Genomic DNA, 57,671 nt, shown 5'->3' with positions numbered 1-57,671 from the left:
ATTACGAAGCCGCCAGCATCGACGGTGCCAGCTTCTTTCAAAAGTTTACCTGTATCACTCTGCCGCTTTTAAAACCGGTTCTTGTGAATATAACGGTTTTAAATGTCACGTATGGTCTGCGAGTTTTTGACATGATCTATTCCCTGACAAACGGAGGACCGGGCAATGCCACCGGAGTGATCAATACGGCAGTATATAAAGAATTTTCCAAAGGCAATCTGGCCATGGGTACCACGCTGTCAAGTATCTTATTCTTAGTGGTTTTATCTCTCCTTTATTTCATTATCTGGTCCATGGAAAACAAGGAGGTGGAGGTATGAAAAAGAGAAGTATTGTTTCCTTGGCCGGAAATCTGGTTTCCTTTTTAATCAGTCTGATTGTCCTGCTTCCGCTGGCAGTCTTATTAATCAACTCCTTTAAGACTTCTGCGGAAGCTAACCGTATGACTCTTTCTCTGCCGAAAAAATGGGTCTTTGAAAATTACATTACAGTGGTGGAAAAGGGAAAGCTGTTTTCTTCATTTCTAAATGGAATTCTTTATGCTTCCTGCAGCGTTGTAATTATTGTCATTCTCGTATCAGCTGCCGCATTTGTAATATCCAGAAATCAAAAGGGAATCAACCGTTTTTTGTATTATTTTATTATTTCAGGAATAGCAGTACCAATTAACAACGTAGCGCTGATGAAGATTTTACAGGTTTTCCATCTGGTGAATACAAGGATCGGGATTATTCTCTTATATGCAGCGATTAATATTCCTTTAAGTCTTTTTCTTTCCTTTGGATTTATTGCGACAATACCCAGAGAGATTGATGAAGCTGCTGTGATCGACGGGTGCAGCCCACGGCAGCTTTTTATAAGGGTGATTGTACCACTGATCAAACCGATTATGTCTACGGTATTCGTATTAGAATTTATGACAGTGTGGAACGATTTTACCATGCCACTGTATTATCTGAATAATTCCCGGAAATGGCCTATGACTCTGGCAGTTTACAGCTTCTTCGGAGCATTTGAGAATTCCTGGAATCTGGTGGCAGCAGACATTATATTAACGCTGGCACCGGTACTGGTGGTATTTGTCATAGGTCAGAAGTATATTGTGGGCGGAGTTTCCGCTGGTTCGGTCAAGGGATAAACAACAGGAGGTTTCCATGGAAAGGCATGAAATTGAGGAACTGTTAAACAAACTGACACTGGAAGAAAAAATCGGGATGATACACGGAACTGGGATTTTTCATACCGACGGAGTGGAGCGTCTGGATATTCCGCCTTTGTGGATGTCCGATGGACCTATGGGAGTGAGAAGGGAGCTTGGAGATGATAACTGGGAGCCAAAGAAAACCACCGGTGATTTTGTTTCCTACTTACCCTCCAATACCGCTCTCGCATGTACATGGAATCCCAGACACGCAAAACAGATGGGGCGCGTCCTGGGTGCGGAGGCAAGGGGGAGAGGAAAAGACGTAATTCTCGCCCCTGGAATCAATATAATCCGCACCCCGCTTTGCGGACGCAATTTTGAATACATGAGTGAAGATCCCTGTCTTACCGCTCAAATGGCAGTTCCGCTGATCATAGGAATTCAGGAGAACGATACTGCAGCCTGTGTGAAGCACTTTGCGGTTAATAATCAGGAGACGAACCGTCTTTCGGTAAACGTTAAGGTCAGCGAGCGGGCACTGCGGGAAATTTATCTACCCGGCTTTGAAGCGGCTGTAACAGACGGAAAAGCCCAGACCATAATGGGGGCCTATAATCAATTACGGGGAGAATTCTGCTGCCAAAACAGTTACCTTTTATGGGATATACTCCGCATGGAATGGAAGTTTGACGGAGTAGTGATATCGGACTGGGGCGCCGTGCATAATACGCTTAAGGCAGCTTTGGGAGGCCTTGATATCGAAATGTCTGTTACTAATGATTTCGATCATTATTATATGGCAGAACCGCTGTGCAGCAAGGTACAGGAAAAGGAAGTGGATGAGGCGGTTATTGATGAGAAGATCAGGAACATCTTAAACTTAATGGACCGTCTGTCCATGCTTGGAGATAAAAGAAAAAACAGGAAGCCAGGCGTATACAATGCATTAAAACACAGGGAAGACATACGCTCCTGCAGCGAGGAAGCTGTGGTTCTTCTGAAAAATGAAGAAAACAGACTGCCCATTATTCTGGAAGGAAAAAAACGCCTGGCGGTAATTGGAGAACAAGCAGACGTACTTCATGCACCCGGAGGCGGAAGCGCAGGAATCAAAGCATTGTATGAGATTTCTCCTCTCATGGGGCTTAAGATGGAAGCAGGGGGAAATATTAAGGTAGAATTTGAACCAGGAGCGGGGGCTGATGGAGTGAAACGGGCGGCGGCTCTGGCTGAAGAATGTGAAGATGTGATTGTAATCTGCGGTTTGAACCATGAATATGATGTGGAAGGGCAGGACCGAACGGATATAAAGCTGCCTGAGGGGCAGGAGGAATTAATTTCGGCAGTTCTGAATGCAAATGATAACGCTGTTGTTGCAGTACTGGCTGGATCGCCGGTGGATTTAGAGAGCTTTGCAGACCGTGCGAAAGCCATTGTATATACCAGCTATAATGGAATGGAGGGGGGACGGGCGCTTGCCAGAGTTCTTCTGGGAAACGTAAATCCTTCCGGAAAGCTGCCGTTTACTTTTCCAATCTGTCTTGAAGATTGTCCGGCCCATAAGCTGGGAGAGTTTCCGGGAGGGGAAACAGTGGTTTATAAAGAAGACGTCTTTGTGGGATACCGTTATTTCCAATCAGAGGGTGTTAAGGTACGATATCCGTTCGGTCATGGATTATCATATACGAAGTATCAATATGAGAATCTGAGAGTTGAGAAAGCCGGGCTGGATTTTTGCATAAAGGTAGATGTACGTAACAGCGGGACACGGGCGGGTCTTGAAACGGTTCAGGTTTATGTCAGGGCTGCCGGGAAAACTGTAAAGCGGCCTCTCATGGAGCTGCGGGCATTTGATAAAACAGAATTGGAGCCTGGGGAAAGTAAGACTTTGTCTTTTTGTTTAACCCAAAGGTCTTTTTCCTATTATAATGAAGAATTAAAGAGTTTCATTGTACCTGATGATGAATATGAGGTTTGTGTGGGAAGTTCTGTTTCAGATATACGGTTAAGACAGTGTATAGAGGTTTCGGAATATGAGAACTGATCCATTCAGGTAAGGAGAGCAGAGATGAAATTTACCAGCGGTTTTTGGAATATAAGAGAGGAAATAATACCTCTCTATGCTGTGGAGTATGCAGACAGCCGGATTGAGGACGGAGAGCTGACGGTTTATGCTCCTGGCAGACATATAAAAGGCAGAGGAGACATTTTAAACTTAGGGATGCTGACAATTCTTATTACCAGTCCCATGGAAGATGTGCTGAAGGTCTCTGTATTCCATTTTGAAGGGCTTGCGGATGCCGGACCCTTTCCTTCAATTGCAAAATGCAGTCCCAGGGTAACCATTGTTGAAACAGAGGATCACATCGTCTATCAGACAGGCAATACCAGGGCAGTCATTGACAAACGGCCTGATTCCTGGGGAATCCGTTTCTATGATGGAGACAGGGAGCTTACAAGCACCGGTTTTAAAAATATGGCGTATATGAAAAACCGGGACAATGGGAAATGCTATATGGTCGAACAGCTTGCTCTTGATGTAGGGGAGTATGTGTATGGTTTGGGTGAGCGCTTTACCCCGTTTGTAAAAAATGGTCAGGTTGTGGAGATGTGGAATGAGGACGGTGGGACTGCCAGTGAGATTGCCTATAAGAATATTCCGTTCTATATGACGAATAAGGGATATGGGGTTTTGGTTGCTGATCCGGGAGACGTATCCTATGAGGTTGGCAGCGAAAAGGTGGAACGTGTTCAGTTTTCTTTAGAGGGAGAAAAGCTGGATTATTACATTATCAATGGCCATACACCGAAAGGTACCATAAAAAAATATACGGAGTTAACTGGAAAGCCGTCTCTCCCGCCTGCCTGGTCCTTTGGTCTCTGGCTGACGACCTCGTTTACAACGGAGTATGATGAAGATACCACATCAAGTTTTATTGATGGAATGGCAAGACGGGATATTCCTCTGCAGGTTTTTCATTTTGACTGCTTCTGGATGGAGGCGTATGAGTGGTGCAATTTTACCTGGGATGCCAAAACATTTCCGGATCCTGTGGGGATGTTGAGACGCTATCATGAAAAAGGTCTGAAGATCTGTGTGTGGATTAATCCTTATATAGCACAAAAATCGTCTCTGTTTCAGGAAGGAATGGAAAAGGGGTATTTAATCAGAAAGAAAAATGGGGCTGTCTGGCAGACTGATATGTGGCAGGCCGGCATGGGAGTAGTTGATTTCACCAATCCAGAAGCAGTGGTCTGGTATCAGGAAAAGCTGAAACTGCTTCTGGATATGGGCGTAGACTGCTTTAAGACGGATTTTGGAGAGAGGATCCCTGTAAAAGATATCGCATACCATGATGGCTCCGATCCGGTGAGAATGCACAATTATTATACTTATTTATATAACAAGGCCGTTTTTGAACTGCTTGAAAGGGAACGGGGAAAAGGGGAGGCTGTCTTATTTGCCCGCTCCGCCACAGCAGGCAGCCAGAAGTTTCCGGTACACTGGGGAGGCGACTGCTCTGCTTCCTATCCGTCTATGGCTGAGACGCTTCGGAGCGGTCTGTCTCTGGCCTGTTCCGGGTTTGGATTCTGGAGCCATGATATTGGTGGGTTTGAGAGTACGGCAACCGCTGATGTGTACAAACGCTGGTGCCAATTTGGACTTTTAAGCTCTCACAGCCGGCTTCACGGATCTTCTTCTTACCGGGTTCCATGGCTGTTTGATGAGGAGGCCTGTGAGGTTCTTCAGAAATTTGTAAAGCTGAAATGCAGTCTCATGCCTTATTTATTCAGGCAGGCAGTAAAAGCCCATGAAAACGGGATTCCTGTCATGCGGCCTATGTTTATGGAATTCCCGGGAGACCGGGCATGTGAGGTTCTTGACAGACAGTATATGTTAGGAGACAGTCTTCTGGTGGCACCGGTATTGAATGAATCCGGTGAGGTGGAGTATTATGTACCGGATGGAAAATGGGTAAATTTGCTGAGTGAAGAATTAATAGAAGGAGGAAGCTGGAGAAAGGAGACTTTTGATTATTACGGGCTTCCGCTGCTGGTAAGACAAAACAGTGTTATGGCGGTTGGCAGCTGCAATAGCCGGACGGATTATGATTATTGTGATGGGGTAGAGTTCTGGCTGTCTGTATTTGAGGATGGGGGAGTGGGTGAAACTTCGGTTACCGACTTGAAAGGAAAAATTGTAATGAACGTAAAAGCAGTGCGGGAAGCGGATGTGATCAGGCTTTATATAGAAGGGGGGAATGGAGACTATCGTTATAAGGTACTGGGAGAGCAGGGGGTTAAGGCTGTCTTGATTCAATCGTAAAGTAATAGCTAATTTAAAGGGTATTGCCTGATCACTTGAGTGAAGTGATTTTGCAATACCCTATTCTAAAACCAATTAATGCAAACACTATATACCAAATAATGTCTTAAAGTTTATTCAGATATTCCTTTTTCAATCTATTAAACTCCGATTCCAGCTGATAATCATTTCTCTTCTTTATGTAAGCCCCAATCCCATTCTGAAAAGAAGGCTTCGCGAATTTATAAATCCGGGACATTAGCCGTATTCCCCAGAACAAAGTAAAGGTTATACTAATTAAAACTTTCGTTTCAGAATCCCAGATTAAAACTAAAGAAGCAAGACACATAAGAATAAGCATAAAATCCAATATTTGGTATGTTAGATTTTTCTTTATAGCCAGTCTTCGTTTTGCCAGTTCCATAATTGTGTCATCATCAATGGTTTGAATGCCCTTTATTTCTTGAGAGTGTTGGTTTGCTGAACAATCATTAGATTTTGGTTCAGTATTTTCTGCAGTCATTAAGTTTTCCTCCACATTTTGCAGTTTCATGCGGATAGTATCTTCAGAGATCCATTCTGCCCGTTGTTTTTTAACCAGCTGTAGAGCACGTTTCGGATAGGTTGGTTCCAAAGGAATATCACTGCAATCCACTACATTGATTTGCTTTGATATAAGATCACCTCTTTTACCGTTTTTTGTTATGGGTATCCTCCCCTTGCAGTTCGTTTTTTATTATGGGTGTCATCCCCGCTGCAAATAAAATTATATCATATTCTTTCATCCGGCTCAACCTTAACTCTGGATTTATCGGTACAACTCAGTCTTGATAATTCATAATAAATTAGATAAAATCATATAAAACAGGCACGCCATTACATCTGGCACTCAGGGGGAGGAACAAGTATAATGAAAAAAGAAATTTTAATTCTGTTAACGCACCAATGGTGTGATTGGGAAGGCAGCTATGCAATTGCAGTAGCTAATTCATTTTCTGACTATACCGTAAAAACCATAGCGATGGATGATCTGCCCAAAACATCCATGGGCGGAATCAGAGCCAGTATTGATTACCGCATAGAAGATTATCATGGCTTTGACAATCTGGCCATGGTAATTATGCCGGGAGGTCTTTCCTGGGAAGAGAACGATTATCCAGAAATTAAAGAATTTGTTAAACAGCTTATCAGCATGAATATTCCAGTTGCGGCAATATGCGGTGCAACTTATTTCTTGTGCAAACATGGTTTCCTTGATCAAGTGAAGCATACGGGAGATTCCTTAGACTATTTTAAGAGCGCAAAAGAATATAAAGGCGAGAAACTTTATATACCCGCACAGATCGTAGTCGATGGAGGCATCATAACTGCCAATGAAACTGCAGCCGTTGAATTTGCATATGAGATATTTAAAATTCTCAAAATTGACAGTGACGAGGAAATGAGTCAGTGGTATAACAATTTTAAGAATGGAGCAGTCCGATAGAGTTTTCCAAAAGGAGAAAGTATGGATTTTAGAAAAACGTTTGATACAATTCCAGAAGAGTTTGATAAATGGAGACCAAGGTATTGTGAGGAGCTATATAACCATATCATCACCTGTACAGATCTGGGACCTGGAAAGGCAGCACTGGAGATCGGTCCCGGGACCGGGCAGGCAACCAAGCCTTTTCTGAAGACAGGATGCGACTATCTTGCCATCGAGCTGGGGGAGCATTTTGCGTCGTTTATGGAGAACAAGTTTAAAGCTTATCATAATTTTCATATTGTTAACGGTGACTTTGAGTCCCATAACTTTGAGACGCAGAAATTCGATCTTGTGTATTCAGCCGCAACCATACAGTGGATACCGGAAAACATTGGATTTCCTAAGGTATATGATCTTTTAAAACCCGGCGGAACCTTAGCCATGTTTATGACATACTCAGATGAAAAAAGCGGAAATGAAGCGCTGTATGAGCAGATACAGGAAGTATATAAAAAGCATTTTTATGTGGAAACAAAGTATACTTGCAGATTAGACTACGAACATGTTCTCAACTATGGATTTACTGATTTAAATTATCACGAGTGGAAAAAAGAAAGAGTTTTAAGTGCAGATGAATACGTTGATTATCTGGCTGGAACCCAGGTGGAGCACATAACGCTAAAGGAGCCCTATAGAACCAGGTTTTACGATGGAATCAGGGAAGCTGTTATGAGGGCTGGTAACCAGATGAAAATAATGGATACCATTGCATTATACATAACAAAAAAGCCAGACTGAAAGACCAGCTTATTATAATAAGTAAAGATCCGGATTTCCTTTTTGGAAGTCCGTTTTTTATGTTTTAATAATATTGGGATTCCAGTTCATAATAATCATGAGTATTCTTAACGGAATATGTCATTGCATTTATTGTAATAAAATATTATAATACATAGCTATTCCGCTTTATATATGTAAGAATCCACTACAATGGAGGCAGGCATGGTTCAACATGTAAAAAACATAGTCAGAATCGCTATCCTGCTGGTTGGAATCGTATTGAGGAAGAAGGTGCTTGAATTAAATGAATTTATTGAAGAAAAACTCAGCCAGACCGGAATCATATAGAAAGAAGCGAATACCACCTGTCTGGGCAGCCGCAGCCGCAGCCGCCGTTATATTAATTGCAGCTGCAGGGTGGCATTATATCCCTGTATATTATGCCAGATTTTATCTTGGACGTTCAGCCCTGCAGACGCAGGGAATCTTAAAAGAACTCTGGGGAAGTGAAAAGGGCAGTGGAGATGCTTACGAGGACTCCTTTAAACTTGTTGCAGACGAAGTACTCGTCAATGGAAAGCCGGTACTGGTGCTGCCCGGAGGTCTTGGAATTTCGCTCACCAAACAGAGAGATTTAAAGAATACATTTGCACAGGGGAAGTTTGATGTCTATTTCCTTGGTGCAGTACGGGAAGGTGCCCAATATTGGGCTGATGCCAATCAGGTGGTGATTCGCGTGCCCCAGATTTCAGCAGCATCGGTGAAAACAACACAGTCTGATGTAAAAGATCAGCTGGGGGTATCCCCTCTTCCACAGCAAACAGAAAATTCTGGAAATAAATTTGGGCTGCTCACGGATCATATCAGGGCTATGATTAAAAAAAGCAGGGTGGAGTTTACCGGAAGAGATAAAAACGGTGTTACCATACGGGCGATTGTTCCAGCTGATCAGTTTGATTCAGTATTAAACGAGACAGGAGCGCTCTTTGAAGAAGGGCCTGGAGAGGAGCTGAAAAGCTGGGCAAAATTTCTGGAAGAACGAAAAACAGTAGGGGATACTCAGGAAATTCTGATTTCTATACGCAAAGACCTTTCCATATCACAAGTCATCATACCGGACCTTGCTTATGCAGGTTTTCAACGGGTGGAGAATCAGGGAGTATTTTTATCCGGTCATGTAAACGGACCGGATAGAGAAATCAATTTTGATACAACTGTGTATTTTGGAAACGGCAGCAAAGAAAAACGGACCCTTCAGATAAAGGAATTAAACATCGGATATAATAAGAAGGACTTAAATCTGAAGCTGAAACTCAGCGGCGGATATGAAGGTGGAAGAATTTCTGCAGGAGCTCTGGATCATGAAAAGCTCTCTACACAAGGGGAAACAACCGTAAGTCTATCAGAATTAAAGGGAAAATTCCTGGAAATGATAAATTTTCTTGGGATAGAAGCGAAATAAATTATAAAATTCTATTGACAAAAGCAACTGTAACTTTTATAATAACAGTAATAAAACAAACGCTTTTTACGGAGCATAATCCGAGAAATATTGATAAGACTAATGGAAGAAGGCAATTTTCCTGAAATAAGCGATAGAATAAAGGAGGAGCTATATATGTCAATTGTAACATTAACAAAGCAGAATTTTGATGAAGAGGTTTTAAAGACAGACGACGTGGTATTGGTGGATTTCTGGGCAACCTGGTGTGGGCCTTGCAAGATGTTTGCACCGGTTCTTGATGAGATTGCTTCTGAGAACCATTCCGGTTTAAAAGTAGGAAAGGTTGATGTGGATAATGAGCCGGACCTTGCCGGACAGTTTAAGGTTATGAGCATTCCTACAGTTGGAATTTTCAAAGGCGGAAAGCTGGCTGCAACTTCTGTGGGAGTGAAATCCAAGAAGGACATTCTGCAGATGGTAGAACAGGTTAAATAACGGACTCATAAGACCACAGGTCAATCCTGAAAAAGGAGGCGCCTGTGGTTTTTTTTGCGAAGAAATAAGAAGTAAGTGGGTATTGACATTCCCCTATACGGGAAGGATTATACTGGTTGTACAGGCAGAATACGAACGATAAAATGAGTAGACAAACAGGGAACACATAGACAATGACCAGTATTATGGGGGCTTACATGGAAGAAAAGAAACTATACTCAATAGGGGAAGTGAGTAAGATCTGCAACATTTCAACAAAGGCCTTGCGTTTCTACGACAAGATCGGGATCATATCGCCAGATATGATCTGCAAGGAGAACAGTTACCGCTACTATAACAAAGAAACACTTATGACGGTTCCTGTGGTTAAGTATTACAAGCAGATGGGATTTAAGCTGGAAGAGATGGAGGGGCTTGTTGAAGGCAATACCTATTATTATCTGGAACAGAATTTCCGCAACAAGATTGATCAGCTCTGTCTTCAGGAGCAGCAGATACATAACAGCTACGTGGCTGTTAAGGACTGGTATGAGCTGATTCAGGAAGCGAAAATGGTGCTCCAGAACAACGTACATGAGGTATCTGTGAAATTCCTTCAGGAGTCAACCTTCTGCAGCCTGACACAGCGCTTCGAATACAATTATATGGAGTCCATCATAAATATTGAATGGACCAATCACTTAGAGAACGCTGAGAATGAGATTACTGGTCCGGTAATTTTAAAGTTTGACTCCTTTGAAGATAAGATGACCGGCAGATGCAAGACGGCAACCATTATGCAAAAGGCCATTCATCCATGCAAGGAATGCTTAAACCGCCAGACGTATGGAGGTGTAATGGTTGCTTCTGTTTATCATATCGGACGACATGAGACCATTAATGAGGAGTATGACCGGATTATAAACTGGGCAGCCAAACGGGGATATCAGTGCGGTAAGGAATGCTTTGAACGGTATGTGGTGGATTACTGGACAACCAGGAACCCGGAAGAATTTGTGACGGAAGTCATTGTTCCCATATCCAGGGATTAAGGATTATGGAAAGCAAGGCTCTTTTGAAACAGGAATGAGTAAACTTACTGTTTCAGGAGAGCCTTTTTTTTGTGCGGAGCATCAGAGAAAAAAATTAAAAAACCAGTTGACATTCCCCATAGGGGGAAGTCCTATACTAAATGCATAGAAAAATGCAGGCAGCAAAAAGAAAATTAGTAACATTAACAGGCGACATGCATTTTCTAAACGTTTTCAGCTGAACGTGAAAGAAAGAAAATGAAACAGGGAAACTTAAATTTTGTGCACTATTCAGATGGGGAAGGAAACTTAAATGACGGAAGCGCGAAAAAAATTTAAAAGAATTGGCACCACAACCGGTTTAATATCCGGCATTACGTATGGGTTATATACAACCTTTGTACTGATTGCAGGATATTACAAACCACTTGCCGGAGCAGTTGGCTTGTTTGCTGCTCCATATGTAACCTCAGGCTTAAATGATTTTTTTGCTGGTCTATGGCTTACTGCCTATAACATAAAGACCGGAAGAATCCGGGAGATCGGCAGAAGCTTAAAGCTGTTCCCTGGAAAAATCATTGTTCTTGGATCTTTGATCGGAGGTCCAATCGCCAGCGGTGCTTACTTAATGGGTCTTGCCATGGCGGGAGCATATGCGATCCCTATATCAGCCATGTATATCTTGTTTGGAGCAATTTTTGCAAGGATCTTCCTGAAACAGAAAATTGTTCTTAGAGTCGGGGCTGGTATGGTGATCTGCGTAATCGGAGCGATTGTAATTAACTGGGTAAGACCAGAAGGAAGCACGAATTTTACATTGGGAATCATATGTGCTTTTGTAGCGGCCATCGGCTGGGCTTTGGAAGGCGTTTTAGCAGCCTATGGAAGTGCCATGCTGGACAGCGATATTGTAATCAATATCCGTCAGCTTCTGTCAGGAGTGGTGGATCTGTTTGTTATTTTGCCTCTGGCAGGCGGAATGGGGTTACTAAAGGGCACGATGTTGTCTATGCCTCCGGTAGCATGGCTGATTGTTTCCGGACTCTGCGCAGCCATCTCCTACCTTTGCTGGTATAAATCAAACAGCACAGTGGGCTGTGCCATGGGAATGTCTTTAAACATTACCTATGCGTTCTGGGGCGTGCTGTTTTGTATCCTGTTTATCAAACAGCCAGTGACCCCTACCATTATTATTGGTTCTATTATCATTATGATCGGAGCTGTTTTAGTATCCGTTGACCCATTTGAATTGCTGAATAAAAAGGAGGATGTAATAAATGAAATATGATGCATTAGGAATGATCGAAACAAAAGGATTAATCGGTTCAATCGAAGCTGCAGACGCTATGGTAAAGGCAGCAAATGTAACACTTGTTGGAAAAGAATTTGTAGGCGGCGGTCTTGTTACCGTTATGGTAAGAGGCGATGTAGGAGCAGTAAAAGCAGCTACTGATGCAGGCGCAGCAGCAGCACAGAGAGTTGGCGAACTGGTTTCTGTACACGTGATTCCACGTCCTCATGCAGAGGTTGAGACAATTCTTCCAAAGGATAAAAAGGAGATTAAGTAATGGGTAACCAAGGAATGACAACAGCATCTGCGGATGTGAAAATGGCAGCTATTAACAAAAAATTCAGGACAACTGGAATGACAACGGGTGCATTATCCGGACTTACCTACGGAATTTATACAGTTCTTGTACTGGTAGCCGGTTACTATGAACCTCTTGCCAGCGCGGCAGGTCTTTTAGCAGGGCCCTATGTATTATCCGGCTTAAATGATCTTTTCGCAGGAATCTGGCTGACTGCTTACAATGCAAAAAGCGGCCGTCTCCGTGAGATGGGCAGAAGTCTTAACACATTCCCTGGAAAAATGATTGTAATCGGGTCCATTCTTGGAGGACCAATTGCAAACGGTGCTTATCTGGTTGGTCTTGCCATGGCAGGAGCTTACGCAATCCCGATCTCCGCATTATGCAGCTTGTTTGGTGCAATTTTTGCATGGATCTTCTTAAAACAGAAAATTACAAAAAGAGTTATGGTCGGCATGCTTGTATGTGTGGCTGGTGCCATCATTATCAACTGGACCAAGCCGGAAGGCAGCGACAACTTCACTCTGGGAATTATCTTCTCCTTCGTAGCAGCAATCTGCTGGGCACTGGAAGGTGTGTTCTCTACCTACGGCGGAGCCATGATCGATACGGATGTGGCTGTAAACTTACGTCAGCTCATCTCCGGTGTTGTGGATTTATTCGTAATTCTTCCGATTGTTGGAGGCTTAGGACTTTTAGGCGGTACTTTAACAGCAGGAATTCCGGTTATATGGCTGGCAGTTGCAGGCTTAAGTGCAGCGGTATCCTTCCTTTGCTGGTATAAGAGCAACTCCACGGTTGGCTGTGCGATTGGTATGTCCTTAAATGTAACTTATGCGTTCTGGGGCGTTTTCTTCTGTATCCTGTTTCTGGGACAGGCAGTTACCCCTACGATTGTAATCGGTTCTATCGTAATCGTATTAGGTGCGATTGTCGTTACCATGAATCCACTTGATTTATTCAGGAAAGGGGAATAAAGACATGTTATTACCTGCAAGAACAGCGGTTTTAAATTATTTATACGGAGTAGAAAGTGCTGATATCGCACAGATTATGGGGGCTTTAAAGACCCAGTACGGAACAGAGCGTCAGTTTACAAAAGATCGTTATATGGACCACGTAATGTCCTTAGAGGCGAACGGACTGGTTAACTTACAAAGCTATGACCTGGATGAGAAGGGTGAACTGCGTATGCGTTATTGCATTAACGAGGACGGCAAATCAGCCGTAGATAAATACGTAGATAAGAAATACCGTAATCACAAATAAATTTCAGGAGGTTTACGAAGGTGAGATATTACGGAGATGAAGCGTTAGGGCTGGTAGAAACGATTGGATTAACTCCGGCTCTGGAAGCAGCAGATAAGATGCTCAAAGCAGCAGATGTAGAATTGATTTCCTATGAAAACGTAGGCTCTACCCTGGTAACCATTATGGTGAAGGGTGATGTGGCAGCTGTACGTTCCGCGGTAGATGCTGGCGCCGAAGCAGCCGCAGCTATCGGTAAACTGACTGCACATAATGTAATGCCAAGACCGATCAAAGAAGTCGGCGACATTGTATCAGTACATGATATTGACGCGTAAAGAGAGGAAAACAGTTTATGGAGAGATATGAAGCCATCGGCTCAATTGAAACATTTGGTTTGGTATTCGCATTAGAAGCGGCTGATGCTATGTGCAAGGCTGCAGATGTGGAACTGGTTGGTTATGAAAACGTAGCTTCCGGATATATTTCCGTTCTGGTACGCGGAGATGTAGGAGCCTGCAAGACTGCGGTAGATGCAGGAGTGAAAGCAGTAAGCGATATGGGTGCGGAGATTTACAGCTGTGTTGTTATCCCAAGACCTCATCCGGATCTTGAAAAAATCATCAGGAGATATGCAATCGCTGCGCCGGAGCAGGAATAAAACGTATCCCGGTTGAAGGGAGAACAAAGTAATGAATTTTGTAGATAAAGACCTTCTCTCCATACAGGAGGCAAGGATTTTAATGGAAAGCGCAAGAGACGCCGGTAAGACCATGCTGACCTTCCCCCAGGAAAAGCTTGATATGATCGTCGAAGGTCTTGCCAAAGCAGCAAAGGAGCTGGCAGAAGAACTGGCTATTATGTCCGCAGAGGAGACTGGCTACGGACGTGCAAAGGATAAGCTTGTGAAGAACACCTTTGTCTGCGAATATCTGCCAAAGTACATAAAAGACTTGAAATGCGTGGGCATTCTGAACGAAGATCCGGAACATGGAACCATGGACGTAGGTGTTCCGGTGGGAGTCATTGCTGCCCTTACTCCTTCTGTAAGCCCGGTCTCCACTGCTATTTACAACGTACTGATCGCAGTAAAGTCCGGCAACCCCATCATCATCGCTCCTCATGAGCGTGGGGTGAAGGTAACTGGCAGGCTTCTTGACTGTATGAAAGAAGCAGGTCTTCGCTATGGTCTTCCAGAAGGAGCTATCGGGTATTTAAAGACGGTAACAAAAGCAGGAGTTTTGGAACTGATTCATCACCCGGCAGCAGCCATGGTGGTGAATACCGGAGTGCCTGAATTAAACCGTGAGGCAGCACAAAGCGGAAAACCCTATATTTACGGAGGCACGGGAAATGGTCCTGTATTTATAGAGCGGACAGCTGATATTAAACAGGCGGTTGAAGATATTATAGTAAGCCGCACCTTTGATTATGGAATCGTGTCTGCAGCAGAACAGTATGTGGTAGTGGACAGCTTAATCGCTGCAGAAGTAAAAGCGGAAATGTTGAAAAACGGTGCGTATTTCATGAATGGGGAAGAGGAGAAGCGGTTAATTGAGCTACTCAACTTAGAACATGGAAATGCAGATACGGAAATTATGGGAAGACCGGCGTCAGAACTTGCCAGACGCGCAGGCTTTCCCGTACCGGAGAACACAAGCGTTCTGGTTTCCCAGCAGAAATATATTTCTGACAGAAACCCCTTTGCAAAGGAGCTTCTCTGTCCCGTACTTGCTTATTACATTGAAAACGACTGGATGCATGCCTGTGAGAAATGCATGAATCTCCTGGTAAATGAAAGCCATGGCCACACTCTGGTCATCCATTCCAGAGACGAAGAAGTAATCCGCCAGTTCGCTTTGAAAAAACCGGTTGGAAGAGTGCTTGTCAATACTCCTGCCACATTAGGCAGCATGGGTATGACAACCAACTTATTCCCTGCCATGACACTGGGGAGTATCACAGCCGGAGCCGGTATTACATCGGATAATGTTTCTCCTATGAATTTCATTTATATCCGGAAAGTCGGATATGGAGTGAGAAAAGCCGATGAATATCTGGAAAATGCAAAAAAAGAGTTGTGTCCCTGTACGCAGGTTTCGGCATCTGCCGGTCAGTATGGGGATGCGAAAGAGCTTTTAAAGCAGATCTTAGAAACATTATCAAAGGAACTGTAAGAAAAATAATTGAAAGAGAGGGTAAAAAGATTGGATATTCGTGAATTTTCTAATAAATTTGTAGAAGCAACGAAGAACATGACACCAGAAGAAAGGGTTTCTCTGATGAAGATGTTCGAAACTGTTTCTGACGAAATCAATAAAAATGAGCCTGCAAAAGCAGGAGCTGCAGTATGCGCCGAGGAGACTACAAATATTCCTGACGGTATTACAACAAGACTTCAGCACTTAAAAGAGAATTACTTAACTCATAAGCCAACCATCACAACATACCGTGCCCGCGCAATCACAAAGATTGCTGCAGAAAATCCAGGTATGCCAAAAATCATGCTTCGTGCTAAATGCTTCCGTTACTGCTGTGAGACAGCTCCTCTTGTAATTCAGGACAACGAGCTGATCGTAGGTGCTCCAAACGGCGCGCCACGTGCAGGTGCTTTCTCTCCTGATATCGCATGGAGATGGATGATGGACGAAATCGATACCATCGGAAGCCGTCCACAGGATCCATTCTATATCTCTGATGAAGATAAGAAGATTATGAGAGAAGAGCTTTTCCCATACTGGGAGGGCAAATCCGTTGATGAGTACTGCGAAGATCAGTACCGTGAAGCTGGAGTTTGGGAATTATCCGGCGAATCCTTCGTTTCTGACTGTTCCTATCATGCAGTAAACGGCGGCGGTGACTCCAACCCTGGTTACGACGTAATCTTAATGAACAAGGGTATGCTTGATATCCAGCAGGAAGCAAAGGATCATTTAAAAGAATTAAAATACGAGAATCCAGATGACATTGAGAAGATCTACTTCTACAAGTCAATTATTGATACAACAGAAGGCGTTATGATCTACGCTAAGAGACTTTCCGATTATGCAAAAGAGCTTGCTGCCAAAGAAACCAATCCAAAGCGTAAAGATGAGCTTTTAAAGATTGCAGAAGTAAATGCATATGTTCCTGCTCACAAGCCAAGAACTTACTGGGAAGCAATTCAGTCTGTATGGACCATCGAGTCTCTGCTTGTGGTAGAAGAGAACCAGACTGGTATGTCCATCGGACGTGTAGACCAGTATATGTATCCTTACTACAAGGCTGATATCGAATCAGGCCGTATGAATGATTTCCAGGCATTTGAGCTTTCTGGCTGTATGCTGATCAAGATGTCTGAAATGATGTGGATCACCAGTGAAGGCGGTTCCAAATTCTTCGCAGGTTACCAGCCATTCGTTAATATGTGTGTAGGTGGTGTGACAAGAAGCGGACATGATGCAACCAATGAATTAACATACCTTCTGATGGATGCGGTCCGTCATGTGAAGATTTATCAGCCATCTCTTGCATGCCGCATTCATAATAAGTCTCCGAAGCAGTACTTAAAGAAAATCGTAGATGTTGTTCGTTCCGGTATGGGATTCCCTGCCTGCCACTTTGACGATGCACACATCAAAATGATGCTTGCAAAGGGCGTTTCCATTGAAGATGCACGTGACTACTGTCTGATGGGCTGCGTAGAGCCTCAGAAATCAGGACGTCTGTATCAGTGGACCTCTACCGCTTATACCCAGTGGCCAATCTGTATTGAGCTTGTATTAAATAAAGGTGTACCGTTATGGTATGGCAAGCAGGTTTGTCCTGATATGGGCGATATCAACAGCTTTAAGACTTATGAAGAGTTTGAAGCAGCTGTTAAGGAAGAAATTAAGTACATTACTAAATGGTCTTCTGTTGCAACTGTTATCTCTCAGCGCGTTCACAGAGAGCTTGCTCCAAAGCCGCTGATGTCCATCATGTATGAAGGCTGTATGGAAAAGGCAAAAGACGTATCTGCAGGCGGAGCAATGTATAACTTCGGACCTGGTGTTGTATGGTCAGGTCTTGCAACTTATGCAGATTCCATGGCAGCAATTAAAAAGCTGGTATTTGATGAGAAAAAGTATACACTGTCACAGTTAAATGAAGCATTAAAGGCTGACTTTGCAGGCTATGACCAGATCCGCACCGATTGCCTCAATGCTCCAAAATACGGAAATGACGATGATTACGCAGATTTAATCGCTGCAGATTTAGTTGACTTTACTGAGCATGAGCACAGAAAATATAAGACCTTATACTCCGTATTAAGCCACGGTACCTTATCCATTTCCAATAACACACCATTCGGCCAGTTAACCGGCGCATCTGCAAACGGACGTCATGCATGGCTGCCATTATCCGATGGTATCAGCCCAACCCAGGGCGCTGATTTCAAGGGGCCGACAGCAATTATCAAGTCTGTTTCCAAGATGGCCAACGACAGCATGAACATCGGTATGGTACACAACTTTAAGATCATGGCCGGACTTCTTGATACACCGGAAGGAGAAGAAAGCTTAATCACTCTTCTTCGTACCGCCTGCATGTTCGGAAACGGCGAGATGCAGTTTAACTACTTAGATAACAATACTCTGATTGAGGCTCAGAAGCATCCGGAGCTTTACCGCGACTTAATCGTCCGCGTAGCCGGATACAGCGCATTCTTCGTAGAGCTGTGCAAGGATGTACAGGACGAGATCATCAGCAGAACCATGTTGACACATTTCTAAAAGAAAACGGAGAACAATCACAATGGACCATGGAAATACAGGAGATATTGAACGTAAGGCGCTGATCTTTAACGTACAGAAGTACAACATGTATGACGGACCGGGAATCAGAACCCTGGTATTCTTTAAAGGCTGCCCGCTCCGGTGTAAATGGTGTGCCAATCCGGAAGGACTGGTACGGAAATTCCAGGTGATGTTTAAGCAGAATTCCTGTGTAAACTGCGGGGTATGCGAAAGCGTCTGCCCCGTAGGAATCCATGTGATGTCCAAAGAGACCGGAAAACATGAAATCAGACGGGAAAAGGATTGTATCGGCTGCATGAAATGTAAGAATGTCTGCCCCAATTCAGCGCTTTCCATTGCCGGAGAGGTAAAGACAATTTCCGAGCTGTTAAAGATCGTAGAGGAAGATGCCGCATTTTATGATATATCAGGCGGCGGTGTGACGTTAGGCGGCGGAGAAGTGACGGCACAGCCTGAGGCTGCATTAAATCTTTTGATGGCATGTAAGAAGGAAGGCATTAACACAGCCATTGAAACCTGCGGTTACACAAAGACCGAAACGATATTACAGATCGCAGAATATGTGGACTTATTCCTGTTTGACATAAAGCATATGGATCCGGTCCGCCACAATGAACTTGCCGGCGTGAACAATGAACAGATCTTAATCAATATAAAAGAACTGCTTCACCGCCGGTATAACGTAAAGGTCCGCATGCCCATGTTAAAAGGAATTAATGACAGCCGGGAAGAAATCGATGCAGTGATTAAATTCTTAATGCCGTTCCGTGATTACAAAAATTTTAAGGGAATTGACTTACTTCCTTATCACAAGCTGGGAGTAAACAAATACAATCAGCTGGATATGGAATACCCTATTGAGGGAGATCCAAGCTTAAGTGCGGAGGATTTAGACCGTATCGAAAGCTGGATGAATGAGTATCAGTTCCCGGTTACTGTGGTGAAGCACTAGAAAGGGGAGAGCGCCGTGTCAGAGATACAGCGAGTCATAGAAGAATCCGTTCCGGGCAAGCAGGTTACCATCGCTCATGTAATTGCTTCGCCCATACCGGAGGTATATGAGTGTCTGGGCATTGATGAGCTTGGGGCCATCGGAATTTTAACCCTGTCTCCTTTTGAAACCTCCATCATTGCTGCTGATATTGCGGCGAAGGCAGCCAGTGTGCAGGTGGGATTTTTGGACCGCTTCACCGGCTCCGTTATTATCGCAGGAGACGTGGACAGTGTGGAGACAGCCCTTCGGGCAGTGTGTGATACCTTACGGCGCGGACTTGGATTTTCCGTGCCGGATATAACCAAAACATGAGAAAAAAGAGAATCATGATCATCGGACCGGGAGGCAGCGGAAAAACTGCCCTTGCAGCCGCAATCAATGGTTTAGACGGTCCTGTCAAACGGACACAGAACATGGTATATGGGGAGAAAACCTTAGATGTACCGGGAGTTTATTTAGAAAGTCCCTGGATGCACAAGCATATCATTGCGGCAGCTCAGGACGCCTCCCATGTACTGATGCTGGTAGACCAGTCCTCATGCCGGGAGAGTTATCCCCCGGGATTTGCAAAAGTATTCCGGGTGCCGGTAATCGGAGTTATTACAGGAAGCGGAAATAAGCCGGAGAATGACGGCTGGTGTATACGTCAGTTAAAAAAAGCAGGGATTATAACTCCCTGTATTCATATCAACTTACCGGACCGGACTGGAATTGATGAGTTGATGGAAGTTATAACGAGATGCCCAAAGAACATGGGCAAATATTAGGAAATACCCTTCGGGTATCCCTTTATGTCCAAAAAGCGTGGACAAATCTAAAGAAAGGAGGGAAATGTAACGTGGAGCAATTTGTAATGAACACAAAGGTATATATGGGAACATCTTGTCTGGAGAAAATCAAGGAACTTCCTGTAGAAAAAGCTTATATCATCTGTGATCCCTTTATGGCTCAGTCCGGTAAGGTGAATTTAATTACAGACCTGCTTATAGAAAAAGGAAGCAGCTTTGAAGTTTTCTCAGAAGTAGTGCCTGATCCTACGATCACAGTGGTATCAAAGGCAATCGGCGGAATGAATGATTTTGGACCGGATACGGTGATCGCCTTAGGCGGAGGCTCTGCCATTGATACTGCAAAGGCAGCCAGCCACATTTACACACAGATGGGAAATGATAAGCTGAATTTAATAGCAGTTCCAACCACCAGCGGAACCGGAAGCGAAGTAACTAATTTCTCCGTTATTTCTGATCCGGAAGCTCAGGCGAAATATCCTCTGCGCTCCGACAGCATGGTACCGGATGCTGCATTCCTTGATCCCCGCTTTACCGAGTCAGTACCGCCTCATATTACGGCAGATACCGGTATGGATGTCTTAACCCATGCGTTAGAAGCCTATGTTTCAACCAATGCAGGTGATTTTACCGATGCATGTGCGGAAAAGGCAGTCAGACTGGTATGGAGCCATCTGGCACGTACCGTGGAAGAAGGAAGTGACATGGAGGCAAGAACTCACATGCACAATGCTTCCTGCCTGGCAGGAGTTGCTTTTAACGGCGCATCCTTAGGACTATGCCATAGTATGGCACATGCACTGGGAGCCCGTTTCCACATTCCTCATGGAAGAAGCAATGCAATGTTGCTACCGTATGTGATCAGCTATAATGCTGGTTTAGAAGATGCGGGAGATTTTGCAGCATGCAGCAGATATGTTGCAATTGCCAACATGCTTGGCATAGCAGCTGGAACAGAGAAAGCCACGGTACACGGCCTGGTGCGTCACATTAAGAATCTTATGAATAAGATTAAAATACCGCAGCAGATCACCGAATTAAACGTGGACAAAGACGAATTTGAACAGGCTGTACGGGAAATGGCAGAGAAAGCACTTCAGGATAACTGCACATTGACCAACCCAAGAGTACCTGCGGTAGAAGAGATCGAAACGATTTACCGTAAGCTTTGTAAGGGGGGCTATTAATGAAATTCATCACCGAAGACGATTTAAGAGTTTTATTCAGAAGAGAACCATTTGCCTCTTATGATCTTCCGGACCAGGCAAAGCTTACACCAGGGGCGCGTCAGTTCCTGTTAGACAAGAAGATATCATTTTGTGATGCCCCACTGACGGCAAAACGCAAAACATCAAAACCGGCAGAAGTAATCGTAGAGACACCAATCATAGAGCCTGTACCGGATCGTTTCTTATTAAAATTAGAAACCTTAAAGGCACAGTTTCTGGAAGCCGGAATTACCTTATTAGACAGGGACGTGCTGTTAGCAGAGCAGGTATTTGATTTAGAGCGGAAGTTATCTTTCGTGGGGAAAGGTGCTTCAGGCCAGTTAAATTCATTTAAACCCTGCACCGGATTTAATAAGGAAAACCAAAACGAACCATACTCTGACTGTTTTGAGATCACCGGCTTTCATGCCCAGTCTGAAAAAGGAAGAGAAATAGTTCTGTTACATCGTCTGCGCTGCTGCGTCAGAGAACTTGCGGCAGAAGCAGGAGAAAAGAATTTCAACCCGGTCGTTAATCGCTTATCCCAGATGATCTGCCTGTTATATGGAGGAAACACATGTCAAAGAAAGAAATAACATTTGATAGCTGCAACCAGCTGGTAAGCCAGTTTGAAGCAGTGGTAAAAAATCCTGTCAGGGAACATTCCTCCGTTTATTACACGGGAGTGGATTTGGGAACAGCGTGCGTGGTACTGGCTGTACTTGATGAGAATTTTAAGCCGGTAGCCGGCGCTTACCGGTATGCGGATGTGGTACGTGACGGAATGGTGGTTGATTACATCGGCGCCATCCGCATCGTTCGTGAGTTAAAGGCAGAACTGGAGGAGAAGCTGGATACGGAACTGCTTTATGCAGCTGCAGCCATTCCTCCGGGAACCGATTCACTGGACGGCGGAGCGATCAAGAATGTGGTCCAGGGAGCGGGATTTGAAATCACTGCCCTTCTTGATGAACCAACGGCGGCAAACGCTGTATTAAAAATACAAAACGGCGCAGTGGTGGATATCGGCGGCGGAACCACAGGAATTTCCATTTTAAAAGATGGAAAGGTGGTTTATGTAGCCGATGAGCCGACGGGAGGAACTCATTTTTCCCTGGTTGTATCCGGAGCTTACAATCTGCCTTTTTCAGAGGCAGAGCTCTATAAGCGCAAGGAAGAAAACCACAAAGAGCTGCTTCCGGTATTAAAGCCGGTAATCGAAAAGGTGGCCTCCATCATTAACAGCCACATCAAAGGCTATGACGTAGATGAGATTTACTTAGTAGGCGGTACCTGCTGTCTTGCAGGGCTCGAAACAATTATTGAGAAGCAGACTGGGATCCGCACAAGAAAACCGGATAATCCCATGTTTGTGACTCCTCTGGGAATCGCATTCTCCTGTACTCAGGAGGAAATGGATTAAAAGGAAGTGGACGTATGGAATATCGGATTATTAAATCACCGTCACCTGGAACCATTGATATCTTAAACCGCAGAAAAGGGTCAGGGGCTTCCACTCCCATCGGAAAGGTGGATGCCATTGGTCTCGTTCAGGGCCGGATTATTGAAATGGTATGTGCCGCCGATGTGGCGGAAAAGGCCGTGGGTGTTACGGTAGAAGATATCAAGGGGAGCTGCCCACAGAACATGATCATGCTGGCGATTTTTGGAGATACGGCATCAGTAGAGGCAGCGATAGAAGAAATCAGGCGAAGAGAGAAAAGAGGCGGGATGGAATGGTAGCAGCAAGACTGATTGACAATATCTGGGCGACCAGAAAGGCGGAGTCTTTAAACGGTTATAAGTTTATGCTTGCCGAGATCATTGGCGGAACACGGGAAGGTGAGCGGCTCATTGTAGCAGACATCATCAGCGCCGGTATCGGTGACCGCGTGATCATTTCCACCGGCTCTTCAGCCAGACGCATGCTGGGAAACGATGAGATTCCCGTTGATGCCGTAGTAATTGGGATTATTGATGAAGACTGCCAATTTATATAGAAGGGAAGTGATCATATGAAGCAGTTGATATGCGCAAAAGACGTAGAGACGTTGCATGCGGAAGGCAAAAAAGTATTTTACGCAGAGAGCGGAAGCATTATCACACCGTCAGCAAAGGATACAGCAGATGCTTACGGAATTACCTTCTGCGACAAAGCAGAAGAGAAAGCAGAAGCGAAAGGAGCGTTTGCAGGAATGGATATTGACAGCGAGAAAATTTATATGGTACTTAAGACTCTTATGGAGAATGGAATGTTAACTGACATTTTAAAACCATATGAGGCAGAAAGCCATGGCAACGGTTTAAAGGTTGTCCGCGGAAGCTCTGTAAAGATGGATGTATTCGATACAGGCGATCCTAATGTAAAAGCTTATTATCAGGAGCTTGTAAGCAAAGAAGAGTCAAAGATGAGCGCTGGTTTCCTGGTAATTGACCATTCTGAATTTGAGTGGGAACTGACCTATGAAGAAATCGATTATGTAATTGAAGGAACCTTAACTGTGACCATTGACGGAAAGACCTATACGGCAAAAGCCGGAGATGTGCTCTTTGTACCGTCAGGATCAAAGGTAATCTGGGGTTCTCCGGACAAGGCAAGAGTATTCTACTCAACCTATCCGGCTAACTGGGCTGACTTGGTTTAAGGAGGTAAATGATGCAGGCACTTGGCTTTATAGAAACAAAGGGTGTGCTGGTGGCAATTGAAGCTGCCGATGCCATGTTAAAGGCGGCGGATGTATCTCTGGTAGAGAAAACCAAAGTTGGCGGAGGTCTCATTACTGTTACGGTGACCGGCGATGTGGCGGCAGTGAAGGCAGCGGTTGAGGCCGGAGCGGCGGCAGTGGAACGGATTAACAGTGCCGCATTAATCACACGCCATGTGATTTCAAGGCCTCATGAGGAACTTGCAGCTGTCATCGGCGGCAACACTCCAGATGAACCGGAGCAGGCACCAGTACCGGAGATTACAACGGAACCGGAAGAAGAGGCAGCCGAACCAGTGAAAGAGACAGTTGAATCATCTGCCCAGATAACAGAAGAAGAACCAAGCTCAGAGACAGAGCTGGTGGATACCATAAAGAGAGAGACCATTGATCTGTGGATGCACCAGGACGGCCTTCTTGAGACCATGAAGATACTTGAAGATATGAAGGTAACAGAGCTTAGGACGCTTGCCCGGGAATATCCCGAATTCAGCATAGCTGGAAGAGAGATTTCAAAGGCAAATAAAACCCTGCTGCTGGAAGAATTCAGGAAGTATTACGGACAAAATGATTAAGATTTTTAGAAGAGGAGATACGGAACATGGAAAATTTTGATTATGATTTGCGTTCCATCCAGGAAGCAAGGGATTTAGCCAGATGCGGAGAAGCGGCCGCAAAGAAAATCGCCGGATATACGGCAGAACAGATTGATGCCATTTTAAGAAGTATGGCAAAGGCAGGGGAGGAGCATTCCCTGTGCCTTGCACAAATGGCAGTTGAAGAAACAGGATTTGGTAAAGTGATGGATAAGGCTTATAAGAACCATGCAGCTTCCACGCTTTTATATGAAGAGATCAAGGATATGAAGACAAGAGGAATTCTTTGTGAAGATACCGCAAAGCAGACCTTTGAAGTAGCAGAGCCGGTAGGTCTTGTAATGGGTATCGTACCTTCCACAAACCCAACCTCCACTGTATTCTTTAAATCCATGATCGCAATTAAATCAGGAAATGCAATCGTATTCTCCCCACATCCATCTGCAGCAAAATGTACTCAGAAGGCTGCAGAGGTTATGCGTGAAGCTGCAATGGCTGCTGGTGCACCAGAGGGAATTATCAGCTGCGTAACCATGCCTTCCATGGGATCCACCAATGAGCTGATGAAATGTAAAGAAGTTTCCATTATCATCGCAACTGGCGGTCCTGGTATGGTAAAAGCTGCTTACAGTGCAGGAAAACCAGCAATCGGCGTAGGCGCTGGAAACTCTCCGGCTTACATCGAAAAGACTGCTGACGTAAAACATGCAGTAAGAACCATTATGGCCAGCAAGACATTTGACTACGGTACCATCTGTGCTTCCGAACAGTCCATCATCTGTGAAGAAAGCAATCATGCAGAGGTTGTAGCAGAGTTAAAGAGCCAGGGCGGTTATTTTATGACAAAAGAAGAAACCGACAAGGTTTGCAACCTGTTATTCAAAAACGGTCATAACATGAACGCGAAGTTTGTAGGACGTTCTCCTGAAGTGATCGCAGCAGCTGCAGGCATCACCATTCCGGAAGGCACAAGAGTGCTAATCGGTAAGCAGGAAGGCGTTGGCGAGGAATACCCATTATCCTACGAAAAGCTGACAACAGTTCTTGGTTTCTATACCGTTAAGGACTGGGAAGAAGCATGTGGTTTAAGCTACCGCCTGTTACAGAACGGTATCGGACATACCATGAGCATTCATACTCAGGACAGAGATATGGTTTTAAAATTTGCAGCAAAACCAGCTTCCAGAATTCTTGTTAACACAGGCGGAAGCCAGGGCGGAACCGGAATCAGCACAGGTCTTCCAATTGCCTTTACATTAGGCTGCGGAACCTGCGGCGGAAGCTCTGTTTCTGAAAACGTAAGCCCGAAACATTTACTGAACGTAAAGACAGTAGCCTTCGGCTTAAAAGACTGCGCAACCATTGTAGATGACGACCCAACTTTCATGTGGAAAGAAAAATCACAGGCTTCCTCTTCCTTCAGCCCTGCTGAGCTGGTTGCTTCCTTTGAGAAAAAGGAAAGCGCTCCGGCAGCTTCCTGCCAGAGTAACTGCGATGACAATGACAAGCTTGCGGCTCTTGTAAAGGAAATCGTTCTGGCTATGAAAGGCCGGTAATCAGAACTGAAAAAGGAGAACAGCAATGGATAAGTATGAAGCGGTAATCAAGCTCTTAATGGATGCTGTAAAATCAGATTCCGGCAGTGATGAGCTGACGATTCCGGTAGGCGTTTCCAACCGCCATGTGCATTTGTCCCAGGAAGATTTAGATACTCTTTTTGGAAAAGGTTACGAGCTGACCAACATGAAAGAGCTGTCTCAGCCCGGACAGTATGCATGCAAGGAAATGGTAACGGTATGCGGTCCCAAGGGAGCCATTGAAAAAGTCCGCATTTTAGGACCTGTAAGAAAACAGACACAGGTGGAAATTCTGGCTGCCGACTGCTTTAAGCTTGGCAGAAATACAACACCTAAAATGTCCGGCGAACTGGCAGGAACACCAGGAATTACACTGGTAGGACCCAAAGGCACCGTAGAGACAAAAGAGGGCTTCATCATCGCCCAGAGACATATTCACATGTCACCGGCTGACGCATTAAAATTCGGCGTACATGACGGAGAGACAGTTAAGATTGAGACAGAAGGAATCCGTGGAGGAATCTTTAACAACGTGGCAATCCGCGTAACAGAAACCTCAGCGTTAGAATGCCACTTAGATACGGAAGAAGCCAATGCAATGGGGCTTTCCGGTTCATCTAAGGTGACAATTGTAAAATAAGGGAACTATTAAAAATTAATTATAAAAAACCAGGAGGATTTAAAAATGAAATATGATGCATTAGGAATGATCGAGACGAAAGGTTTAATTGGATCCATCGAGGCAGCAGATGCTATGGTTAAGGCAGCTAACGTTACTTTAATCGGTAAAGAATTCGTAGGCGGCGGTCTTGTTACTGTTATGGTAAGAGGCGATGTAGGTGCTGTTAAGGCAGCAACTGATGCAGGCGCAGCAGCAGCACAGCGTGTAGGCGAACTGGTTTCCGTACATGTAATTCCTCGTCCACATGCAGAAGTTGAAACAATTCTTCCTGCAGTAAAAGAAGTTTAATCCCAAAGTCGGATATGCCTGGTTCTCTCCGTTTTTCACGGTGGAGAGCCAGGCATTTTTGTTATTTTCAGATGGTACATGTAGAATAATAATGTTTTTTGTTGGTTACAAATATTAAGGGTTTTAACTGCTATGTTAATGTACAATTGCTCGTTTTTTATACATGTTCTATAAAAAACGAGTAATATTTCCGTATATAATAGACAAAACAAATTTTATTATGTATAATACGAAGTATATGTGCAGGAGGCAGAAAGCAGGTGAATTCATGCGTCATAATAAAAGTGTGATGAGGAGTCTTATGATGGTAACCCAATTGGGGTTAAACGTGATGGTGCCTGTATTTGTCTGTATTCTTGCCGGTTACTATATCGACCGGTATGCAGGAACGAAGTTGTTGCTGTTATTTATGATTCTGGGTTTTCTGGCTGGTGGATCAAACGGATATAGAGTGGTCAAATCCACATTTGACATCAATCAGCGACAAGACCAGGAGGAGGATCGGAAAGCACGCATGGAGAGACTAAAAGAAGCAAGACCCATGGTGAATAAGCCAAAGCAGCCGAGCCGTATAAAAAAGAGCAATGACGAGAAACTTAAATAAGCAGGAGGATTTGTAATGGATAAAGAAACAAAGAATCTGATCGCTGAGGTTTCGGCTGGAATTGTTTTTTTTACAATGGCAGCTATGCTGGCGGCACTTTTTGTGTATCCTCAGGCCTCTGTTTTTGCAGGATTGATCCTGGGAATGGTATTGGCTCTGGTCATGTTTTTTTCCATGGCCCTGGTGTTGGATCGTTCCATGAAAACCATGGATCCCAGGACTGTTCAAAAATGGGGAATTATAAGCGCATCCGTCCGTTATCTGCTGTTGATTGCCATATTGATAACCGTTATCAGTATGTTTTCAGACCGAATCAATCCGGTAGCATTAGTAACAGGAGTCCTTGGACTCAAGGTAGGAGCATTTTTACAACCTGTCATACACAAAATCGCATTTAATAAGAATAAAAAGGTTTAACCTCTTGCGGTAATGTGAATTATTATTAAGAAAGGAGGCTATAGCGTATGGTCATTGCGAATGCCAGTAATGTGGACTTTATGATCAAAGGTGTTACAAAGTTTCACGTGTTTGGGCAGGATCTGTGGATAACTACTACAGAGATCGGTCTCAGCATAGTGACAATCGTGATTTTGATTTTTGCATTTATCACGGACCGTAAGATGAAACGGGCAACGGAAGTGCCCGGAACATTTCAGAATATTGTGGAAATGGCGGTAGAGGCACTGGATCATCTGGTGAGTGGAAACATGGGTCATAATGCGAAAAAGTTTGTCAATTATATCGGAACAATATTTCTTTTTATTCTGTTCTGTAATATCAGTGGTTTATTTGGACTCAGAACCCCAACAGGAGACTTTGGTGTCACATTTATGCTCGGTGTATTCACATTCTGCATCGTTCAGTACCAGGGAATCAAAAACCACGGAATCGGGCATCTTACAAGCATGGCGCAGCCATTTGCGGTATTATTTCCGATTAACTTAATCGGAGAAATTACAAACCCAATATCCCAGGCGCTCCGTTTATTCGGAAACATGATGTCAGGAGTCGTGATCATGGGATTATGGTATGGTATGATGCCAATCTTTGTTAAGATCGGTATCCCATCATTCTTACATGTATACTTTGATTTATTTTCCGGTTGTATACAGACTTATGTATTTTGTATGCTGACCATGGTATATGTAAATGATAAGTTGGATTAATTAAACATTTCATTAATAATTTTAATTCAGGAGGATTTTTCTATGAACGGAATTTCAGGACAGGATTTTATCTTGGGTTGCTCAGCAATCGGCGCAGGCATCGCCATGATCGCAGGTGTTGGACCTGGTATTGGACAGGGTATTGCAGCAGGACATGCAGCTTCAGCAGTAGGTCGTAATCCGGGAGCAAGAGCCGATATTACTTCTACTATGCTTTTAGGACAGGCTGTTGCCGAGACAACAGGTCTTTACGGTTTCGCAGTTGCCGCTATCCTTATGTTCTTAAAGCCATTCAGCTAAGAATCGGATTGGCAGGAAAATAAGAAAGAGCGAGAGGAGGCGAAACCTTGGACCGATTATTGGGATTTGACCCACAGCTGCTTTTCGATTCATTTATCACTGGTATCAATGTATTTATCCTGTTTTTTGCATTATCTTATAAGCTTTTTAACCCGGTGCGTGATTATCTGGAAAAAAGAAAGCTTAAAATTGCAGGAGAGTTGAAAAGCGCAGCCGATGATAAAGAAGCAGCTCATGTTATGAAGGAAGAATATGAGGCCAGACTTCTGGAAGTAAGAAAAGAGGCAGAAGAGATTCTGGAGGATGCCAGAAAAAGAGCAAAGCAGCGTGAGGCAGAGATTATATCAGAAGCCAGGGAAGAAGCGAGCCGCATTGTTATGAGAGGTAACCGGGAAGTGGAGATGGAGAGAAAGAAAGCGCTTGATGATATGAAGGAACAGATCATATCCATCGCTTCTGTTATGGCTGGTAAAGTCGTGGCAGCATCCATTGATACTTCCGTACAGGATTCTCTGATAGATGAAACCTTGAAAGAGATGGGTGAGAGCACATGGCAAAGCTAGTATCAAAAGTATACGGTGATGCATTGTTTGAGGAAGCCCTGGAAAAACAGAAAGTGGACGCTTTGTTCGAGGAAGTAAAAAGCCTGCAGACAATCTTTGCAACAAATCAGGATTTTGCAGGACTTCTTGATAATCCAAAGATAGCCAAAGAAGAAAAGGCAGGGATTATTACGGAGGTATTCGGCGGACGGGTATCGGAAGCTCTCATGGGGTTCCTGGCAGTCATTGTCGAAAAGGGCAGACAAAAGGAAATCAACGCAATCTGTGATTACTTTATCAGCACTGTCAAAGAATATAAAAGAATCGGCGTGGCACACGTGACCAGCGCTGTGGAATTAAAAGAAGAGCAGAAAGCTCAGCTTCTCAATAAACTGTTGGGCACAACCAGCTATCAGGAGTTTGAGATGGATTATCATGTTGAACCCTCCATTATCGGGGGACTTGTAATCCGGATCGGTGACCGGGTAGTGGATTCCAGCATTAAGACGCAGATCCATGAACTGCGTCGCAGCTTGTTAAAGCTGCAGATATCGTAACAGAAACTTTGCAGAAAGAAGGTGCAAACCTTAATGAATTTAAGACCAGAAGAGATCAGTTCCGTCATTAAGGAACAGATTCAAAGATATTCAACGAAGCTGGAAGTCTCTGATGTCGGTACAGTCATTCAGGTAGCGGACGGAATCGCCCGTATTCACGGCCTTGAGAATGCAATGCAGGGAGAACTTCTGGAGTTTCCGGGAGAAGTCTACGGCATGGTTCTCAACCTGGAAGAAGACAACGTTGGTGCGGTTTTACTTGGTACCGGCGCGATCAGTGAAGGCGATACGGTAAAAACTACAGGACGAGTGGTAGAGGTTCCGGTAGGTGACGCACTTACAGGGCGTGTAGTGAATTCCCTTGGACAGCCGATCGACGGTAAGGGACCGATACAGACAGACAAATTCCGTAAAATAGAGCGGGTTGCTCATGGTGTAATTGACAGAAAATCAGTAGATACTCCTCTTCAGACCGGTATTAAGGCAATTGATGCCATGATCCCAATCGGCAGAGGACAAAGAGAGCTGATCATCGGAGACCGCCAGACTGGTAAGAGCGCTATTGCTCTTGATACTATTATCAACCAGAAGGGGCAGGGCGTGAAGTGTATCTACGTTGCCATCGGCCAGAAAGCCTCCACCGTTGCTACGATTGTAAAAACATTGGAAGAGTACGGCGCTATGGATTACACAACTATCGTGGTTTCCACTGCTTCCGACTTAGCTCCCCTTCAGTATATCGCTCCATACTCCGGATGTGCAATCGGAGAAGAGTGGATGGAGAATGGTGGAGATGTCCTTGTTATCTATGATGATTTAAGTAAACATGCGGCAGCTTACCGTACCCTGTCTCTGCTTCTTAAGAGACCACCGGGCCGTGAGGCTTATCCTGGAGATGTTTTCTATCTTCATTCCAGGCTTCTTGAGCGTGCTTCCAGACTTTCTGATGATTTAGGAGGAGGTTCCTTAACTGCACTTCCGATCATTGAGACTCAGGCAGGCGACGTATCCGCTTACATTCCGACCAATGTTATTTCCATCACAGACGGTCAGATTTATCTGGAGACAGAGTTGTTTAACTCAGGATTCCGCCCTGCGATCAACGCAGGTCTTTCCGTATCCCGAGTGGGAGGTTCTGCTCAGATTAAGGCGATGAAGAAGATCGCTGCGCCCATCCGTGTGGAGCTGGCTCAGTACAGAGAGCTTGCAAGCTTTGCCCAGTTCGGATCTGAGCTTGACAAAGAGACAGCAGAACAGCTGGCACAGGGAGAAAGAATCAGAGAAGTATTAAAGCAGGGTCAGTATCAGCCGATTCCGGTTGAATATCAGATCATCATTATCTTTGCGGCAACGAGAAAACTGCTTTTGGATATTCCAACAGCTAAAATCCTCGATTTTGAGAAGGCTTTAACAAGCTTTATTGACGGCAAATATTCTGAGATTCCTGCAAGTATACGCGAAACAAAACAGCTTACACCTGAGACAGAAGAACTGTTGGTTAAAGCAATCAATGAGTGCAAAGCAGGTGTTTTTTAAAGGCAGGTGAAAATCATGGCATCCATTAGGGATATCAAACGAAGAAGAGACAGTATTTCGAGTACCGAACAGATTACCAAAGCCATGAAACTCATATCTACCGTAAAGCTGCAGAAATCCAGAGCAAAGGCAGAAGCTTCTAAGCCATATTATGATATGATGTATGATACCATAAACTCTATGCTTAGTAAGTCCGGAACCATTGAGCATAAATATTTAAAGGCAGGGGATTCCAGGCGGAAGGCAGTGATTGTCATTACCGCCAACAGAGGTCTTGCCGGCGGATATAACAACAATATTGCCAAACTGGTTCTGCAGGATGAGCGCTTAGAGCCGGAGCTTACCGATATCTATGCCATTGGCCGTAAGGGAAAGGAAGCTTTGGGAAGAAAGGGCTATCACATTATCCAGGATTATTCCGAGGTAATCAATGAACCCTTATACCGGGATGCTTCTGACATTACCATGGAGCTTTTGGATGCATTCGGACAAAACCAGATCGGAGAGATCTATCTGGTTTACACCTCATTTAAGAATACGGTAACCCAGATTCCAACCATAAAGAAACTTCTTCCTGTTGAGATGACCGAGGGAAGTGAAACGGCGGATCTGGCACTTATGAACTATGAGCCCAACGAAGATGAGGTTCTGGATTCCATTATTCCAAAATACATGAGCAGTCTGATCTACGGCGCTTTATTAGAGGCAGTAGCCAGTGAAAATGGAGCTAGAATGACAGCCATGGATTCTGCAACAAATAATGCGGAAGATATGATAGAAGAGCTTGGACTGATTTATAACCGGGCAAGACAGGGGTCTATTACCCAGGAGCTTACCGAGATTATAGCAGGTGCCAATGCAATATCATAACTGTTAAATATAAATAAAGGAGAAACAAGATGGCAGAACAAAATATTGGTAAGATCACCCAGATCATCGGTGCCGTATTGGATATCAAGTTCAGCCAGGGTAAGCTGCCGGACATCAATGAAGCCATTGATATTATCACAAAAGACGGCGGCAGACTGGTTGTAGAAGTATCCCAGCATCTTGGCGATGATACCGTAAGATGTATCGCCATGGGCACAACCGATGGACTGGTACGTGGTATGGAAGCGAAATCAACAGGCGCTCCTATCAGCGTGCCGGTTGGAGAAGAGACTCTGGGACGTATCTTTAACGTTCTGGGCGATCCAATCGATAAGAAACCAGCTCCGGATGTAAAAGAACGTTTCCCGATTCACAGATCCGCTCCAAGCTTTGAGGAGCAGCTGACAGATACAGAGATTCTGGAAACCGGAATCAAAGTCGTTGACCTTCTCTGCCCTTACCAGAAGGGTGGTAAGATCGGACTGTTCGGCGGTGCAGGAGTTGGAAAAACCGTATTGATTCAGGAATTAATCCGTAATATTGCCACAGAGCATGGCGGATATTCTGTATTTACGGGAGTTGGTGAGAGAACCCGTGAAGGAAATGACTTATATCACGAGATGCAGGAATCAGGCGTTATCAATAAAACAACCATGGTTTTCGGACAGATGAATGAGCCGCCGGGTGCCCGTATGAGAGTCGGTCTTACAGGGCTTACCATGGCTGAGTATTTCCGTGACCAGGGTGGTAAGGATGTGCTTTTATTCATTGACAACATCTTCCGTTTTACCCAGGCTGGTTCTGAGGTATCCGCTCTTCTTGGACGTATGCCTTCAGCCGTTGGCTATCAGCCCACTCTTCAGACAGAGATGGGTGCGCTTCAGGAGCGTATTACATCAACAAAGAACGGTTCTATCACTTCCGTTCAGGCAGTTTATGTACCGGCAGATGATTTGACTGACCCGGCTCCGGCGAATACATTCGCCCATCTGGATGCAACAACGGTTCTTGACCGTTCTATTGTAGAGCTTGGTATCTATCCTGCAGTAGATCCGTTAGGGTCCACTTCCAGAATTCTTGATCCCCGTATTGTAGGCGAAGAGCATTACCATGTTGCCCGCGGCGTTCAGGAAGTACTTCAGAAGTACAAAGAGCTTCAGGACATTATCGCCATGCTTGGTATGGATGAACTTTCTGAGGAAGATAAGCTGACTGTAGCCCGTGCAAGAAAGATTCAGAGATTCTTATCCCAGCCTTTCTTCGTAGCAGGGCAGTTTACCGGTCTGGAAGGACGTTATGTGCCTCTTTCTGATACCATTCAGGGATTTAGGGAGATTCTGGAAGGAAAGCATGATGATATACCGGAAAGCTATTTCTTAAATGCTGGTAGCATTGATGACGTTCTTGCCCGCGTGAAAAAATAGGGGGTGGAAGATGGCTGATTTATTCAAACTGCAGATCATAACTCCTGAGAGAAAGTTTTACGAGGGAGATGCCTCAATGGTAGAACTTACTACGGAAGAAGGCGAGATCGGTGTATACCGGGGACATATTCCCATGACTGCGATTGTTGCACCGGGAATTATAAAGATTCATGAAGAAGGCGGCATAAAAGAAGCTGCACTGATATCGGGATTTCTGGAAATTTTACCGGAAAAAATTGTAATTATGGCAGAAGTGGCAGAGTGGCCGGAGGAAATCGATATAAGCCGTGCACAGGAGGCAAAGATACGTGCAGAACGCCGCTTGAAAGAGCAGGACGGAGAAATCGATATTATAAGAGCGGAGATCGCGTTAAAAAAGGCGCTGGTCAGAATTTCTCTTATGAAATAGAAAAAAGGGATTTAAACCGATTTATGCGGTTTGAGTCCCCTTTTTTTGTGGATTAATATACCAGAAAAGTCTCTGATTGTGGATTATATCCTAAAACTATGCTATACTAAGGGACAGATAAAATGAAATAGGGAGAATGTATTATGAAAGAAACATCACTAGTGATTATGGCAGCCGGCATCGGGAGCCGGTTTGGCGGAGGGATCAAACAGCTGGAGCCGGTTGGACCCAGTGGTGAGATCATTATGGACTATTCTATTTATGATGCTTTAGAAGCGGGTTTTAATAAAATTGTATTCATTATCCGCAAGGATCTGGAGAAAGATTTTAAAGAGATCATTGGCAACCGGATTGCTGAGATTGCACCGGTGGAGTATGCCTTTCAGGAGCTTGATGATCTTCCGGATGGCTTTCATAAACCGGAGGAAAGAACAAAACCATGGGGTACCGGACAGGCGATTCTCTGTGCCAGGGACATGATACGGGAGCCTTTCGCAGTGATTAATGCAGATGATTATTATGGAAAAGAAGGGTTTGTGAAGATGCATGACTATCTGGTGAATCGGATGGACATGGATGCGAAACCATTTGACCTCTGCATGAGCGGTTTTATTCTGGGCAACACCTTAAGCGAGAATGGCGGCGTTACCAGAGGCGTATGCCAGGTAGGAGATGACGGTGTATTAAAAAAAGTTACAGAGACCTATGAACTCACGATGCAAGACGGTGAGGCTTACGGAAAAGATGATGCGGGGAATCCGGTGAAGGTGCCTCTGAAACAGAATGTCTCGATGAATATGTGGGGGCTGTCTCCTGCATTTTTAATGGAGCTGGAACGGGGCTTTCCTCTATTTTTAGAAAGTTTGAAAGAAGGAGATATCAAATCAGAATATCTGCTTCCTAAGATCATTGACCGGCTGATCAGTCAGGATATGGCCAGAGTCCATGTGCTGGAAACAAAAGATAAGTGGTTTGGAGTAACTTATAAAGAGGATAAACCGGCTGTTTCCGCAGCAATCAGAGAACTGGTTTCAAAAGGAATTTATCCGGAACGTCTTTTTTAACGGCAATATCCGCACTTTTTTGATCCGCTTAGCATAGAATGGTGTTGTATAAGCTAAAAGCAGGGAGTGATAACAACCGTGCCAGGCAACCCGGACTATACTTATGGAAAGAATTATGAAAGCCTGCCGCCTTACATGCCTTATGGAGACAGGAGTATCAGGGAAAGTTCTCTGGAGCCCAACGATATTATTGCAAAGGATCTGGAATATTTACAGGGAATGTACCCGGGACATATGAAACGTCTGCATGAATACGTCGTTTCAGCATGTGATCATCTGGATTATAAAGACAGCCCAATGTACGATGAGTTTCCTGATCGTCTGCTGATTCATCAGGTTTGTGATTCCATTTGCGCTAAGATCCGTGAAGAAGGGATCATAACTGATGAACTGCTCATGGGGAATGATGACAGCTCACAAGCAGCCGCACAGATGCAGACAGAGCCGATGGAATGGGAAAATGAAGAGGTGGAAAAAGCAGAACTGAATGACCGTTATTCCACTTGGGGTCCTCCTGGCTGGGGTCCGCCCGGACCGAAGCCTCCTGGCTGGAGACCGCCGCCCTGGGGGCCCGGTCCAAGACCGCCGCATTGGGGGCCCGGCTCAAGACCGCCCTATTGGGGTCCGGGTTCGAGACCGCCCTATTGGGGTCCGGGTCCAGGACCGAAACCGCCATACTGGGGTCCCGGCCCAGGACCGAAGCCGCCATACTGGGGAAAAGGTCCCCGTCCGTCACAGGGCAATGGATGGCTGGGTGATATTGTATCTGTACTGCTTCTAAATGAAATGCACCGCAGAAGATGTAATTCCGGACGATGCAGATAGGTAATGGAAAAAACAGCTTCCTCTTATAGGGGGAGCTGTTTTTTTATATCAGGAAGCTTCTTGTAAAACTCTGAAGGGAAGAAAAAGCCAGTATTTGTTGTTGTTCGGTATATAATTTTGATTCGGTTTTTCATGTATGAAGCTCAGCATGGAAGCTTTTTTGAACTATTATTATTAATTTTAAGCGGATTCATCTTAAAAATACAGTACCAATTTACAAGTAAACAGTCTGATTGAGGCAGACATCTTTTCCTAAAATTCCTTACTATAAAAGAATCAATACATAGGAGGTTTTTTATGGAAAAAAAGAATAGGAAACTGGGGTTGCTGGCACTGACTGCACTGGTGATCAGTTCTTCCATTGGAAGCGGAATTTTTGGAATTGCATCAGACATGGCAGAGGGGACAAGCCCAGGGGCCGCTATTGCAGCGTGGATCATTACAGGAGCGGGAGTTCTCATGCTGTGCCTGTCACTTACAAATATCATTAATAAGAGACCTGAATTAAGCGGGATTTTCAGCTATGCAACAGAAACCTTTGGACCTTTTGGGGGATTTATCAGCGGCTGGGGCTACTGGCTATCCGCATGGTTGGGGAATATTGCTTTTGCAACCATTATGATGAGCGCGCTCAGTTACTTTATCCCTGCGCTTGGTGATGGAAGCAATCTTCTTTCCATTATAATTGCAAGCGTGATTCTCTGGATTATGTGTCTGGTCGTGAACAGGGGGATTGAAAGCGCTGCATTTTTAAATACTATAATTACAATCTGTAAGCTGGTCCCCCTTTTACTTTTTGCGGTTGTTGCAATCATTGCATTCAAGTCGGAGATATTTACCGCAGACTTTTGGGGAACTGTATCAGGAAACTTTTCATTAAAGGCTGTGGTATCTCAGGTAAATTCCAGCATGATGGTGCTTATGTGGGTGTTTGTAGGAATTGAGGGTGCGGCAATGATGTCAGATCGTGCCATAACAAAGGACACTGCTGGAAAGGCCACTGTATTGGGGCTGGCAGGGCTTTTATGTGTTTACCTTCTTTTGTCTCTTTTGCCTTATGGGCTGATGAGCCGTACTGAGATATGTGAATTGAAGCAGCCCACCATGGCATATCTTCTTTCTTATATAGTTGGCCCGTGGGGAGCCGCTTTTATTAATATCGCAATGATTATATCTGTCGCAGGCTGCTGGTTGTCATGGACCATGCTTCCGGTTGAAACCACATTGCTAATGGCTCAGCAGAAACTTCTTCCGAAAAAATTCGGAGAAGTTAATGACAAGAATGTTCCAACCTTCTCTCTGGTTTTTATGACGGCACTTTCACAGATTTTCATCTTCACTCTGCTGTTTACGGATAAGGCCTATCATTTTGCATATTCACTCTGTACTGCTGCAATTTTTGTAACCTGGATTCTGGTATGTGTATATCAGGTGAAGCTTTCTTATGAAAACAGAGGAAAAAGGGGAGAAGCTGGACAGCTGGCAATAGGACTTATTGGAACTATTTTTTATGCATGGGCGATATGGGCATCCGGAATAGGGTATTTTCTTCTTTGTATGCTGGTTTATATTATTGGAATTTTCCTCTATGTGAAAGCAGGAAAAGAAAACGGAGTGGAAAAGGTATTTTCCACAAAAGAGCGAATCATAATTATTTTCATTCTTATGGGTGCAGCGATATCTGTATACATGCTGATAACAGGTGGAATTGCTGTCTGATTGTGAACCTTCAGATTATTACATTGCCTTGTGCTGATACATAAAATATAGCAGTAAAATTGACAAAAATTTACTTTTAATGATATGATTCGACATAGGGAGAACGATTGGAAACGGCAGTGGAGCAAGATGTTTCAGAGGAGTAGCAGAATGGATAATGTGAGGTCCAAATGAGTACAACAATTTTTATCTTCGACATCGTATTAATTATAATATTTGCCTGTTCCTGTACGATTAATGTAACTGCATACTGTAAAACAAAGCATGTCCGGGAGTTTGAGGCCGGCATGCTTATGTTCTTTTATTGCGTGAATTCCATGATTATTTTCATGTCAGAATTTTTGCTCGAACTGCCTCTTTTTGAAGGTGCTTATAATGTATTAACCTATTTCAGTGTTAAGGTTATCTGCGGAATTGCCATAAGTACCCTGTATATGTTTCTTACCGCTTCTTTACTTGAGAAAAAGACCAGCATTCTTCATGTAATTATTATCATGCCTTTGATCTGTGTGACGGTCTATGTGGGAGATTTAAACGGATCAGTCAGTCAGCACTGGATATTTTATACCATTCGGCAGGTATATCTGGCATGCTTTGTTCTTTATTATTTTATCCGATATGCTTCTGCGAAAGACAGAGAGTATAAAAAAAGGATCAGGAAATACCGGTTTATTTTTCTCATTGGGGGCATCTTTTCCATACTGATTTTTGCTGAAGACAGCATGGTTATTTTCCACTTTCAATATGTGATCAATACGTTGAATCTGAAGGTGTTTATGGAGCACAATTTAAGTGAAGACATATTTTTTGTGATTTTGGCAGTGATCGGAGTAAAAAGCGGATTCTCACTGCTGATTCAGCAGAAAGAACCGGCTGAAACAATGGAGCCTGGGATGCTTCTTTCTGCTGCGGCAGTCTGCAAGGAAAAGACTCCTTTTCCCGAAGACCCTTTTGTCAGGGCTTTCGGATTAAGCAATCGCCAGCGTGATGTGCTGTATCTGCTGCTGAAGGAGAAGACCTATCAGGAAATGGGAGAAGAACTGGGGTTGTCTGTAGGAACCGTTAAATTTCATGCGCATGGGATCTATGAAAAAACGGATTCCAGGAACCGGTCCGAACTGATTGGCAAATATGAGAAGTTTTATGAAAGCCGGGTGCAGATTCCGTTAACCTGACCTCTGCTTTTTTGCGTTCTCATAGAGGGTATATAATTCCTGCCGGGATTTTGTACCGGTTTTTTTTAAGAGGTTATGGACATGGGAATGTACGGTAAAGGCTGAGATAAGAAGTTTGGCGCTGATCTGCTCATCGGTGGTGCGGTTTAACAGTTCCGTAAGGATGGTCTGTTCTCGCAGAGTGAGGGAATAGGCTTTACAAAAAGAATAATAACAGGCAGATTCGGTATCTGGAGATGCGAAAGATTCCGTTACCTGTTCCTGGGAATTTACAGTAGCTTTGCATGTGTGCAGAGCTGCTGTTTTTTGCAGGAAAAAGCAGATATAAACCAGGGCGGATAAGCCAAATAAAAAGTCAATAGAAAAGATACGGCACAAGGACAGCCCGCTGCGGACAGGGAGAACAAAAATTCTGATATAGTTTTCTATGATACCGGAAAGAGAAAACAGGAGAATGAATGGGGACAGCGCAGGACGAAAATCACCCCCACCCTTCTTGCTTGGACTGCAGGCTGCCTGATTTATAAGAATGTGAAATGAGAAGCCTCTGTAAAGTAAGGCAAGAGGAAACAGAGAGCTATAAAGAAACAGGGTAGTCCTGCTGCTTTTTAAGGTGGGAATCAGCAACAGAAGAAATATGAAAATACACAGAATCAAGTATTCGTGAAATGGAAGCTTTGATGTGTGGTTTAGCTGATAGCTCAGGTATAAAAGGCAGATAGCAGCGGTTATGGATATAAACGTATTCCATACGGGCATAGTGAAATAGACAGTCTGATAGAACCGACCGAATTCAGGGAGAAATTCTGCCATGGCTTCAACAAGCTGATTGACAGATAAACAGAGATAGAGTGCGGATAAACTGGCAGAGATGCAGCACCGCTCACTCAAGTAGCGGCAGAAGGCAAGAAGGCACGCTCCAAAGTATAAAATTAAAAGGATATTGTCGTATAAGTAAAGTAACAGTTTCATAAATACCTTTGGGCTTTTTCCTTTCAGTATAGCAAACAGGAAAGCAAAGATCAAGGAAAAATTGTGCAAAATGTATAAAGTTTAGCCTGGGTTTTGTTGCAAATGTATAACTATGCATAAAAATAAATGGAAAGGTTTATTCCAAACCCGAATTTTTGATGCTATTCTTTGGGAGGCGTGAATGCGAAGAAGCAAAAGCGTTACAATATGCCAATGATAAAACATAAAAGGAGGTTATTAATTATGCAGAGTATTAATGTAAAAAGTGAAATTGGCCGCTTAAAGAGAGTATTGCTGCACAGACCGGGAAAGGAATTATTAAATCTGACACCAGATACACTGGAGAGGCTTCTCTTTGATGATATTCCTTTTTTAGAGGCTGCGCAGCAGGAGCATGATGCATTTGCCGAGACATTAAGAAACAATGGCGTAGAGGTATTGTATCTGGAAGACGTTATGGCTGAGGTACTGGATTTAAGCGATGAAATCAGAGATGAGTTCATAAAGCAATGGATCAATGAAGCTGGAATATCCACCGGACTGTATAAGAAGAAAATTTACGATTATATGATGCAGTTTAAGAATGACAGCAAAGCACTCGTTCTGAAATCCATGGAAGGCATTGTACTTAAGGAGCTCAATTATACGAAAAGCGATTCTTTGGTAGATCTTATGAGCGACCCCTCTAAGCTGGTGATTGATCCCATGCCAAATCTTTACTTTACCCGTGATCCATTCGCATGCATCGGAAATGGCGTCAGTCTGAACCGTATGTATTCTGTTACCAGAAACCGGGAGACGATTTATGGGGAGTATATTTTCAAATACCATCCGGATTTTAAAGAAAAGGTTGATAAGTATTATGACCGTTACAATGCGTTTCATATTGAAGGAGGAGATATTTTAAACATTAACGATAAGGTTCTTGCAGTTGGTATATCCCAAAGAACAGAACCAGATGCCCTGGAGCTGCTGGCAAAGAATATTTTCGGAAATGAAAACAGTACGATTGAGACTATCCTGGGATTTAATATTCCTAACAGCCGGGCATTTATGCATCTGGATACGGTGTTTACACAGATTGATTATGACAAGTTTACCATTCACCCGGGAATTCTGGGACCTCTGCGTATTTACAAGATTGAAAAAGGAAACTGCAGAGGCGATATTAAGGTAGAGGTTCAGAATTCTGATCTTGAGACCGTTCTGGAGAAAAGCCTTGGAATTGATAAGGTTGAACTGATCAAGTGCGGGGGAGAGGATATGATAGCAGCAGAAAGAGAGCAGTGGAATGACGGCTCCAATACTCTTTGCATCTCACCAGGAACCATTGTCACCTATCAGCGAAACACAAAAACCAATGAGTTATTGAAAAAGCGTGGGCTGAATGTACTGGAAATTCCAAGTGCTGAATTATCCAGGGGAAGAGGCGGCCCCCGATGCATGAGCATGCCGCTGGATCGTGAACCGGTCAATTACTAAAGAAAGAGGAGAAAAAGAAATGGCAGTTAACTTACGAGGCAGAAGTTATTTAAAATTACTGGATTTTACACCGGAGGAAATCCGTTACCTGATTGATCTGTCTAAGAATTTTAAGGATTTAAAGAGAAGCAACACTCCTCACAAATATCTTGTGGGAAAAAATATTGTTCTTTTATTTGAAAAAACTTCTACCAGAACCCGCTGTTCCTTTGAGGTGGCAGGCAATGATCTGGGAATGGGAGTTACATATCTTGATCCGGGCAGCTCACAGATGGGAAAAAAAGAAAGTATTGAAGATACAGCCAGAGTCCTTGGAAGAATGTATGACGGAATTGAGTACCGGGGTTACAGCCAGGAACTGGTTACCAAGCTTGCTCAGTATGCGGGCGTTCCCGTCTGGAACGGGTTAACGGATCAGTTTCACCCGACACAGATGCTCGCAGATCTTCTGACCATTGAAGAGCATTTTGGATTTTTAAAAGGAATAAACTTTACTTTTATGGGAGATGGCAGAAATAATATGGGAAACTCGTTAATGGTGGCGTGCGCAAAAATGGGGCTAAATTTTACAGCCTGCGCTCCAAAAGATTTATGGCCGGATGAAGATCTGTTTGAGGTGTGCAGAAAGATTGCAGCGGAAAACAATTGCACCATAACATTGACGGAAGATGTACAGGAAGGAACAACGGGGGCTGATGTGGTATATACGGATATATGGGTTTCAATGGGAGAGCCGGATAGTGTATGGGATACACGTATCAAGCTGCTGAGTCCGTATCAGGTAAATGAAAAGGTCATGAAAAATGCTGGAAGTCAGGCCATCTTTATGCATTGCCTCCCATCCTTCCATGACAGAAAAACAACCATTGGTGAGGATATCTATCAGAAATTCGGTCTGGCTGAGATGGAGGCGACTGATAAAGTGTTTGAAGCAAAATATTCCAAGGTATTTGATGAGGCAGAAAATCGTATGCATACCATTAAAGCAGTGATGTATGCAACGCTTTGCTAGAAAGGTTGGTCAGGGTGAAAAGAATTGTAATCGCGCTGGGCGGAAACGCTCTGGGCAATACATCAAAAGAACAGCTGGAACGGGTAAGAATTACGGCAGAAGCAGTTGTGGATATAGTGAAGGCAGGATATGAAGTGGTTGTATGTCATGGGAATGGTCCCCAGGTAGGAATGATCAACCTTGCTTTTGAGAAAGGTCATGAGGCTTTAATCGTCCCCGAAATGCATCTTCCTGAGTGCACGGCAATGAGCCAGGGGTATATTGGTTATCATCTCCAGCAGGCAATTGATCAGGAGCTCGTTAAAAAGCAAATTCAGGATACAGTTGTGATTACCATGCTGACACAGGTAATCGTAGATGAAAAGGATCCGGCTTTTCATAATCCCACGAAACCCATAGGAAGATATTATGATGAAGCAGAAGCGAGGCACCTGATGGAGAAAACAGGGCAGAAATATGCAGAGGATTCCGGACGCGGATACCGCCGGGTAGTTGCTTCGCCTCAGCCGGTAAGTATCTATGAGAGGATTTCTTTAAATACACTGATCAATGCCCACCATGTGGTCATCGCAGGAGGGGGAGGCGGAATTCCTGTAGTTAAGGAGCCGGATGGCTCTTATCATGGAGTCGATGCAGTGGTTGATAAGGATCTGGCGGCTGAAAAGCTGGCAGAGCTGGTAAACGCAGATGCATTTGTCATACTGACGGCTGTAGATAAGGTTTCCATTTACTTTGGTAAACCAAATCAGGAGGATCTTTCCCAGATTACTCTTGCACAGGCAGAACAGTACATTAAGGAAGGGCATTTCGCTGCAGGAAGTATGCTTCCCAAGGTAAAGGCAGCCATGAAATTCATAGAGCAGAAAAAAGAGGGCGTTTCCATTATCTGCTCTCTGGAAAAGGCGGCGGTGGCTTTAAGCGGGAAAGCCGGAACAAGGATTATCAGCAAATAAGTTATTGGAAAAAATACGATCCCATTTTATTTATAAATTAAGTAAAATGGGATACCTTTCCTCGAGGCATGAATAGAAATACTTATATTATAATAAAACAAATGAATATACGATGGGTTATAAACGTATTACGCAAAATCTGGAAGGATTTGATAAGATGAAGGAGTATATTGAGCTGCAATCACAGTTCTGCTCAAAGATAGATATTAAAAAAATATGCACCTTTGATTACGAAACAATCGCGGAAAGAACTTTGCCGTTGTATCACAAAAGTCCGAGATTTATTTTAGTGAGAGAAGGAAAAGGCAGTATCGAGGTAGACTGGGAACGGTACGAACTAAAATCAGGAGTACTGCTTTCCATACTGCCATGGGAGTGTACGCAGATCGTAGAGGTGGAAGAGGCCTTAAGCTTTGAAATTGTTAAATATAATTATGATGTGGTGGCGGAAACGATAAAATCTTCTTCCTCCATGTCAGATCCGGTTTCTGCTTTAAAGAAACTGGAAGAAACTCCATTTGCGTATCTTTCGGAGGAGATGAGAGAAGAGGTGGGATATCTGTTTTTTAAAATCAGGAAAGAGGCAGGTGTGGAATCTGTAATGGATTTCAGGGAAAGAAGATCCTATCAGGAGATAAATATAATTATGCTTGTTTCTTCTTTAATCATTGCATTTTGCCGTGTGATTGATAACGGGGATAAAAAGATACGTATAAAGAACGGTTCAGAGGATAACCGGCGTCTGATCTTACGTTACATCTACATGCATCTGGGAGAGAAAATTACTCTGGAGAGAATAGCAAAACAGTTTTATTTGAGCAGGTCATCGGTCCGTATGTATATCTTTGAAAAGACAGGACTTGCATTTCATGAATTGGTCAGTGAAATGCGGATAGTAAAAACAATCAATTATTTATTGTATACGGATATGACACTGGAGGAAATAGCACCTGTTCTTGGATATGTGGATGCAGCGCATATATCCAAGGTGTTTTCTTACCGTATGGAAAATAAGATCAGCAATTACCGCAGAACTTATCAAAGGGTTTTAAACATAACAAATATAGAAGAAAAAAAGATGGCTTACCAGATGGTGGAGTATATTTCCAAAAATTATCAGGAGGAGATACAGGCACTAGAAACGTCAGAAAGATTTGGCATTTCCATAGAGGAGATGAACCGGCATTTAATAATGCAGGTAGAATGCAATTTTTCTGATTTTTTGAACCGGCTCAGGATTGATAAATCCTGTGAGCTGCTTCTTGATACGGATAAATCTATTACGGATATTGCTATAGAAGTAGGCTATGGAACGGTAAAGACATTTCGCCGAAACTTTATAAAGCTTCGGCATATTCTGCCCAATGAGTTTCGGGCAGCTCAGGCTGTGCTTGTTAACTAATGATAAAAAAGAGGGAGAAAAATGGAATATCAGAAAGAAGAATATGTGTCATGTGATCATCTGTTCAAAATGAAATTTAAAGTTGGAAAGATTGTAAAATGTACTGAAGTAAATCAGTCGAACCGGCTTTTATGCTTTCAGGTGGAGGTTGGGGATAAGACATGTCAGATCCTGTCCGGCCTTAAAGGATATTATGAAACCGGAGAAGTTATCGGAAAAAAAGTGATGGTTCTGGAAAATGTGAAAGCCACCAGGATAGCAGGATTAAAATCGGAAGGGATTCTTATGGTGGCGGAGGATCGGGATGGTAATGTGGCCTTTATGATTCCTGACCGTGACATGGAGGCTGGAGTTGAGATTCTTTAGGCGAACAGGTAAAAGGGGAATACGGTGAATGAATTTGAAAAGGAAAGTGTAAAAAGCAGGCGTCAGAAGACAATTCTTAAATTGATCAGGAAGCAGCCCATCACGACACAGACAATGCTTAAGGAATATTTAAGCAGGGAGGGGATTGATGTCACACAGGCGACTTTATCCAGGGATATTCGTGAGATGAACCTGATAAAGGGTGTAAGCGGGGAAGGATACATTCAAAGCACAATTATATTCAGACACCAGATTTCCCACAGGCTTTTTGTACTGTTTTCCATGGCAGTCAGGGCAGTGGAGCAGTCAGGGAATGTGGTGGTTATTGACTGTGAGCCAGGCATGGCGGCTTCTGTATGTACGGTGATCGATGAACTGGGCTGGAACGAAATTGTAGGAACTATAGCTGGGAACAATACAATCTTTGTAATTACAAGAGAAGGTACCTCCTATCAGATGGCGGAGCAGTTTAAGAATATCAACAGTTAAGATGGGATGGAATTTACAACAACCGGTTTTTTCTGCCAATTAACGAATGTTTAAGAAAGTTTTCATTGTAGTTTTGTCCATTATTGTATACAATAAAGAAGATAAAAATGGAAAAATAAAGGATGTTTTATATGAATCGTTTGGCTAAAAAAATTGGAATTTTATCTGTGATATTCCTGCTGGCTATCGCAGTTTATTTTATGTGGAATCAAAGAAATACGGAAAAAAGTGAAGTGATGGTATATACCTCTATGGATGAGGCCTCGCTTCCTGTTGTTTATACGCAGATGTACGGACGAAAGATGAATCTGCTCCACGGGTATGTACAGGATATGGGACAGACGGTTTCCAGGGAAGCACTTACTGTTCTTCCTCAGGACAGGAATTTAAATCTGGGGATCGCAGATTATAACGGAAGCATTACAGGGATACAGTATGAAGTGCGAAGCCTTGACTTAAGCCGTCTGGTGGAGCGGACCAGCCTAAGCAGATGGGATCAGGAAGATGGTGCGGTAACAGCGAACCTTCCCATTCAGAATCTTCTGACAAAGGACAAAGAATATTTACTTATACTGACTCTGGATACCTCTGAGAACGGTACCCTTTATTATTACACCAGGATCATGTGGACAGACAGTACCAACGGGAAAGACATGATCGATTTTGCCTTTGATTTTACAACGAAAACATTTCACTATGATCAGGCAAGAGATTTAACCACATATCTGGAAACCAATAATACCGAGGACAACAGTTCCCTTGGTCATGTATCTATCCGGTCCAGTTTTTCCCAGCTTACCTGGGGAGGACTGTCCATGGAGCCGGTTGGAGAGATCCGGGCGACTTTAAAGGATTTAGATGGCGTGATGTGCAGCGTCAGCCTTGAATACCAGGCAGCCCGCACAGGTGCTGGAGATGACGGTGAGCTTTATGAAGTAGAAGATTCATTTACAATGAAATGGGACAGCCGCCGTATTTATCTGATGGATTTTGAACGCAGCACCAATCAGATATTCTCAGGACAGAAGAATTTGTTTTCAGGAAAACGGATTACACTTGGAATTACCAATCCGGACGAAGTTCAGACCAGGAAAAGTCCCGGAGGGAATTGCATTGCTTATGGAATCAACCGGGATTTATGGACATATGACCAGAAGCAGGGCCATGCGGTAAAGGTATTTTCTTTTCGCAGCGGTAAAGATGACGGTCTTCGAAGCGGATACAACCAGCATGATATAAAGATTCTCTCTGTGAGCGATAACGGAGATGTGGATTTCCTCGTTTATGGATACATGAACCGCGGGATTCACGAAGGCAGCATGGGGATCGCTCTTTACCGGTATAGCAGCAAAGAGAATGCCATAGGAGAGCGTTTCTTTACACCAGTGACTTCATCCTTTGAGATGCTGAAGGAAGATGTGGACCAGCTTTCTCACTTAGGTGCCAATGGTATGCTTTATCTTATGGCCGGCAGGGCAGTTTACGGAATCGATTTAAACAGCAATGAATATATGGTTCTGGCAGATTCTCTTTCTGAGGGAGGTTATGCAGTCAGCAGCACAGAACGTCATTTTGCATGGCAGGAAGGAAGCGACATTTATGGTGCCGGAGTCATTCATTTAATGGATCTGGACACTGGTATTAAAAGAGAAATAGGCGGCGGTGAAGATAACAGGTTCCGCCCCCTTGGTTTTGTCGGTGATGATTTTATATATGGTATTGCAAAAGCGGGAGATATCTGGTCGCAGAATGGGAGAGTTATGGATGCACCCATGTACAGGATTGAAATTATGGACCAGAGCGGATCGATTGTTAAGAAATATGAGCAGGATCAGTCCTTTATTGCAGATGTTACGGTAGACGGAAGCCGGATTCATTTAACCCAGGTAGTAAAAATGGGAGATCAGACTTTTTCTGTCTCCAGACAGGATACCATTGTCTGCAATCAGGAGATTTCCAATGAAGAATTAAAGGGAATCGGCTGGTATGCATCAGAGGACAGGAAAAAGATCTACTTTGTCCAGCTGGACCAGGAAGCATCGAGTAAAAATGTATCAATTGCGGTACCGAAAAAAGTGGCTTATGAAACCACGGAAGTGGTTGAGTTAAAGAGCCGGCCCCAAAATCAGGAAAACAGATTTCTTGCATATGCGGGAGGCCATTATCTGGGAAGCAGCAGAAGCTTTGTGAAGGCCTTAGACCTTGCCTATGACCGGATGGGGGTTGTGACGGACCAAAATCATGAGATATTGTGGAACAGGGTCAACCGGCCCCCGGTTAAAAGCATGAAGAATCCAATGAAAAAGGGAGGGGCTTTCTTCCGCAATCTTCCGGACTTTGCGGAAAATGGAGTGAAAGAAGGCGTTTTCATGATAGATGCCAGAGGTGCTGAGTTAAACCAGATCCTTTATTTCATTGGTCAGGGCTGTCCGGCGGCTGCTTACACAGGACAGGGCGGATATGTGCTCATCTCAGGCTATGATCAATATAATGTCACACTCTGCAATCCCGAAACGGGAGACAGCCAGAAAATGGGCTTAAATGACGCCACAGCTTATTTCTCAGGACTTGGTAATGATTTTGTCTGCGGAGTAATTCTTGAATAAGAAAGTGCATTCTCTTTACAAATTCGTAAGATATGTTATAATCATGAAAGGTGAATGTTAAAAATTAAGAGATTTGTAATAGATAAAAGATAGTCAGAGGTGTGAAATGGAGCAGTATATTATGAAAGGCGGCAATCCACTGGTGGGAGAAGTGACCATAGGAGGAGCCAAGAATGCCGCTTTGGGAATTCTAGCAGCAGCGATCATGACAGATGAGGATGTGCTGATTGATAATCTGCCTGATGTGAATGATATTAATGTATTACTGGAAGCAATCGAAGAAATTGGAGCTACGGTAGAGAGAATTGACAGACATACAGTCCGTATTAATGGAAAGACAATCCGTGAAGTGGCGGTAGATGATGAATATATCCGAAGAATCAGGGCTTCGTATTATTTTATCGGAGCCATGCTTGGAAAGTATAAAAGTGCTCAGGTTCCTCTTCCGGGAGGCTGCAACATTGGAAGCAGACCTATTGACCAGCATTTAAAGGGCTTTCGTGCACTGGGAGCCGATGTAAAGATTGAACGCGGAGCAGTGATTGCCCATGCCATTGATCTGGTAGCAAGCCATATCTACCTTGATGTGGTCAGTGTAGGCGCTACCATTAATATTATGATGGCTGCAACTCTGGCAGAAGGACAGACCATTCTGGAGAACGTGGCAAAGGAACCCCACGTGGTTGACGTTGCTAACTTCTTAAACAGTATGGGTGCCAATATTAAGGGTGCCGGCACGGATACCATTCGTATTAAAGGCGTATCCAGGCTGCACGGTACAGAATACTCCATTATCCCCGACCAGATTGAAGCCGGTACATTCATGTGTGCAGCGGCAATCACACGGGGAGATGTTATGGTGAAGAATGTGATTCCCAAGCACCTGGAAGCTATTACGGCCAAGCTGTTGGAGATGGGCTGTGAAGTCGTGGAATTTGACGATGCAGTACGTGTAGTGGGAAAGACCAGTCAGAAGCATACAGATATCAAGACACTTCCCTATCCGGGATTTCCAACCGATATGCAGCCCCAGATGGCAGTAACCCTTGCACTGGCAGGCGGCACCAGCGTGGTGACTGAGAGCATATTTGAGAACCGCTTCCGCTATGTGGATGAGCTCTCCCGCATGGGTGCCAATGTAAAGGTGGAAGGCAACGTAGCAGTCATTGACGGTGTAACCGGTTTAACCGGAGCTTTTGTAAATGCTCCCGATTTACGGGCAGGAGCTGCACTGGTGATTGCAGGTCTTGCTGCAGATGGATATACCCTGGTGGATGAAATCGGTTATATACAAAGAGGTTATGAATGTTTTGAAGATAAGCTTCAGGGTCTGGGTGCCATGATTGAAAAGGTGGACTCAGAAAAAGAGGCTCAGAAATTTAAATTAAAAGTAGGCTAGGCGGGGGATCTCCCCGCCGTTTTGCTTACAGGAGGAAGGGACTTTGGATATGAAAAAGAAACCGGTGCTTGTGATTATGGCTGCAGGTATGGGCAGCCGGTACGGAGGATTAAAGCAGATTGATCCGGTGGATGCTTACGGTAATAAAATTATTGATTTTTCTATTTATGATGCAGTGGAGGCAGGCTTTGAAAAAGTAGTTTTCATTATCAAAAAGGCAATAGAAAAGGAATTTAAGGAACACATCGGGGACCGCATGGCTGCGCATGTAAAGGTGGAATACGTCTATCAGGAACTGTTTAAGCTGCCTGAAGGATTTAAAGTACCGGAGGGAAGGGTGAAGCCCTGGGGGACGGGTCATGCGATCCTGTGCTGTGAAGAAGTGATTGATGGTCCTTTTGCTGTAATCAATGCCGATGATTACTATGGAAAAGGTGCATTTATATCTGTTTTCAACTTTTTATCCGGTGTCAGGGAAGAGAATAAGTACCAGTTTTCCATGGTTGGATATCAGCTTTACAATACACTGACAGAGAATGGCCAAGTGGCGAGAGGTGTCTGCACAGTTTCAGAAGTTGGACTGCTGTCAGATATCTGTGAGCGGACCAGAATTGAAAAACATGGAGAGAAAGCGGAATTTACGGAAGATAATGGTGAAACCTGGACCGCTCTTTCAGAAGATACCCTTGTATCCATGAATTTGTGGGGATTTACAGACAGTATATTAAAGGAACTAAAAAACCGCTTTCCTGTTTTTTTAAACAGGGAGTTAAAGGAGAATCCACTCAAATGTGAGTACTTCCTTCCATTTGTGGTTGATGAGCTTTTAAAAGAACGAAAAGCAGAGGTAACGGTGCTGAAAAGTACAGACCGCTGGTACGGCGTAACCTATCAGGAAGATAAAAAGACAGTGGTAGATGCCATTGCTGGATTTAAGGCAGCAGGTCTTTATCCGGAAAAGCTTTGGGAGTAGCGGAAAGGCAGCAAGGCTATTGACATATGCCCGTTATTAGAGTAGAATGAAAAAGCAGATATCATAACTGCTAATTGAATAACAAATGAAAAGTCGTAATATCCCTTATTCAGAGTGATGGAGATACAAAGGATCTGTGAAGTCACGGCAACCCCGGTCGGTTTTATGGTGTTTTTACCATAAGGAACGTCTGGAAGGTGCCAACCTGAGCGAGAAATCGAGCAATAAGAGGATTTGATACTAAGTTGAATCAAGTCCGCGTTGCTGCGGACTTTTCTTTTTGTTATTCCCCCATGTAAAACAGAGGAGGAAATGACAACATGGAAAAATTATTATTTACATCCGAGTCCGTTACAGAAGGACATCCGGATAAAATGTGTGATCAGATTTCTGACGCAATTCTTGATGAGATGTTAAAACAGGACCCGATGAGCAGGGTAGCCTGTGAGACCTGCACCACCACCGGTCTGGTTATGGTTATGGGTGAAATTACCACCCAGGCATATGTGGACATTCAGAAGGTAGTGCGTGAAACGGTAAGAGAAATCGGCTATAACAGCGCAAAATACGGATTTGACTGTGACACATGCGGAGTGATTGTAACTCTGGATGAACAGTCAAAGGATATTGCAATGGGTGTAGACCGCGCTCTGGAAGCAAAAGAGAATAAGATGTCAGAAGAAGAAATCGATGCCATCGGAGCCGGAGATCAGGGAATGATGTTTGGTTACGCCAGCAATGAGACAGAAGAATATATGCCATATCCGATTGCGCTTGCACACAAGCTTGCACTTCAGCTGACAAAAGTCCGCAAAAACGGAACCTTAACATACCTCCGCCCGGATGGAAAAACCCAGGTAACGGTGGAATACGATGAAAACGGCAGACCCCTTCGCCTTGATGCGGTGGTATTATCCACCCAGCATGATGAAGATGTCAGCCAGGAGCAGATTCACAAAGACATCAAAAAATATGTGTTTGATGAGATTCTTCCGGCTGAGCTGGTAGATGAACACACGAAATTTTTCATTAATCCTACCGGCCGCTTTGTAATTGGTGGTCCCCAGGGAGACAGCGGTCTTACCGGCCGCAAGATCATTGTAGACACGTATGGCGGTTATGCCCGTCACGGCGGAGGTGCATTTTCCGGTAAAGACTGCACCAAGGTAGACCGTTCAGCCGCTTATGCAGCGCGTTATGTAGCCAAAAATATCGTAGCTGCAGGTCTTGCAGATAAGTGTGAGATTCAGTTATCCTACGCCATCGGAGTGGCTCACCCTACTTCCATTATGGTAGATACTTTTGGAACCGGAAAAGTAAGCAATGAAAAGCTGGTTGAGATTATCCGTGAAAACTTCGACTTACGTCCGGCAGGTATTATTAAGATGCTTGATTTACGCCGTCCGATCTATAAGCAGACCGCGGCTTACGGACATTTTGGAAGAAACGATTTAGATTTACCATGGGAAAAGCTGGATAAGGTTTCCCTGTTAAAAGAATATTTATAGTAATTATATGAGAGGGATGCCGCAAAACAGCTGATTTACAGCTGGATGCGGCATCTCTCTTTTTATGGATTAATGGCAAGTGAACCATTTTTAATATTTGGCACTATAACTAGCGCCAAATCCCTGTTACTTCGTGTTGAAATTTAAAGCTCACATTGATTATAATAAGGCTATGAAAAGGAAATGATTGGCCAATCATACCTTCCACAAATTACACAGTAAATACTATATCATAAAGTGAGGGTATGTAAAATGAAAGAGAAGGTACAAGTATTTGGCCGCTTTTTAAGCGGTATGGTAATGCCTAACATCGGTGCATTTATTGCATGGGGGCTGATTACGGCATTGTTTATCCCAACTGGCTGGTATCCTAATGCGGCCATCGGGGCTCTGGTTTCACCTATGGCAAGTACGCTTCTGCCGCTTTTGATCGCATATACTGGCGGTACGGCTGTTTATGGCCAGAGGGGCGGTGTGATTGGTGCAATCACAGCCATGGGCGTAATTGTTGGTTCCAGTGTACCTATGTTTATGGGGGCAATGATCGTGGGACCGCTCAGTGCCTGGGTAATTAAAAAGTTTGACAGTAAAATAGAGGGGAAAATCCCTGCTGGTTTTGAGATGCTGGTTAATAACTTTTCCCTGGGTATCATCGGTGCTGTATTAACTGTTATTGCTCTGAAGGGAGTTGCACCTTTTGTAGAGGTTATGAACCGGGTTATGGAATCAGGAGTTGGATTCTTTGTGGATCACAAGCTGCTTCCATTGGCAAGCGTCTTTATTGAGCCAGCTAAGGTTCTGTTCTTAAACAATGCTGTCAATCATGGGATACTTTCTCCTATGGGAATCCAGCAGGTAGAAGAAATGGGAAAATCCATCTTCTTTCTGCTTGAAGCAAACCCAGGTCCGGGACTTGGCATTTTACTGGCTTACTGTATAGCTGGTAAGGGAACTGCCAAGAGCTCAGCACCTGGCGCAATCATCATTCACTTTTTAGGTGGAATTCACGAGATTTATTTCCCTTACATCCTGATGAATCCATTGTTACTTCTGGCTGTTATTTCAGGTGGAGCCAGCGGAATCTTTGTGTTCCAGCTTTTGGGTGTAGGATTAACTTCACCGGCATCTCCCGGAAGCATCCTGGCTGTTCTTGCAATGACACCAAGAGGCGGATACTTAGGTACGCTTGCAGGTGTTATAGTAGCTGCTGCTGTTTCCTTCTTTGTGGCTCTTCCTCTGCTTCGGTTTACAGGAAAAAGCGGAGACCTTGATGAATCCAGGGATAAAGTCAAGAAGATGAAACAGGAGTCCAAAGGTACTCAGGCAATGGAAACGAAAACGGTATATAATGGTCCTGTTAAAAAAATTGTGTTTGCCTGTGATGCAGGTATGGGTTCCAGCGCTATGGGCGCTACCGTGCTGAAAAAAAAGCTGGCTGCAGCAGGATTTGGAGAAATTGAAGTCAGTCACTCTCCAGTATCCTCAATTCCATCAGATGCCCAGATTGTGGTGACTCATAAGGAATTGAAGGAGCGTGCGGCTCACAGCAATCCGGAGGCACAACTGGTCCTGATCACTAATTTCCTGGCAGCTCCGGAATATGACCAGCTGGTGGAATCATTAAAAAGTAATTAGATAAAATTAAAAAAACATAGACATTCTGGTATCAGATTGTATCCCATGGTATAATACTAATAAAACTATACAATGGGTACAAAAGGGGAATTTCACAGATGAAATTAACGAGAAGAGTACTGAAGTATTACAGCAGAGTGATCGCTGAAAGCATACCTTTGTTTGTGACAGCAGGACTGCTGTCAGTCTTTTCAGCAGGCATATTCCAGAATGAACACCTGTATGAAATGTCTAAAATTTTATCTTCTCTGGTGATTCCGGTGTTTATGGGATATAAAGCAGGCACTATGTGCGGCGGGGAAGTCGGCGGTTTAGCCGGCACCCTTGCCGCTTCTGTTGTTGTTATGGCGGAGCCTGTCTCTGCCATGATTTTGTCTGTTACAGCAGGCGGAGTTGCCGGTTTTTTATGCAAAAAAGGTCTGGACAGGATTAAAAACTGGATTCCTTCCGGCTTTGAAATGCTCTTTAGCAACTTATATTTAGCATCTTTAGGGCTGCTAGCCGGAGGCGCCGCCTATGTTTTACTGATCCCGGAGGCAGAATGGATGCTGGGATTTTTGGGAAATGGCTTATCACTTATGATAGACAGGGGGATCATCCCTTTTATCAGCTTTGTGGTAGAGCCGCTGAAAATTATTTTTTTCAATAACTGGATCAATCACGGCATATTTCTGCCGCTGGGATTGGAGCAGTTGAAAACCCAGGGGAGTTCCATTTTGTTTCTTCTGGAGACCAATCCCGGACCGGGATTCGGTATTCTTCTTGCTTATACCCTGGCTAACCGGAACATTAGAAAACCAATGGTTTCCAGCCTGATTATCCAGTTTCTGGGGGGAATTCATGAGGTTTATTTCCCCTATATACTATCGGACATCCGATTATTGGCTGGAGCCATCGCCGGCAGCATTGCGGGTAATTACTGTTTTATGGTAACGGGCAGTGGACTGCTGGGACCGGCTTCACCTGGAAGTATTATTACCATACTGATTATGGCGGACAAAAAGCACTGGCTGGGGATTGTTATGGGGATATCGATCTCCGCTGCGGTGAGCTGCTTTTTGTCATGCCTGATTTTATCCGGAAGAAGGAGGGAACCAGCCATTGATAAAGATAAGGAACAAAAGGTTGAAGAGATGCCGGTAAAGAGAATGGAACATGCCAAAATTTATTTTGTATGTGACGTAGGATTGGGATCCAGTGCAATGGCCAGTGCTATTTTCAAGAAAAAACTGAGACTGGAGGGCCTGACGGGTATAGAGGTATTCCATGTGTCGGTTGACCGGATTCCGGCTGATGCAGATGCCATTGTATGCCAGAAGAATTTCGCCCGTTCCCTGCCAGAGATTAATATTCCATGCTTTACGGTGGACAATTTAACAGATATGTCTGGTTATAAGGAACTCCTGAACTGGTTAATGGGAGGTGAATGAGATGGTGGGTAGTGATTTTACGCCCAGAATGCAGCAAATTGTTCTGGCTCTGCTGAAAGAACAGGGGCCTGTTCCTGTAAAGCAGCTTGCAGACCAGATTCATATCAGCAAGAGAACCGTGCAAAGGGAGCTGGAATATATTCCCAAATCACTTAAAAAATATGGTCTGACTTTTTGCTCCAAGACCGGGACTGGCATCTGGCTGGAAGGAGACAGGAGTAAGATGGAAGCCTTACAGGCGGAACTTGAAGCCAATGATGCCCTTGATGTTTCTGACCGAATAGAACGCCAGAAGCGTCTGGTCCTGGAAATTCTTAAGGATAAGACATTAAAAAAACTGTATTATTACAGTGATTTATTCGGAGTCAGCGAAGCCACTGTCAGCTCAGATTTAGAGGCGGTCAAAGAGTGGTTTCACAAGTATCATCTGGAAATAAAGAGAAAGCCGGGATATGGTGTCTTCATTGAAGGCAGTGAACGGGATTTCCGCCAGGCCCTCAGAGTGTTTATTGATGAAAATATTCATACAGATATAATACAGGGGATGTATGAAGACCGGAACCAGTCTGTGTTAAATGTAATTCAGAACAAGAGTGAGAGGAACATCTACAGAATCCTGGACGACGATATTGTAAAACGGGTAATTGCCTGCATTTTGAGGATACGGGATAAACGAATCCTGAATCTGACTCAGGATTCCTACCTTGGTCTGGTGATCCATGTGGCGATTGCCGTGAACAGGATCCGCAGACAGGAAATCATTGAAGAAGACCCCCTTATGGCAGATTTTCTGCAAAAGGACCAGGATTATGATCTGGCTGAAACCATAACCAGGTCCCTGGAAGAAGAGTTTCAGATTCAGATTCCGGAAATTGAATGTGCCTATATCTGCCTTCACATCAAAGGTTCTAAGATTCAGCAGTTAAATGTTGACGAGAAGTCCAGAAGTGAAATTGAGGAATCCAGGGAACTGTGGGAGGTGGTCAATGAAATGATCGACTGCTATAACGACGGGATTGCTTATTTGTTAAAGCAGGATGAAGAATTTGTGATCCAGGGACTGATTGCCCATTTAAAGCCTACTCTTGTTCGCCTTGCTAATGGTATGAAGATCCAGAATCCTTTGCTGGATCAGATCAAACGGGATTATCCTGCCATATTTGAGCGGTGCAGGTCCGTTGCCAGGGTAATAGAAAAACGATATGGATATGAGGTACCGGAACCGGAGATCGGGTTTCTTGCAGTTCACTTCGGTGCGGCTGAGGTGCGGATGGAAAGCAGAAAGGAAAGCCGCAGAAAGGTGAATATAGGGATCGTCTGCGCCAGCGGAATCGGGATCTCACGTCTCATGTCTTCCAGGATTGCCAGAGATTTTTCAGACAGGGTGGAGCTGTCTGTTTATGGTATGACTGACTTAACTCCCTATGTGCTCAGTAAGACAGATTTCTTTGTATCAACGGTGCAATTAAAGGAGACGGCAGACATCCTGTATGTAAGCCCCCTGCTTTCCGCTGAAGAAATGGAACGGATCGCAGGTAAAGTGCGCCAGTGTGAATATATGCCTAAAAAGAAAGACAACAAGGAGTTTACCATACAGTTGGACCAGGTGAATTTTATAGCAGTTCAGATCAAAAGTATTATCAGGCTCATGGAATACCAGCGGGTAGACAATGGGATCACCTTTGAAGAGCTGCTGATAGCTGTCAGTGAGAGACTGGCATCCTACGCAGACCGTCAGAGCATGATACAGGAGGATCTTATGAGGAGAGAACGGCTTTGCAGCCAGGTTTTCCCTGATTTTAGCTTTGCCCTTCTTCATGCAAGGACGGAAGGTGTTTCAAAACCAGTATTTTCTGTTTGCCAGACGAAAGACGGAACGCCGTTTTCGGACCCTTATTTTAAAGGAGTATGTGTTGTTCTGGTAATGCTGGTGCCAAAGGACGATCATGCAGCAGAAAACAGTGAGATCCTTGGGGTTTTAAGCGAGCGGCTGATTGAGGAGGAGGAGTTTCTGGAGGCAGTGAGGCATGGAGGTAAAGAGGAGATAAGAGCTTTTGTTTCCCATTATTTAAATCAATATTTCAGAAATTTTCTTGATAAGATGTGAGGAATAAACTGGAAAACCGGGTCCGTAAAGGACCTGGTTTTTTTTT

General features: G+C 44.0%; 60 protein-coding genes and 1 riboswitch (1 of these 61 running past the window's edge). Of the genes, 58 read left to right on the top strand and 2 right to left on the bottom strand.

Annotated features, from left to right (window positions below; genetic code table 11):
* The 4 genes in view from RZO55_RS22220 to yicI are tightly spaced (at most 24 nt apart) and all read left to right on the top strand, a layout consistent with a single transcriptional unit that may run on beyond the window.
* On the top strand, window positions 1-320 hold the 3' portion of the coding sequence (locus RZO55_RS22220; RefSeq protein ID WP_318066448.1) for a carbohydrate ABC transporter permease. It extends 559 nt beyond the left edge of the window; the window shows 320 of its 879 coding nt (coding positions 560-879); its start codon lies beyond the left edge, outside the window; it ends in the stop codon at window positions 318-320.
* Window positions 317-1,138, top strand: a complete 822-nt coding sequence (locus RZO55_RS22215) for a carbohydrate ABC transporter permease (RefSeq protein WP_318066447.1) — start codon at window positions 317-319, stop codon at window positions 1,136-1,138. The genes RZO55_RS22220 and RZO55_RS22215 overlap by 4 nt, the downstream gene beginning before the upstream one ends.
* Window positions 1,139-1,154: 16 nt before the next feature.
* A complete protein-coding gene (locus tag RZO55_RS22210) occupies window positions 1,155-3,188 on the top strand; it encodes a beta-glucosidase family protein (protein ID WP_318066446.1) in 2,034 nt (677 codons plus the stop codon).
* A gap of 24 nt (window positions 3,189-3,212) precedes the next feature.
* Window positions 3,213-5,471, top strand: a complete 2,259-nt coding sequence (gene yicI, locus RZO55_RS22205; protein ID WP_318066445.1) for an alpha-xylosidase — start codon at window positions 3,213-3,215, stop codon at window positions 5,469-5,471.
* A 106-nt stretch (window positions 5,472-5,577) separates the two neighbouring features.
* On the opposite strand, the gene RZO55_RS22200 is transcribed toward yicI, so the two are convergent.
* On the bottom strand, window positions 5,578-6,084 hold the full coding sequence (locus tag RZO55_RS22200; protein WP_318066444.1) for a hypothetical protein: 507 nt from the start codon (window positions 6,082-6,084) through the stop codon (window positions 5,578-5,580).
* A 276-nt stretch (window positions 6,085-6,360) separates the two neighbouring features.
* On the opposite strand from RZO55_RS22200, the gene RZO55_RS22195 reads away from it, so the two are divergent.
* The 41 genes from RZO55_RS22195 (at window position 6,361) to RZO55_RS21995 (ending at window position 39,291) form a co-directional block, all read left to right on the top strand.
* Entirely contained in the window at window positions 6,361-6,936 is a 576-nt protein-coding gene (locus RZO55_RS22195) for a type 1 glutamine amidotransferase family protein (protein WP_318066443.1), read from the top strand.
* A gap of 21 nt (window positions 6,937-6,957) precedes the next feature.
* Window positions 6,958-7,716, top strand: a complete 759-nt coding sequence (locus RZO55_RS22190; protein ID WP_318066442.1) for a class I SAM-dependent methyltransferase — start codon at window positions 6,958-6,960, stop codon at window positions 7,714-7,716.
* A 204-nt stretch (window positions 7,717-7,920) separates the two neighbouring features.
* Window positions 7,921-8,046: a hypothetical protein gene (locus RZO55_RS22185; protein ID WP_318066441.1), complete on the top strand. Its 126-nt coding sequence runs from the start codon at window positions 7,921-7,923 to the stop codon at window positions 8,044-8,046.
* Complete coding sequence (locus tag RZO55_RS22180; RefSeq protein ID WP_318066440.1) at window positions 8,003-9,160, top strand: hypothetical protein; 1,158 nt, start codon at window positions 8,003-8,005, stop codon at window positions 9,158-9,160. The genes RZO55_RS22185 and RZO55_RS22180 overlap by 44 nt, the downstream gene beginning before the upstream one ends.
* Window positions 9,161-9,316: 156 nt before the next feature.
* Window positions 9,317-9,637: a thioredoxin gene (gene trxA / locus RZO55_RS22175; RefSeq protein ID WP_318066439.1), complete on the top strand. Its 321-nt coding sequence runs from the start codon at window positions 9,317-9,319 to the stop codon at window positions 9,635-9,637.
* A 197-nt stretch (window positions 9,638-9,834) separates the two neighbouring features.
* The gene (locus RZO55_RS22170) at window positions 9,835-10,668 is read left to right on the top strand and encodes a MerR family transcriptional regulator (RefSeq protein WP_318066438.1); all 834 of its coding nucleotides are present in this window, start codon (window positions 9,835-9,837) and stop codon (window positions 10,666-10,668) included.
* Window positions 10,669-10,960: 292 nt separating this feature from the next.
* Window positions 10,961-11,935, top strand: a complete 975-nt coding sequence (locus tag RZO55_RS22165) for a DMT family transporter (protein ID WP_318066437.1) — start codon at window positions 10,961-10,963, stop codon at window positions 11,933-11,935.
* A complete protein-coding gene (gene eutM, locus RZO55_RS22160; RefSeq protein WP_097003123.1) occupies window positions 11,925-12,215 on the top strand; it encodes an ethanolamine utilization microcompartment protein EutM in 291 nt (96 codons plus the stop codon). The genes RZO55_RS22165 and eutM (RZO55_RS22160) overlap by 11 nt, the downstream gene beginning before the upstream one ends.
* Window positions 12,215-13,213, top strand: coding sequence for a DMT family transporter (locus RZO55_RS22155; RefSeq protein WP_318066436.1), 999 nt, complete (start codon window positions 12,215-12,217; stop codon window positions 13,211-13,213). The genes eutM (RZO55_RS22160) and RZO55_RS22155 overlap by 1 nt, the downstream gene beginning before the upstream one ends.
* A gap of 4 nt (window positions 13,214-13,217) precedes the next feature.
* Complete coding sequence (locus RZO55_RS22150) at window positions 13,218-13,505, top strand: hypothetical protein (RefSeq protein ID WP_318066435.1); 288 nt, start codon at window positions 13,218-13,220, stop codon at window positions 13,503-13,505.
* Between the two features lie 20 nt (window positions 13,506-13,525).
* Complete coding sequence (locus RZO55_RS22145) at window positions 13,526-13,822, top strand: BMC domain-containing protein (protein WP_097003126.1); 297 nt, start codon at window positions 13,526-13,528, stop codon at window positions 13,820-13,822.
* Between the two features lie 17 nt (window positions 13,823-13,839).
* Entirely contained in the window at window positions 13,840-14,145 is a 306-nt protein-coding gene (locus RZO55_RS22140; protein WP_314464626.1) for a BMC domain-containing protein, read from the top strand.
* Window positions 14,146-14,176: 31 nt separating this feature from the next.
* Window positions 14,177-15,661: an aldehyde dehydrogenase family protein gene (locus RZO55_RS22135; protein ID WP_318066434.1), complete on the top strand. Its 1,485-nt coding sequence runs from the start codon at window positions 14,177-14,179 to the stop codon at window positions 15,659-15,661.
* 30 nt (window positions 15,662-15,691) lie between these two features.
* A complete protein-coding gene (gene cutC / locus RZO55_RS22130) occupies window positions 15,692-18,238 on the top strand; it encodes a choline trimethylamine-lyase (RefSeq protein ID WP_318066433.1) in 2,547 nt (848 codons plus the stop codon).
* 22 nt (window positions 18,239-18,260) lie between these two features.
* Window positions 18,261-19,214: a choline TMA-lyase-activating enzyme gene (gene cutD, locus RZO55_RS22125; RefSeq protein WP_318066432.1), complete on the top strand. Its 954-nt coding sequence runs from the start codon at window positions 18,261-18,263 to the stop codon at window positions 19,212-19,214.
* A gap of 15 nt (window positions 19,215-19,229) precedes the next feature.
* Entirely contained in the window at window positions 19,230-19,568 is a 339-nt protein-coding gene (locus RZO55_RS22120) for a BMC domain-containing protein (RefSeq protein WP_318066431.1), read from the top strand.
* Window positions 19,565-20,023, top strand: a complete 459-nt coding sequence (locus tag RZO55_RS22115) for a EutP/PduV family microcompartment system protein (protein ID WP_318066430.1) — start codon at window positions 19,565-19,567, stop codon at window positions 20,021-20,023. Before RZO55_RS22120 ends, RZO55_RS22115 begins: the two co-directional genes overlap by 4 nt.
* 71 nt (window positions 20,024-20,094) lie before the next feature.
* On the top strand, window positions 20,095-21,231 hold the full coding sequence (locus tag RZO55_RS22110) for a 1-propanol dehydrogenase PduQ (RefSeq protein WP_318066429.1): 1,137 nt from the start codon (window positions 20,095-20,097) through the stop codon (window positions 21,229-21,231).
* A complete protein-coding gene (locus RZO55_RS22105; RefSeq protein ID WP_318066428.1) occupies window positions 21,231-21,848 on the top strand; it encodes a hypothetical protein in 618 nt (205 codons plus the stop codon). The genes RZO55_RS22110 and RZO55_RS22105 overlap by 1 nt, the downstream gene beginning before the upstream one ends.
* Window positions 21,830-22,675 carry an ethanolamine utilization protein EutJ gene (gene eutJ / locus RZO55_RS22100; RefSeq protein WP_318066427.1) on the top strand — a complete coding sequence of 282 codons (846 nt, stop codon included), beginning with the start codon at window positions 21,830-21,832 and terminating at the stop codon, window positions 22,673-22,675. The genes RZO55_RS22105 and eutJ overlap by 19 nt, the downstream gene beginning before the upstream one ends.
* A 14-nt stretch (window positions 22,676-22,689) precedes the next feature.
* Complete coding sequence (locus RZO55_RS22095) at window positions 22,690-22,995, top strand: BMC domain-containing protein (RefSeq protein WP_318066426.1); 306 nt, start codon at window positions 22,690-22,692, stop codon at window positions 22,993-22,995.
* Window positions 22,989-23,252 carry a EutN/CcmL family microcompartment protein gene (locus tag RZO55_RS22090; RefSeq protein WP_097003135.1) on the top strand — a complete coding sequence of 88 codons (264 nt, stop codon included), beginning with the start codon at window positions 22,989-22,991 and terminating at the stop codon, window positions 23,250-23,252. The genes RZO55_RS22095 and RZO55_RS22090 overlap by 7 nt, the downstream gene beginning before the upstream one ends.
* 15 nt (window positions 23,253-23,267) lie before the next feature.
* Complete coding sequence (locus tag RZO55_RS22085) at window positions 23,268-23,897, top strand: EutQ-related cupin domain-containing protein (RefSeq protein WP_318066425.1); 630 nt, start codon at window positions 23,268-23,270, stop codon at window positions 23,895-23,897.
* A gap of 8 nt (window positions 23,898-23,905) precedes the next feature.
* On the top strand, window positions 23,906-24,532 hold the full coding sequence (locus RZO55_RS22080) for a BMC domain-containing protein (RefSeq protein ID WP_336624347.1): 627 nt from the start codon (window positions 23,906-23,908) through the stop codon (window positions 24,530-24,532).
* Between the two features lie 26 nt (window positions 24,533-24,558).
* The gene (locus RZO55_RS22075; protein ID WP_318066424.1) at window positions 24,559-26,109 is read left to right on the top strand and encodes an acetaldehyde dehydrogenase (acetylating); all 1,551 of its coding nucleotides are present in this window, start codon (window positions 24,559-24,561) and stop codon (window positions 26,107-26,109) included.
* Window positions 26,110-26,134: 25 nt separating this feature from the next.
* On the top strand, window positions 26,135-26,770 hold the full coding sequence (locus tag RZO55_RS22070) for a phosphate propanoyltransferase (RefSeq protein ID WP_318066423.1): 636 nt from the start codon (window positions 26,135-26,137) through the stop codon (window positions 26,768-26,770).
* A 45-nt stretch (window positions 26,771-26,815) separates the two neighbouring features.
* A complete protein-coding gene (gene eutM / locus RZO55_RS22065; protein ID WP_318066422.1) occupies window positions 26,816-27,100 on the top strand; it encodes an ethanolamine utilization microcompartment protein EutM in 285 nt (94 codons plus the stop codon).
* 268 nt (window positions 27,101-27,368) lie between these two features.
* Window positions 27,369-27,704, top strand: coding sequence for an AtpZ/AtpI family protein (locus RZO55_RS22060; protein ID WP_318066421.1), 336 nt, complete (start codon window positions 27,369-27,371; stop codon window positions 27,702-27,704).
* Between the two features lie 15 nt (window positions 27,705-27,719).
* Entirely contained in the window at window positions 27,720-28,121 is a 402-nt protein-coding gene (locus RZO55_RS22055; protein ID WP_318066420.1) for an ATP synthase subunit I, read from the top strand.
* 47 nt (window positions 28,122-28,168) lie between these two features.
* Window positions 28,169-28,870 carry a F0F1 ATP synthase subunit A gene (atpB, locus tag RZO55_RS22050; RefSeq protein ID WP_318066419.1) on the top strand — a complete coding sequence of 234 codons (702 nt, stop codon included), beginning with the start codon at window positions 28,169-28,171 and terminating at the stop codon, window positions 28,868-28,870.
* A gap of 42 nt (window positions 28,871-28,912) precedes the next feature.
* Window positions 28,913-29,170, top strand: coding sequence for an ATP synthase Fo subunit C (locus RZO55_RS22045; RefSeq protein ID WP_318066418.1), 258 nt, complete (start codon window positions 28,913-28,915; stop codon window positions 29,168-29,170).
* A 47-nt stretch (window positions 29,171-29,217) separates the two neighbouring features.
* Window positions 29,218-29,733, top strand: coding sequence for a F0F1 ATP synthase subunit B (gene atpF / locus RZO55_RS22040; RefSeq protein WP_318066417.1), 516 nt, complete (start codon window positions 29,218-29,220; stop codon window positions 29,731-29,733).
* The gene (atpH, locus tag RZO55_RS22035; protein WP_318066416.1) at window positions 29,721-30,269 is read left to right on the top strand and encodes an ATP synthase F1 subunit delta; all 549 of its coding nucleotides are present in this window, start codon (window positions 29,721-29,723) and stop codon (window positions 30,267-30,269) included. Before atpF ends, atpH begins: the two co-directional genes overlap by 13 nt.
* A gap of 33 nt (window positions 30,270-30,302) precedes the next feature.
* Window positions 30,303-31,805 (top strand): F0F1 ATP synthase subunit alpha, encoded by a 1,503-nt coding sequence (gene atpA, locus RZO55_RS22030; protein ID WP_318066415.1) that lies wholly within the window; start codon window positions 30,303-30,305, stop codon window positions 31,803-31,805.
* A gap of 15 nt (window positions 31,806-31,820) precedes the next feature.
* Window positions 31,821-32,675, top strand: a complete 855-nt coding sequence (gene atpG, locus RZO55_RS22025) for an ATP synthase F1 subunit gamma (RefSeq protein WP_318066414.1) — start codon at window positions 31,821-31,823, stop codon at window positions 32,673-32,675.
* A 29-nt stretch (window positions 32,676-32,704) separates the two neighbouring features.
* Window positions 32,705-34,099, top strand: coding sequence for a F0F1 ATP synthase subunit beta (gene atpD / locus RZO55_RS22020; RefSeq protein WP_318066413.1), 1,395 nt, complete (start codon window positions 32,705-32,707; stop codon window positions 34,097-34,099).
* A gap of 10 nt (window positions 34,100-34,109) precedes the next feature.
* A complete protein-coding gene (gene atpC, locus RZO55_RS22015) occupies window positions 34,110-34,508 on the top strand; it encodes an ATP synthase F1 subunit epsilon (RefSeq protein WP_318066412.1) in 399 nt (132 codons plus the stop codon).
* Window positions 34,509-34,651: 143 nt separating this feature from the next.
* Window positions 34,652-35,572 (top strand): nucleotidyltransferase family protein, encoded by a 921-nt coding sequence (locus tag RZO55_RS22010; protein WP_318066411.1) that lies wholly within the window; start codon window positions 34,652-34,654, stop codon window positions 35,570-35,572.
* Between the two features lie 66 nt (window positions 35,573-35,638).
* The gene (locus RZO55_RS22005; protein WP_318066410.1) at window positions 35,639-36,397 is read left to right on the top strand and encodes a hypothetical protein; all 759 of its coding nucleotides are present in this window, start codon (window positions 35,639-35,641) and stop codon (window positions 36,395-36,397) included.
* A gap of 297 nt (window positions 36,398-36,694) precedes the next feature.
* The gene (gene arcD / locus RZO55_RS22000) at window positions 36,695-38,116 is read left to right on the top strand and encodes an arginine-ornithine antiporter (protein ID WP_318066409.1); all 1,422 of its coding nucleotides are present in this window, start codon (window positions 36,695-36,697) and stop codon (window positions 38,114-38,116) included.
* Between the two features lie 170 nt (window positions 38,117-38,286).
* Complete coding sequence (locus RZO55_RS21995; RefSeq protein WP_318066408.1) at window positions 38,287-39,291, top strand: helix-turn-helix transcriptional regulator; 1,005 nt, start codon at window positions 38,287-38,289, stop codon at window positions 39,289-39,291.
* Here the strand turns inward: RZO55_RS21995 and RZO55_RS21990 are convergent.
* Window positions 39,283-40,263, bottom strand: coding sequence for a LuxR C-terminal-related transcriptional regulator (locus RZO55_RS21990; RefSeq protein WP_318066407.1), 981 nt, complete (start codon window positions 40,261-40,263; stop codon window positions 39,283-39,285). The two genes, RZO55_RS21995 and RZO55_RS21990, sit on opposite strands and share 9 nt — an antisense overlap.
* Window positions 40,264-40,506: 243 nt before the next feature.
* Here RZO55_RS21990 and arcA point away from each other — a divergent pair, with 243 nt between their 5' ends.
* From arcA to RZO55_RS21925, 13 genes are all read left to right on the top strand, one after another.
* On the top strand, window positions 40,507-41,745 hold the full coding sequence (arcA, locus tag RZO55_RS21985; protein ID WP_318066406.1) for an arginine deiminase: 1,239 nt from the start codon (window positions 40,507-40,509) through the stop codon (window positions 41,743-41,745).
* 19 nt (window positions 41,746-41,764) lie between these two features.
* On the top strand, window positions 41,765-42,757 hold the full coding sequence (gene argF, locus RZO55_RS21980) for an ornithine carbamoyltransferase (RefSeq protein ID WP_318066405.1): 993 nt from the start codon (window positions 41,765-41,767) through the stop codon (window positions 42,755-42,757).
* Window positions 42,758-42,771: 14 nt separating this feature from the next.
* Window positions 42,772-43,710, top strand: a complete 939-nt coding sequence (gene arcC, locus RZO55_RS21975) for a carbamate kinase (protein WP_318066404.1) — start codon at window positions 42,772-42,774, stop codon at window positions 43,708-43,710.
* A gap of 112 nt (window positions 43,711-43,822) precedes the next feature.
* Window positions 43,823-45,112, top strand: a complete 1,290-nt coding sequence (locus RZO55_RS21970; protein WP_318066403.1) for an AraC family transcriptional regulator — start codon at window positions 43,823-43,825, stop codon at window positions 45,110-45,112.
* A 21-nt stretch (window positions 45,113-45,133) separates the two neighbouring features.
* On the top strand, window positions 45,134-45,478 hold the full coding sequence (locus tag RZO55_RS21965; protein WP_318066402.1) for a hypothetical protein: 345 nt from the start codon (window positions 45,134-45,136) through the stop codon (window positions 45,476-45,478).
* A gap of 24 nt (window positions 45,479-45,502) precedes the next feature.
* Window positions 45,503-45,967, top strand: coding sequence for an arginine repressor (locus RZO55_RS21960; RefSeq protein ID WP_318066401.1), 465 nt, complete (start codon window positions 45,503-45,505; stop codon window positions 45,965-45,967).
* Window positions 45,968-46,098: 131 nt separating this feature from the next.
* The gene (locus tag RZO55_RS21955; RefSeq protein ID WP_318066400.1) at window positions 46,099-48,573 is read left to right on the top strand and encodes a hypothetical protein; all 2,475 of its coding nucleotides are present in this window, start codon (window positions 46,099-46,101) and stop codon (window positions 48,571-48,573) included.
* A gap of 106 nt (window positions 48,574-48,679) precedes the next feature.
* Complete coding sequence (gene murA / locus RZO55_RS21950) at window positions 48,680-49,972, top strand: UDP-N-acetylglucosamine 1-carboxyvinyltransferase (RefSeq protein WP_318066399.1); 1,293 nt, start codon at window positions 48,680-48,682, stop codon at window positions 49,970-49,972.
* Between the two features lie 49 nt (window positions 49,973-50,021).
* Window positions 50,022-50,945 (top strand): nucleotidyltransferase family protein, encoded by a 924-nt coding sequence (locus RZO55_RS21945; protein WP_318066398.1) that lies wholly within the window; start codon window positions 50,022-50,024, stop codon window positions 50,943-50,945.
* 102 nt (window positions 50,946-51,047) lie between these two features.
* Window positions 51,048-51,176, top strand: a riboswitch (SAM riboswitch).
* Between the two features lie 89 nt (window positions 51,177-51,265).
* Entirely contained in the window at window positions 51,266-52,453 is a 1,188-nt protein-coding gene (gene metK, locus RZO55_RS21940; protein ID WP_318066397.1) for a methionine adenosyltransferase, read from the top strand.
* A gap of 252 nt (window positions 52,454-52,705) precedes the next feature.
* Window positions 52,706-54,088 (top strand): PTS mannitol transporter subunit IIBC, encoded by a 1,383-nt coding sequence (locus RZO55_RS21935; protein ID WP_318066396.1) that lies wholly within the window; start codon window positions 52,706-52,708, stop codon window positions 54,086-54,088.
* 98 nt (window positions 54,089-54,186) lie between these two features.
* Complete coding sequence (locus RZO55_RS21930; protein WP_318066395.1) at window positions 54,187-55,518, top strand: PTS sugar transporter subunit IIBC family protein; 1,332 nt, start codon at window positions 54,187-54,189, stop codon at window positions 55,516-55,518.
* A gap of 1 nt (window position 55,519) precedes the next feature.
* Entirely contained in the window at window positions 55,520-57,625 is a 2,106-nt protein-coding gene (locus RZO55_RS21925) for a BglG family transcription antiterminator (protein WP_318066394.1), read from the top strand.
* Window positions 57,626-57,671: the final 46 nt, after the last annotated feature.

Origin of the sequence: Clostridium boliviensis (assembly GCF_033342255.1) — a bacterium.
GTDB lineage: Bacteria > Bacillota > Clostridia > Lachnospirales > Lachnospiraceae > Lacrimispora > Lacrimispora boliviensis.
This window is presented reverse-complemented; position numbering and strand designations above follow the sequence as displayed.

Excerpts from the sequence above, each read along its gene's own strand:
- trxA (WP_318066439.1), top strand. The coding sequence starts at position 9,317 with ATGTCAATTGTAACATTAACAAAGCAGAATTTTGATGAAGAGGTTTTA.
- atpC (WP_318066412.1), top strand. The coding sequence starts at position 34,110 with ATGGCTGATTTATTCAAACTGCAGATCATAACTCCTGAGAGAAAGTTT.
- eutM (WP_318066422.1), top strand. The coding sequence starts at position 26,816 with ATGAAATATGATGCATTAGGAATGATCGAGACGAAAGGTTTAATTGGA.
- RZO55_RS22080 (WP_336624347.1), top strand. The coding sequence starts at position 23,906 with ATGATGCAGGCACTTGGCTTTATAGAAACAAAGGGTGTGCTGGTGGCA.
- RZO55_RS22165 (WP_318066437.1), top strand. The coding sequence starts at position 10,961 with ATGACGGAAGCGCGAAAAAAATTTAAAAGAATTGGCACCACAACCGGT.
- atpB (WP_318066419.1), top strand. The coding sequence starts at position 28,169 with ATGGTCATTGCGAATGCCAGTAATGTGGACTTTATGATCAAAGGTGTT.
- RZO55_RS22180 (WP_318066440.1), top strand. The coding sequence starts at position 8,003 with ATGAATTTATTGAAGAAAAACTCAGCCAGACCGGAATCATATAGAAAG.
- RZO55_RS21925 (WP_318066394.1), top strand. The coding sequence starts at position 55,520 with ATGGTGGGTAGTGATTTTACGCCCAGAATGCAGCAAATTGTTCTGGCT.
- RZO55_RS22135 (WP_318066434.1), top strand. The coding sequence starts at position 14,177 with ATGAATTTTGTAGATAAAGACCTTCTCTCCATACAGGAGGCAAGGATT.
- RZO55_RS22060 (WP_318066421.1), top strand. The coding sequence starts at position 27,369 with ATGCGTCATAATAAAAGTGTGATGAGGAGTCTTATGATGGTAACCCAA.
- metK (WP_318066397.1), top strand. The coding sequence starts at position 51,266 with ATGGAAAAATTATTATTTACATCCGAGTCCGTTACAGAAGGACATCCG.
- RZO55_RS22115 (WP_318066430.1), top strand. The coding sequence starts at position 19,565 with ATGAGAAAAAAGAGAATCATGATCATCGGACCGGGAGGCAGCGGAAAA.
- cutD (WP_318066432.1), top strand. The coding sequence starts at position 18,261 with ATGGACCATGGAAATACAGGAGATATTGAACGTAAGGCGCTGATCTTT.
- RZO55_RS22070 (WP_318066423.1), top strand. The coding sequence starts at position 26,135 with ATGGATAAGTATGAAGCGGTAATCAAGCTCTTAATGGATGCTGTAAAA.
- RZO55_RS22090 (WP_097003135.1), top strand. The coding sequence starts at position 22,989 with ATGGTAGCAGCAAGACTGATTGACAATATCTGGGCGACCAGAAAGGCG.
- RZO55_RS22195 (WP_318066443.1), top strand. The coding sequence starts at position 6,361 with ATGAAAAAAGAAATTTTAATTCTGTTAACGCACCAATGGTGTGATTGG.
- RZO55_RS22095 (WP_318066426.1), top strand. The coding sequence starts at position 22,690 with ATGGAATATCGGATTATTAAATCACCGTCACCTGGAACCATTGATATC.
- atpG (WP_318066414.1), top strand. The coding sequence starts at position 31,821 with ATGGCATCCATTAGGGATATCAAACGAAGAAGAGACAGTATTTCGAGT.
- yicI (WP_318066445.1), top strand. The coding sequence starts at position 3,213 with ATGAAATTTACCAGCGGTTTTTGGAATATAAGAGAGGAAATAATACCT.
- RZO55_RS22085 (WP_318066425.1), top strand. The coding sequence starts at position 23,268 with ATGAAGCAGTTGATATGCGCAAAAGACGTAGAGACGTTGCATGCGGAA.
- eutJ (WP_318066427.1), top strand. The coding sequence starts at position 21,830 with ATGTCAAAGAAAGAAATAACATTTGATAGCTGCAACCAGCTGGTAAGC.
- atpA (WP_318066415.1), top strand. The coding sequence starts at position 30,303 with ATGAATTTAAGACCAGAAGAGATCAGTTCCGTCATTAAGGAACAGATT.
- RZO55_RS22215 (WP_318066447.1), top strand. The coding sequence starts at position 317 with ATGAAAAAGAGAAGTATTGTTTCCTTGGCCGGAAATCTGGTTTCCTTT.
- RZO55_RS21970 (WP_318066403.1), top strand. The coding sequence starts at position 43,823 with ATGGGTTATAAACGTATTACGCAAAATCTGGAAGGATTTGATAAGATG.
- eutM (WP_097003123.1), top strand. The coding sequence starts at position 11,925 with ATGAAATATGATGCATTAGGAATGATCGAAACAAAAGGATTAATCGGT.
- RZO55_RS22150 (WP_318066435.1), top strand. The coding sequence starts at position 13,218 with ATGTTATTACCTGCAAGAACAGCGGTTTTAAATTATTTATACGGAGTA.
- RZO55_RS21930 (WP_318066395.1), top strand. The coding sequence starts at position 54,187 with ATGAAATTAACGAGAAGAGTACTGAAGTATTACAGCAGAGTGATCGCT.
- RZO55_RS22155 (WP_318066436.1), top strand. The coding sequence starts at position 12,215 with ATGGGTAACCAAGGAATGACAACAGCATCTGCGGATGTGAAAATGGCA.
- atpD (WP_318066413.1), top strand. The coding sequence starts at position 32,705 with ATGGCAGAACAAAATATTGGTAAGATCACCCAGATCATCGGTGCCGTA.
- RZO55_RS21965 (WP_318066402.1), top strand. The coding sequence starts at position 45,134 with ATGGAATATCAGAAAGAAGAATATGTGTCATGTGATCATCTGTTCAAA.
- RZO55_RS21945 (WP_318066398.1), top strand. The coding sequence starts at position 50,022 with ATGAAAAAGAAACCGGTGCTTGTGATTATGGCTGCAGGTATGGGCAGC.
- RZO55_RS22105 (WP_318066428.1), top strand. The coding sequence starts at position 21,231 with ATGAAATTCATCACCGAAGACGATTTAAGAGTTTTATTCAGAAGAGAA.
- RZO55_RS22185 (WP_318066441.1), top strand. The coding sequence starts at position 7,921 with ATGGTTCAACATGTAAAAAACATAGTCAGAATCGCTATCCTGCTGGTT.
- RZO55_RS22075 (WP_318066424.1), top strand. The coding sequence starts at position 24,559 with ATGGAAAATTTTGATTATGATTTGCGTTCCATCCAGGAAGCAAGGGAT.
- RZO55_RS22210 (WP_318066446.1), top strand. The coding sequence starts at position 1,155 with ATGGAAAGGCATGAAATTGAGGAACTGTTAAACAAACTGACACTGGAA.
- RZO55_RS22140 (WP_314464626.1), top strand. The coding sequence starts at position 13,840 with ATGGAGAGATATGAAGCCATCGGCTCAATTGAAACATTTGGTTTGGTA.
- atpH (WP_318066416.1), top strand. The coding sequence starts at position 29,721 with ATGGCAAAGCTAGTATCAAAAGTATACGGTGATGCATTGTTTGAGGAA.
- arcA (WP_318066406.1), top strand. The coding sequence starts at position 40,507 with ATGCAGAGTATTAATGTAAAAAGTGAAATTGGCCGCTTAAAGAGAGTA.
- RZO55_RS21935 (WP_318066396.1), top strand. The coding sequence starts at position 52,706 with ATGAAAGAGAAGGTACAAGTATTTGGCCGCTTTTTAAGCGGTATGGTA.
- RZO55_RS22170 (WP_318066438.1), top strand. The coding sequence starts at position 9,835 with ATGGAAGAAAAGAAACTATACTCAATAGGGGAAGTGAGTAAGATCTGC.
- RZO55_RS22010 (WP_318066411.1), top strand. The coding sequence starts at position 34,652 with ATGAAAGAAACATCACTAGTGATTATGGCAGCCGGCATCGGGAGCCGG.
- RZO55_RS21995 (WP_318066408.1), top strand. The coding sequence starts at position 38,287 with ATGAGTACAACAATTTTTATCTTCGACATCGTATTAATTATAATATTT.
- RZO55_RS21955 (WP_318066400.1), top strand. The coding sequence starts at position 46,099 with ATGAATCGTTTGGCTAAAAAAATTGGAATTTTATCTGTGATATTCCTG.
- RZO55_RS22055 (WP_318066420.1), top strand. The coding sequence starts at position 27,720 with ATGGATAAAGAAACAAAGAATCTGATCGCTGAGGTTTCGGCTGGAATT.
- argF (WP_318066405.1), top strand. The coding sequence starts at position 41,765 with ATGGCAGTTAACTTACGAGGCAGAAGTTATTTAAAATTACTGGATTTT.
- RZO55_RS22190 (WP_318066442.1), top strand. The coding sequence starts at position 6,958 with ATGGATTTTAGAAAAACGTTTGATACAATTCCAGAAGAGTTTGATAAA.
- murA (WP_318066399.1), top strand. The coding sequence starts at position 48,680 with ATGGAGCAGTATATTATGAAAGGCGGCAATCCACTGGTGGGAGAAGTG.
- RZO55_RS21990 (WP_318066407.1), bottom strand. The coding sequence starts at position 40,263 with ATGAAACTGTTACTTTACTTATACGACAATATCCTTTTAATTTTATAC.
- RZO55_RS22045 (WP_318066418.1), top strand. The coding sequence starts at position 28,913 with ATGAACGGAATTTCAGGACAGGATTTTATCTTGGGTTGCTCAGCAATC.
- arcD (WP_318066409.1), top strand. The coding sequence starts at position 36,695 with ATGGAAAAAAAGAATAGGAAACTGGGGTTGCTGGCACTGACTGCACTG.